Origin of the sequence: Vibrio sp. 10N.286.51.E5 (genome assembly GCF_041469125.1) — a bacterium.
GTDB classification, from domain to species: Bacteria; Pseudomonadota; Gammaproteobacteria; order Enterobacterales; family Vibrionaceae; genus Vibrio; species Vibrio crassostreae_C.
The window spans coordinates 1-51,795 of the sequence record NZ_JBFRJZ010000036.1 but is presented as its reverse complement, the minus strand read 5'-3'; the positions used below and the strand labels follow the sequence as shown (position 1 = coordinate 51,795).

Annotated in this window: 32 protein-coding genes, 2 tRNA genes and 2 pseudogenes; 19 read left to right on the top strand and 17 right to left on the bottom strand. The window is 45.4% G+C overall.

Going from position 1 to position 51,795, the window contains the following annotated elements; all coding sequences use genetic code 11:
- Positions 1 to 1,107: pseudogene (locus tag AB4161_RS13705) on the bottom strand (transketolase); the annotation flags it as partial.
- Positions 1,108 to 1,193: 86 nt separating this feature from the next.
- Positions 1,194 to 2,144, bottom strand: a complete 951-nt coding sequence (gene tal / locus AB4161_RS13700) for a transaldolase (RefSeq protein ID WP_009845571.1) — start codon at positions 2,142 to 2,144, stop codon at positions 1,194 to 1,196.
- Positions 2,145 to 2,603: 459 nt separating this feature from the next.
- On the opposite strand from tal, the gene AB4161_RS13695 reads away from it, so the two are divergent.
- Both AB4161_RS13695 and AB4161_RS13690 read left to right on the top strand, forming a co-directional pair.
- Positions 2,604 to 3,611 carry a sugar-binding transcriptional regulator gene (locus AB4161_RS13695; protein WP_017061711.1) on the top strand — a complete coding sequence of 336 codons (1,008 nt, stop codon included), beginning with the start codon at positions 2,604 to 2,606 and terminating at the stop codon, positions 3,609 to 3,611.
- 168 nt (positions 3,612 to 3,779) lie between these two features.
- Positions 3,780 to 5,147: a glycoside hydrolase family 18 protein gene (locus AB4161_RS13690; RefSeq protein ID WP_372083484.1), complete on the top strand. Its 1,368-nt coding sequence runs from the start codon at positions 3,780 to 3,782 to the stop codon at positions 5,145 to 5,147.
- 78 nt (positions 5,148 to 5,225) lie between these two features.
- On the opposite strand, the gene AB4161_RS13685 is transcribed toward AB4161_RS13690, so the two are convergent.
- The 7 genes from AB4161_RS13685 to moeA all read right to left on the bottom strand — a co-directional run bounded on the left by AB4161_RS13685 (position 5,226) and on the right by moeA (position 14,417).
- Positions 5,226 to 7,520: a putative bifunctional diguanylate cyclase/phosphodiesterase gene (locus tag AB4161_RS13685; protein WP_372083483.1), complete on the bottom strand. Its 2,295-nt coding sequence runs from the start codon at positions 7,518 to 7,520 to the stop codon at positions 5,226 to 5,228.
- A gap of 385 nt (positions 7,521 to 7,905) precedes the next feature.
- The gene (locus AB4161_RS13680) at positions 7,906 to 8,754 is read right to left on the bottom strand and encodes a sulfurtransferase (protein WP_017061707.1); all 849 of its coding nucleotides are present in this window, start codon (positions 8,752 to 8,754) and stop codon (positions 7,906 to 7,908) included.
- A gap of 124 nt (positions 8,755 to 8,878) precedes the next feature.
- The gene (locus tag AB4161_RS13675) at positions 8,879 to 9,193 is read right to left on the bottom strand and encodes a hypothetical protein (protein WP_017077526.1); all 315 of its coding nucleotides are present in this window, start codon (positions 9,191 to 9,193) and stop codon (positions 8,879 to 8,881) included.
- Between the two features lie 206 nt (positions 9,194 to 9,399).
- Positions 9,400 to 10,017 carry a hypothetical protein gene (locus tag AB4161_RS13670; protein WP_372083482.1) on the bottom strand — a complete coding sequence of 206 codons (618 nt, stop codon included), beginning with the start codon at positions 10,015 to 10,017 and terminating at the stop codon, positions 9,400 to 9,402.
- Between the two features lie 11 nt (positions 10,018 to 10,028).
- Complete coding sequence (locus tag AB4161_RS13665; RefSeq protein ID WP_372083481.1) at positions 10,029 to 12,164, bottom strand: LruC domain-containing protein; 2,136 nt, start codon at positions 12,162 to 12,164, stop codon at positions 10,029 to 10,031.
- 255 nt (positions 12,165 to 12,419) lie between these two features.
- On the bottom strand, positions 12,420 to 13,169 hold the full coding sequence (moeB, locus tag AB4161_RS13660) for a molybdopterin-synthase adenylyltransferase MoeB (RefSeq protein WP_372083480.1): 750 nt from the start codon (positions 13,167 to 13,169) through the stop codon (positions 12,420 to 12,422).
- Positions 13,170 to 13,181: 12 nt separating this feature from the next.
- Complete coding sequence (gene moeA / locus AB4161_RS13655) at positions 13,182 to 14,417, bottom strand: molybdopterin molybdotransferase MoeA (protein WP_372083479.1); 1,236 nt, start codon at positions 14,415 to 14,417, stop codon at positions 13,182 to 13,184.
- Positions 14,418 to 14,633: 216 nt separating this feature from the next.
- Between moeA and folE the strand changes: the two genes are divergently transcribed.
- Complete coding sequence (gene folE, locus AB4161_RS13650) at positions 14,634 to 15,287, top strand: GTP cyclohydrolase I FolE (RefSeq protein WP_017061725.1); 654 nt, start codon at positions 14,634 to 14,636, stop codon at positions 15,285 to 15,287.
- Positions 15,288 to 15,548: 261 nt separating this feature from the next.
- On the opposite strand, the gene AB4161_RS13645 is transcribed toward folE, so the two are convergent.
- From AB4161_RS13645 to AB4161_RS13630, 4 genes are all read right to left on the bottom strand, one after another.
- Complete coding sequence (locus tag AB4161_RS13645; RefSeq protein WP_240492681.1) at positions 15,549 to 16,202, bottom strand: hypothetical protein; 654 nt, start codon at positions 16,200 to 16,202, stop codon at positions 15,549 to 15,551.
- On the bottom strand, positions 16,195 to 16,734 hold the full coding sequence (locus AB4161_RS13640; protein WP_017061727.1) for a YaeQ family protein: 540 nt from the start codon (positions 16,732 to 16,734) through the stop codon (positions 16,195 to 16,197). The genes AB4161_RS13645 and AB4161_RS13640 overlap by 8 nt, the downstream gene beginning before the upstream one ends.
- 117 nt (positions 16,735 to 16,851) lie before the next feature.
- Positions 16,852 to 17,061 (bottom strand): cold-shock protein, encoded by a 210-nt coding sequence (locus tag AB4161_RS13635; protein WP_010430417.1) that lies wholly within the window; start codon positions 17,059 to 17,061, stop codon positions 16,852 to 16,854.
- 448 nt (positions 17,062 to 17,509) lie between these two features.
- Positions 17,510 to 18,595: a PQQ-dependent sugar dehydrogenase gene (locus AB4161_RS13630; RefSeq protein WP_372083477.1), complete on the bottom strand. Its 1,086-nt coding sequence runs from the start codon at positions 18,593 to 18,595 to the stop codon at positions 17,510 to 17,512.
- Between the two features lie 270 nt (positions 18,596 to 18,865).
- On the opposite strand from AB4161_RS13630, the gene AB4161_RS13625 reads away from it, so the two are divergent.
- The 9 genes from AB4161_RS13625 to AB4161_RS13585 all read left to right on the top strand — a co-directional run bounded on the left by AB4161_RS13625 (position 18,866) and on the right by AB4161_RS13585 (position 31,158).
- Complete coding sequence (locus AB4161_RS13625) at positions 18,866 to 20,059, top strand: multidrug effflux MFS transporter (RefSeq protein ID WP_372083475.1); 1,194 nt, start codon at positions 18,866 to 18,868, stop codon at positions 20,057 to 20,059.
- 478 nt (positions 20,060 to 20,537) lie between these two features.
- Positions 20,538 to 21,350: a crotonase/enoyl-CoA hydratase family protein gene (locus AB4161_RS13620; protein WP_372083473.1), complete on the top strand. Its 813-nt coding sequence runs from the start codon at positions 20,538 to 20,540 to the stop codon at positions 21,348 to 21,350.
- Between the two features lie 93 nt (positions 21,351 to 21,443).
- Positions 21,444 to 22,634, top strand: coding sequence for an OmpP1/FadL family transporter (locus AB4161_RS13615; protein ID WP_372083471.1), 1,191 nt, complete (start codon positions 21,444 to 21,446; stop codon positions 22,632 to 22,634).
- Complete coding sequence (locus AB4161_RS13610) at positions 22,634 to 23,323, top strand: hypothetical protein (RefSeq protein WP_102393100.1); 690 nt, start codon at positions 22,634 to 22,636, stop codon at positions 23,321 to 23,323. The genes AB4161_RS13615 and AB4161_RS13610 overlap by 1 nt, the downstream gene beginning before the upstream one ends.
- Before the next feature lie 287 nt (positions 23,324 to 23,610).
- Positions 23,611 to 24,723, top strand: coding sequence for an NADH:flavin oxidoreductase (locus AB4161_RS13605; RefSeq protein WP_372083469.1), 1,113 nt, complete (start codon positions 23,611 to 23,613; stop codon positions 24,721 to 24,723).
- 419 nt (positions 24,724 to 25,142) lie between these two features.
- Complete coding sequence (locus AB4161_RS13600; protein ID WP_108152110.1) at positions 25,143 to 25,778, top strand: CatB-related O-acetyltransferase; 636 nt, start codon at positions 25,143 to 25,145, stop codon at positions 25,776 to 25,778.
- 178 nt (positions 25,779 to 25,956) lie between these two features.
- Positions 25,957 to 27,603, top strand: a complete 1,647-nt coding sequence (locus tag AB4161_RS13595) for an ABC transporter ATP-binding protein (protein WP_017066510.1) — start codon at positions 25,957 to 25,959, stop codon at positions 27,601 to 27,603.
- Positions 27,600 to 29,852: an ABC transporter transmembrane domain-containing protein gene (locus tag AB4161_RS13590; RefSeq protein ID WP_372083468.1), complete on the top strand. Its 2,253-nt coding sequence runs from the start codon at positions 27,600 to 27,602 to the stop codon at positions 29,850 to 29,852. The genes AB4161_RS13595 and AB4161_RS13590 overlap by 4 nt, the downstream gene beginning before the upstream one ends.
- Complete coding sequence (locus AB4161_RS13585) at positions 29,845 to 31,158, top strand: HlyD family type I secretion periplasmic adaptor subunit (protein WP_017061737.1); 1,314 nt, start codon at positions 29,845 to 29,847, stop codon at positions 31,156 to 31,158. Before AB4161_RS13590 ends, AB4161_RS13585 begins: the two co-directional genes overlap by 8 nt.
- Before the next feature lie 76 nt (positions 31,159 to 31,234).
- Here the strand turns inward: AB4161_RS13585 and AB4161_RS13580 are convergent, their stop codons facing one another.
- Positions 31,235 to 41,137 carry a VCBS domain-containing protein gene (locus tag AB4161_RS13580; protein WP_372083467.1) on the bottom strand — a complete coding sequence of 3,301 codons (9,903 nt, stop codon included), beginning with the start codon at positions 41,135 to 41,137 and terminating at the stop codon, positions 31,235 to 31,237.
- A gap of 233 nt (positions 41,138 to 41,370) precedes the next feature.
- On the opposite strand from AB4161_RS13580, the gene AB4161_RS13575 reads away from it, so the two are divergent.
- From AB4161_RS13575 to AB4161_RS13555, 5 genes are all read left to right on the top strand, one after another.
- Entirely contained in the window at positions 41,371 to 41,835 is a 465-nt protein-coding gene (locus AB4161_RS13575; protein ID WP_102571357.1) for a hypothetical protein, read from the top strand.
- Between the two features lie 99 nt (positions 41,836 to 41,934).
- Positions 41,935 to 43,377 (top strand): TolC family protein, encoded by a 1,443-nt coding sequence (locus AB4161_RS13570; RefSeq protein ID WP_372083485.1) that lies wholly within the window; start codon positions 41,935 to 41,937, stop codon positions 43,375 to 43,377.
- Positions 43,378 to 43,388: 11 nt separating this feature from the next.
- Positions 43,389 to 45,128 (top strand): efflux RND transporter periplasmic adaptor subunit, encoded by a 1,740-nt coding sequence (locus AB4161_RS13565; protein WP_372083466.1) that lies wholly within the window; start codon positions 43,389 to 43,391, stop codon positions 45,126 to 45,128.
- On the top strand, positions 45,125 to 48,268 hold the full coding sequence (locus tag AB4161_RS13560; RefSeq protein WP_372083465.1) for an efflux RND transporter permease subunit: 3,144 nt from the start codon (positions 45,125 to 45,127) through the stop codon (positions 48,266 to 48,268). Before AB4161_RS13565 ends, AB4161_RS13560 begins: the two co-directional genes overlap by 4 nt.
- Positions 48,269 to 48,372: 104 nt before the next feature.
- Entirely contained in the window at positions 48,373 to 48,942 is a 570-nt protein-coding gene (locus AB4161_RS13555; RefSeq protein ID WP_372083464.1) for a cupredoxin family protein, read from the top strand.
- Positions 48,943 to 49,068: 126 nt separating this feature from the next.
- On the opposite strand, the gene AB4161_RS13550 is transcribed toward AB4161_RS13555, so the two are convergent.
- From AB4161_RS13550 to AB4161_RS13540, 3 genes are all read right to left on the bottom strand, one after another.
- Positions 49,069 to 49,326, bottom strand: a complete 258-nt coding sequence (locus tag AB4161_RS13550; RefSeq protein ID WP_017078262.1) for a hypothetical protein — start codon at positions 49,324 to 49,326, stop codon at positions 49,069 to 49,071.
- Positions 49,327 to 49,651: 325 nt separating this feature from the next.
- Positions 49,652 to 49,726 (bottom strand) — tRNA-Gly (locus AB4161_RS13545).
- A 38-nt stretch (positions 49,727 to 49,764) separates the two neighbouring features.
- Positions 49,765 to 49,839: transfer RNA gene (locus AB4161_RS13540), tRNA-Gly, on the bottom strand.
- A gap of 525 nt (positions 49,840 to 50,364) precedes the next feature.
- Here AB4161_RS13540 and AB4161_RS13535 point away from each other — a divergent pair.
- On the top strand, positions 50,365 to 51,528 hold the full coding sequence (locus AB4161_RS13535; protein WP_017058966.1) for a threonine/serine exporter family protein: 1,164 nt from the start codon (positions 50,365 to 50,367) through the stop codon (positions 51,526 to 51,528).
- Between the two features lie 179 nt (positions 51,529 to 51,707).
- Positions 51,708 to 51,795, top strand: a pseudogene (locus tag AB4161_RS13530) (hypothetical protein); the annotation flags it as partial.

Below are 51,795 nucleotides of genomic sequence, written 5' to 3'. Positions count from 1 at the left end.
CATTTGACCAAACGCTTCTAATGCGTTTTGAGATGCTTTACGTGAAGCGATGTTTGCTGGGTTAGCTTGAAGATCAGCAATGATTGCGTTTGCTTTCTCTTCCCACTCAGCAGGTAGGTCACCGTTTACGCGGCGTTTGAATTCAGCTGCCAGCTCAGGGTATGCTGCTTCATAAGCTGCAAGTTTCTCGTTCCACGCTGCTTCCTTAGCTGCGCCTGCTTCTTTCGCATCCCACTCTGAGTAAACTTCCGACGGAATTTCAAAAGGACCGTGCTCCCAACCTAATTCTTTACGTGTTGCTGCAATTTCTTCAGCGCCTAGTGGTGCACCGTGACAGTCGTGCGTACCTGATTTGTTTGGAGAACCAAAGCCGATCACTGTTTTAGTACAGATTAGAGTAGGGCGAGGATCTGCTTTAGCCGCTTCAATCGCTGCGTTGATAGCATCAGAGTCGTGGCCATCTACCGCTGGGATTACGTGCCAGCCGTAAGCTTCGAAACGCTTAGGTGTATCGTCAGAGAACCAACCTTCAACTTCACCATCGATAGAGATACCGTTGTCATCCCAGAAAGCAACCAGCTTACCAAGACCTAACGTACCTGCTAGAGAACATGCTTCGTGAGAGATACCTTCCATCAGACAGCCATCACCCATGAATGCATAAGTGTAGTGGTCTACGATGTCGTGGCCTTCTTTGTTGAACTGTGCCGCAAGCGCTTTCTCAGCCATTGCCATACCAACAGCGTTAGTGATGCCTTGACCTAAAGGACCAGTAGTCGTCTCGATACCTGGTGCGTAACCGTACTCTGGGTGACCTGGAGTCTTAGAGTGCAGTTGACGGAAGTTCTTAAGATCTTCAATTGAAAGCTCGTAACCTGCTAGGTGAAGCAGAGAGTAAATCAGCATAGAGCCGTGGCCGTTTGAAAGTACGAAACGGTCGCGGTCAGCCCACTCTGGGTTAGATGGATTGTGGTTTAGGTGAGAGCGCCAAAGAACTTCAGCGATGTCAGCCATACCCATAGGAGCGCCTGGGTGACCAGAGTTTGCTTGTTGTACGCCGTCCATGCTTAGAGCACGAATAGCGTTAGCTAGATGTTTGCGGTTCATAGAAACTTCCGAATAAAAATTAAGATAAACAAATTGATAAAAGTAGGGGAACTGAACGTTCCCCTATTTGAAATTGGTGAGAGTGATTACAGCTTAGCTGCGATCATGTCTTCTAGTTTGCCTTGGTCAACTGCGAAGTTGCGGATGCCTTCAGCTAGCTTCTCTACAGCCATTGCGTCTTGGTTGTGATCCCATAGGAACTCAGCGTGAGTCATCGCCGCTGGACGCTCCTTAGTACCGTTAGAGTCGATAAGCTTCTCTACTACTTCGCCTTCTGCTGCTTCTAGGTCTGCTAGAAGTTGCGGAGCGATAGTTAGACGGTCACAACCAGCAAGTTCAAGGATCTCGCCGATATTACGGAAGCTTGCGCCCATAACAACAGTTTTGTAGCCGTGGTCTTTGTAGTAGTTGTAGATATCAGAAACAGAGATTACACCTGGATCTTCTGAAGCTTCGAAATCACGACCTTCTTTCGCTTTGTACCAGTCCATGATGCGACCAACGAAAGGAGAGATTAGGAATACGCCAGCTTCAGCACAAGCACGAGCTTGAGCGAAAGAGAATAGAAGCGTTAGGTTACAGTTGATGCCTTCTTTCTCTAGGATTTCAGCAGCACGGATGCCTTCCCAAGTAGAAGCCAGTTTGATAAGGATGCGGTCGTTAGTGATACCAGCGTCGTTGTACATTTTGATAAGTTGACGAGCTTTAGCAACGCTGCCTTCCATGTCGTAAGAAAGACGAGCATCTACTTCAGTAGAGATACGGCCAGGTACAACTTTTAGGATTTCTTTACCGATGTTCACGTTAAGCATGTCGCAAGTATCTTGAACTTGCTGTGCTTTATCACCGCTTTGCGCTTTTGCGTATTCGATAGAAGCATCGATTAGAGGAGCGTACTCAGCAATTTGAGCAGCTTTAAGAATTAGAGATGGGTTAGTTGTTGCATCTTCAGGAGTGTACTTGCTGATAGCTTCGATATCGCCAGTGTCAGCTACAACAGTTGTTAGTTTACGAAGTTGCTCTAATTTATTGCTCATTTTGATCATCCTATGTATCGCATAACACCTCATTAATGGGAGAGGTGTGGGCATTTGCAAGCTAACTAATGAAGTTCTCAATGGTTGTACCAGTGAGCCAAACTTACATTAATTTAAATTTTTCTCCGAACGAACATTTGCACAGAACATTTGATCGCTCGATGAGTAAATGATGTAGCCATATTTATCCGATCTAGCCCCAAAGTCAACGGTAAATAGTACTGTATGGTGACTTCAGTCAAATATATTTCGCTCTAGTAATCATGGGCTATGCAAGCAAACGTTTAACGAGCAAAGTGAGGTGAATTAATCAACAACAAAACCATGGTTATGACTATGAGCAAATGTACCTTGCTGTTACATATGTTCGGGGTGTAAACTTGTGTATCACTTGCTTAAGCATCGAACATTTGTTCTTCAAGCAGGTAAAATAATTGTTAAATATTGGTTGAGTGGTATATGAGTAAGAATATCCAAGATGTTTCCGAAGAAAACACTGATCTCCTCACTGAAGTAGCGGTTGCTTATTATCAAGATGGTGCCACGCAAGAAGAGATATCTAAAAAGTACTCTATCTCCCGTGCAAAGGTTGGTCGAATGCTCAAGCAAGCCCGAGATGAGGGCATTGTTGAGATCACCGTGAAATATCACCCCGTCTTTAGTGCGAAGATCGAGCAACGTTTGATCGAACGATTTGGTGTAAAGCGTGCTCTTGTAGCACTAGACCAACCAAATGAAGAGAAGCAGCGATTACAGGTTGCTGGTTTAGTGTCTAACTATCTTACCAGTACACTGAAAAACGGTATGGTGGTGACAGTAGGACAAGGGCGAAACGTATCGTCTGTTGCTCACCACACTGGCGTAATTACGCCACGAGACTGCAAATTCGTGTGTGGTATCGGCGGTATTCACCCAAGAGGCGGTATGTTTAATGCCGACCATATATGCAGGCAGCTAGCCAAAAAGTACGGTGGATCTTCTGAAACCTTATACGCGCCGGCTTATGCCGAGAATAAAGCGCAAAAAACCGCATTTATGGAAAACAGCACCGTTAAGCAGACACTCGATCTCGCTCGAAAAGCCGATGTTGCATTAGTCGGTATCGGTGATATGAGTGAAAACAGCTATATGGTCGACTTAGGTTGGTTTACCGCAGGTGAGGTCGTTCAATCTCGTTTATTGCAAGGAGTCGTCGGTGACTTTGCGGGTTATGACTTTTTCGATGTTCACGGTAAAACAGCAAACACAGTAATGAGTGACCGTGTGATTGGTTTGGCCTTGGAAGAATTTCGCCCAATAGCGGAAGTCATTGCCATTGCAGCGGAGAACAGTAAGCCATTAGCTCTATTAGGCGCACTAAGAACCGGTGTGGTCGATGTGATAGCGACCAGCGTAAGTAATGCTTTGACGGTACTTAACTTGGACGAACAACTTAGCGTGAATAAACCAAACAGCAGTGAATCGTAAGATACTTAAGCTTCGTTGAATTCACTATTTGAGTAATCATGGAAATTCCCCTGATGAAACCAGTGCAATAAGGGGGATAACTATTAGACATGACTCGAATAGTGAATTTGTTCAGCGGTTGAAAGAATTATCACTCTTTAATGTTAAGCCACACTAAAGGAGATAATTATGAAACTGTCATTTATCACACGCGCTATTTCTAGCAACAGTGACCAATCAAGTTCTATCTTTAAATCTAATTCCGTCATTGCGCTTAGCTTAATCACCACGGCTTGTATGCTCACACCTGAGGCACATGCCGATGATAAAGTCGTCGCAGGGTATTTTGCGGATTGGCAATATCTGAATAAAGACAACCCTTATACCGTTGACGACATACCTGCAGACAAGCTCTCACATATTATTTACGCCTTCTTGAGCATGTGTGGTCCTCATAGCGGTGCTGGTGAGCCCGTCCAAAAACAAATTCAGCAGCAATGTGCAGACAAACAACCATATACCGCGATTATTGTGGATAAAGAAGCTGCGTTAGAAGTCGATTTCGGAGACGTGGGTGTTGATGTCGCCTATAAAGGTCACTTTGCCCAGTTAGCTCAACTGAAGGCCGACAATCAAAATATCAAAATTTTGCCCTCATTTGGAGGGTGGACAATGTCTGAACCTTTCCATGCGATGGCGAAAGATCCTCAAGCCATTGCGCACTTTTCAAAAACTGCTGTTGAATTGATCCAAAAATACGACTTCTTTGATGGTATTGATCTTGATTGGGAATACCCAGGAGGCGGCGGCTTAACCACTTCGCCTTGGAACCCAGAGACGAAACTAACGGATGAGCAAAAAGCGCTAGAGCGTGAAGCTTTTACTCTTTTAGTAAAAACAATCAGAAGTGATTTGGACGCTCTATCAAAGACGACTCAAAGAGATTATGAGCTTTCAACGGCTGTCGGTGTTGGCGCTAAGGCTGCCCAAATTGATTGGAACGCAGCTAGCCCATATTTGACGAACATGTTTGCGATGACGTATGACTTCCTCGGAGGCTGGGGAACTCAAACAGGTCACACAACAAACTTACATGCCACAGAGCGCAGTTGGTGGGGAATGGGAGCTGATGTCTTCATTAATCAGATGATAGAGCAAGGTATTCCTAGCGAGAAGCTCGTGATCGGGGCGGCTTTTTATGGTCGAGGCTGGCAAGGGACAAAAGACTTTGCTGGAGAGCTGCCTAAAGGTGACCTAGTTTCTGAACAAGGGGCGCAGTTTGGTACCGGTGAAAACGGTTACTTCATGTTTTGGGATCTTATGAATAACTACAGCAGTAAACAAGGTTATGAGTATAAGTATGATGAGCAAGCTCAAGCACCTTATTTGTGGAACCCAGATAAAAAAGTATTCATATCTTTTGAAGATCAGCGTTCTATTAAAGCAAAGGCAGAATGGGCGAAGAAATCAGACCTAGGCGGCATTTTTACTTGGGAATTATCAGGAGATCCTTCCGGGCAGTTGATCGATGTTATGCATAGTGAAATGAATAAATAACTGAACAGAAAATACCTAGAAAATAAGGTAGGTGTTTAGCCGCCTACCTTATTTAGCTCGTCTATTTAACTCACGTTCTTAAACAGAACATTCCGCGTGCTCGGTCACTTTCTTGTTTAGGTGAGTAGCCAGCTCATCATAAGGAATAGGGCGAGAGAAGTAATAGCCTTGCATTAAGTCACATCCACATGCCTTTAGAATTGCGAAGTGTTCGTTTGATTCTACGCCTTCTGCTAATACCACCATGCCGAAGTTCTTACCGATTGCGATGATGTTTTGCACCATGGTGAGTGACTGCTGATCGACAGCAATGTTCTCAATAAAGCTCTTATCGATTTTAAGTTCATCGATAGGCAGTGCTTTCAACATACTTAGTGATGAATAACCTGTCCCGAAATCATCTAAAGAGATCTTTATATTCTTCTCTTTGAGGGCTTCAAAAGTCGGTTTCACCAAAGTCACATCTTCAATGAACAAGCTCTCGGTAATTTCTAGCGTTAAACAGCTAGGAGAGAGTTGATACTTTTCTAGTGTCGCGAACAAGTGCTCAGAGAAGGATTGATGAGAAAACTGACGCACTGATATGTTGATCGACAGCCCGATTTTTTGTTCTGTTGTTCGGTGCAAGTGGGCGATCTGCATAATGCTGGACTCAATAATAAAAGTCCCCAGTTTTTGCATTAAACCCGTGTTCTCTGCTATCGGTATAAAGACATCTGGCGGAACAAAACCCAATTCCTCATCAATCCAGCGCACGAGTGCTTCTACACCATGAATACTTTCATTTGCACGAACCAGCGGTTGGAAAACCATGAACAGCGTTTGTTTCTCGATAGCGATGCGTAGCCTTTGTTCTACTTTCATTTTGTAGAGATGAGCATCTTGCATTTCCGTTGTGAAAATACTGTACGAGTTTTGCTGCTGTTTCGCTTTGTACATTGAAATATCGGCAGAACGTAACAGGCTATCCAGATCTTTTCCGTGTTCTGGGAAACGCGCTACGCCGATGCTGCAACCTAACAAAAACTGAGCGCTTTCAACTTCATAAGGTTGAGAAAGCACTTCAATAATGCGCTTGGCGAGTCGTTTAATTTCAGCTTCATTCGACAAGGGCGTCAAGAACAAAAACTCATCACTGGATTCACGTACCAATAGGCTGAGGCGAGATCGGAACCTCATCAAACGCAAAGCGATCTGTTTGAGAACCTTATCTCCAAAGTCATGCCCGTGGGTGTCATTGACGCATTTAAAGTTATCGATATCGATAAACAACAGCGAAAACGGCTCTGACTCATCGTCAATCCATTTACCAATGTTTCTACGCATGTACAAACGGTTTGGCAGAGAGGTTAAAGGGTCATGGTTCGCCTGATAAATGAGTTGGCTACGAGTCCGTTGTTCATTCTTGGCAATCGACTTAACCAAAAAGTAGAAACCAAACTGAAGAAAAATAAAGGCAACGAAAAGAATGCTGAACTCTTGTATGAATATACTATCGACGTGAGTTAGATCCGTACGTCCTACCACCCATAATTTGTAGTTTGGGATGTATTTTGCGCTCATTAAAGAGTGGTATTGTTCATCGTCGACGACAAAAGAGTAGGTTTCTTGCCTATTCATCGCTTCTTGCACGCTAATTCCGAAGCGGTCGGTAAAGATACTTGCAATACGTTGTATGACCTCTTTGCCTACTGGAGAGGAATACGCACTCTCAGATTCGATATCACTCGAATAAAACTGGCGATAGCTGTCTTTTCTGATAAGGCTTAGTGTATTGAAACTTCCGGCATGAGCATTATTTTCAAATACGATCGTGGCGTCTAGTCGTAGCCCTGCGGTCATTACTGCATCGGTTTTCTTGCCATCGATTGAAATGGATTTTCTCAATGGGATAACCAAGCTATTCAACGATTCTTGAAAATAGGTACGGCCAAGCACCATGCTACTGCTTGATAGGGCGTCTAAGAAGGAGTCTCTTGTTGGCGCGTATTGCAGCAAGTTCCTTTGATTCGCAAGTTCGAGATTTGAGCTGATCGAGAGGTAGTCGCCATCGGTATTCAACAAGCCAAACGCTGCAATCGCAGGGTGGGTCTCAAGTAGCTTGTCTAAAATTGGCCTAATTTGGATAGACGCAGTACGTGTGAAATCAGATTGTTGAGCCAGTTGATGGCCAACCACTTCTAACAAGGCTTCTTGACTGGTCAGCAGCGAGTTGACGGAGCTAGAAAAAAGCTCAACCTGAATGTGTTGCTGCTCTATGAAGTCGTCTCTGTTTGCTTTCCAGTTTGTTATTCCCAACGCGGCGAAAAGTATCAGGGTCAGTAGTACGACAAACGCGTACAGCGACCAGATATTTTGCTTAAATAGAGCCATGAGGTGCCTTTGTTGGTTACTACTTTTAACAGACTGCAAGTGACAAACTATTGGGTTGTCAGCGCGATTCATGCAACGAAAAATACAAACATCAATGATGAAAGTATTAATGATTAAATAGTGTAACGACTACGAGCAGAGATTCTTGAGTGAAAAATTAGTATTCATAACGTCGATAACGATTAGTTTATGATTAATCTCGAATTATGGTTAGCAAGTTGATGTGGGTTACAAATCAAACGGCGTGAATCGAGTCTTGGTCTCAAATGAACATAGCGTTAACTGCGACATAGAGGCTTACTTCATGAGACGTGGGGCCATCATTATCAGTAAGCTCTTTATGCATGCGCAGTATATTCTAATAGTTGCATTAAGCGAAGTTGAATTACTTTTTAGTCACGGCGATAGGGAGTTTGTCGTTAGCACCCCATTCCGTCCATGAACCATCGTAAACACCCATTTCACCGTTATAGCCAGCGAGTTTAGCGGCTAATAATATGATGCAAGCTGTTACGCCAGAGCCACAGCTAAAGAACATAGGTTGAGAAGGCGTTAATTCTAGCGTTGAAAAGATATCAATAAGCTCTTCTTGGGACTTTAACTTGCCGTTTTTGAGTACTTGGGCAAATGGTAGGCAAATAGAATTCGGTATATGGCCACTACGCAAGCCTTCACGTGGTTCAGGAACTTCTGAATCGAAACGAGCTTGAGAACGAGCATCTACAATGTTTGCGCTCTTGTCAGTTGAGTAACCTTCAATCTGCTGAGCACTGACAAAGTAGTTGTCTTGAATATGGCCTTCAAAATTGCCCGCTTTTACTTCGGTGCGATAGTCAGTCTCGGTCGCGTAACCGGCTTCGATCCAAGCTGGCAAACCGCCATCTAAGATGAATACGTCGTTGTGTCCCATTGCCATAAACATCCACCACGCACGAGGAGAAGCGAAGGTTCCGGAGTTATCGTAAACCACAATCGTACTGTCTTGATTGATGCCAATTTCTTTTGTGCGAGTGTTGAAGTGTTTTTCGCTCGGAAACATGTGAGGAAGCAGAGTGTGCTTGTTACAAAAGTCTTTGTCGTAGTCAAAACGAATAGCACCAGGAATCATTTGTCCTTTGATCTTTTCTGACTCGCTTGGAATTTGAAATTCGATGCTGGCGTCGAGGATGATGATATTGTCTTCTGCTAGCAAACGTTGTTGAAGTTGTTGTGGTGAGATGAGTGGCTGATTCATTATTGTTATATCCATTCTTGTTGTTTTAGCGATTCTTACTGTTTTAGCGAATACAGTGGTAGAGCGATTCTTGTTGTTAGAGAGATTACTGTTGCTTTTATGAATACAGTTGTTGCATCGATTACTACTGTGCAGCTCGACAGTGGATGAACTGATAACTGCTTTGTCCGGTTATTTGATTGTTTAATGTATCAAGCGCGACCACAGAATCAATAGGGCAGTCTGTGGTTGGAGCAATAGAGACCCGAAATACGTCATTATCTTTTGTCTGAACCGTAAGATAACGCCTGTGCCCATCTAAGGACTGAGTGAGCGTGTTCGAAATTACTTTGGCTTGAATGCGTTGTCCCGTCTCAGATGTTAGCGGGAAATAGGAGAGGGCCAATAGCACCCCCACACCGCACATCAATATAAATAGACCTATTTTTAACTGTTTCATGAGAGTAAGTCTTTGAAGGTTATATTGAAAATATAAGTGAGATTGGCGGTAAAGTGAATGTTACTGGCTAAGAAATCTGAATTAACCGCTCATCGGCGAAAATAAAAAAGTGAGCATTTCTGCTCACTTTCTACTTACAAACAATCAATTTTGAATCGGTTTCGTCATAGACCTCGCTGACGACAAGTTACCTGCTGTTAAACGGCTTACTGCCAGACAATCTGAGAATCGCCGCTGGAAACCACTTGTTGTAATGGAGGTTGACCATCGTAGAACCAAATCTCTATCAAGAGTGCTTCATGGTTTACCGGTGCTGCAAAGTTGGAGGCGAACACACCATTATCTAATGGGCCTGCAATGACTTTACTGGAATAATCCGGCTTCAAGGTTGAGTCATCTCTTGTACTAAATCGGCTATAAACGGTCACAAAAGAACGGTCTGTCGAAATACTGCTGATGTCGATGTCGAGATCAAATTGTTCAACAGAGCTGTAGTCAAAGCCGTCAGGTACCACTAAATCACTCATCGTATAGCTTTGCGCTGCTACCGCACCTGTCACGGGAGACGGCGATGGTGTTGCTGTTACCGGAGTCGACGGGGTTGCAGGTGTCGAGGGTGTAGATGGCGATGGAGTAGATGCACTTCCGCCTCCACCGCCGCCGCCCCCACAGCCGGCTAATACTAATGGAGCTGCAGCTAAAATAACGGCTAGTGACTTCTTCATGTTCCAAGTGTTTTGTACAGACATACGTTCTTCCTCAGAGAGATTGCGGCTTGAATCAACGCAATGATTGTCTCGATATTGTTTAGTGTGAATAGTCATAACGTCTCTCCTTATGGTTCGTAACGTTGGTTGTCTGCAGGTGATTGGTACCATGTTTGGTTCGTTTCACCGCCGGATTCTGCGTATTCTTTAAACTCTGGGTAAGCGGTAACAATATCGACGTACTCTAGAGGCCACTCCCATTCGTCATCCGAAGTTACTATGAGAGCCCAAGGGTGGTTTTCTACTGTTTTGAAGTATTTACCTGTTGATGGATTACTGTCATCGACGCCTAAACCAGCTTCAAAGAGGTTAGTGGTATCAAATGCTTCGGTTGGAGCTTGGTCTGGCAAGTGAACCTCCCAGCTGCGTCCTGGATGTAGAGGTAGGTTTTCACCATGATAATACCCAGGCGTTGCGAAGATGAACGGGTCGTAAGGCATATCGGTCCAGCTGCCAGTACTCACACCGTCACCGGCTAAAGTAATACCAATTTGGAACGAGAACTGCTCATCTTCTTTACATCCATTACTGGTGCGGTAGAAGGTACAGCCAGTGCTGATTTTTTCTGTCAGGTCATTGGCGATAACAAAGATTGCTTCGCTACGTCCATCTTCTAGGTCAAGGTCAGTGAATACGCCGTTGTGTTTCATGTAAGAGCTACCACTACTCACCAAGCTCGGGTCGAGGTTAGGAAGTCGAACAGCAAAACCATTTCTGTACGATGCCCCGACAGCAGCTAGGCGGCCGTCGATAGTTGATTTAACGACTTTTCCATCTTTAAGGATTTCAGTAATACGATACATAAGAACAGCATCGTTCATGTCGTAGTCAGCTTTATAAGGCCAGTTATCTTCGTACGCGAGCGTTGCGTAACCAGAAGCACTTGGGAAGTAACGAGCAGTGGCACCATCGTTAAGAACATCGACTTGAATATCGACCACCTCACCAGAGGTTGAACCGCCAAAGTAACTTAGGTTGGTTTGTTGACTGAATCTAAAGCGAGCCCACGTCGTACCGGTCAGAGCGTTGATATCGACATTTAGGAACAGATCGTTTTCACCAGCATCGAGCGCGTAATCTGTAAACACTTGCTCGTTGTCGCCATCGAAACTGCCATCTTGGTTCCAATCTATCCAAGCCGAAAGGTAACCGGTTGTTGAAGCCTCAATCACCACTTTTGAATCAAGACCAGCTTCAAGTGCGGTTACAAAACCGATACCACCGTTCGCCCACTCATCATCAATACCCACGCTTTCATCCGATTGCGGTGTTACGTAGCCGTCAAGATCGGCGTCGGGCGCGTCTGTACCTAACCAAGTCACGCCATCTAGTTCATGTCGAGGACCGTTACTTGCTAATAACGTTAGATAGGTATCTGGAGCGTCACCGAAGTCGATGTTGGAATCTTCATCTACGACAGGCGCATTCGCACAGCGAGCACCATCATTTTGATTCGAAGAAGGGCCATTCGATACGAACTCTACAGCAGGAACGACACCTGCAGCGATGTTTGCAGCGTTATCTGGGGATAGGTTGATACGGTAGATCTTACCGTCTTGATTTCGAGATACGTAATAGTAGCCGTTTACATCAAAATAACCTGCGCCAAACGTCCCTGTTTCTCCGGTATCACCAATATAGGTTTCTGCACCTGTAGTTGGGTTGAAGCTGTACAAGCCACCCGAGTTATTGTCGATGCCATATAAAGAGCCATCACTTGGATGGAAAGCAAAATCAGTCAGTTTTACAGTTGCAGGGCTGCCTGCGATTTTGTTGACCGTGACGGTCGCATTCGGATCAGAGTCTAAAGGAGAGAGGTCAACAGTGAATAGTCCCTTACCTGTACGATACAAGTAGTAAACATGGTCATAGACGTCGCCGACATAGAAAGTGTGATCGGTTGGTAAGCCACTGGTATTGATAACTTCTGCTTGGAAGTCTTGACCAAGACGCACTAAACGTTTGTTGGTGGTGTCATAGCCATAAATATATCTGTCTTGAAAGTCGAAACCGACACCATTGATATTGGCATTCATACCCGTATCGTCTTCTAACAGTGTGGTTGAACCTGTTACTAGGTTTACACCCCAAACTTCAACGGGTTTCGACTGAAAGAGGTATGCTTGACTAGGGCAGGTATCGAATGGCGCTGCGTTGGCGACTAGAGGGGCACTTAATAGCAAACTTAACGTTGTAATTCTCATATCTACATCCTTGTGATGGAAGGTACAGATACAGTTACAAGTTATGTGCCAAATTTAACATGTTGATTTTTAACGATTATATTTTGTGGTGCTGATTTTTTTATTGTATTCTCAAAATGAGAACTCAAATGAAACTAATCTCTCATAGAGTATTTCAAATTGATAAAGCGAGTTGAGATGGTGACGTTGAGATATAAAAAAGCCCCAACATATAGTCAAGGCTTAAGTTTTCGATAAGAGGGGATATGATTTAGCTTATCCACACACCGAACAATTAGGCATCTTCATTAAATTCATTTCACGCCAGCTGTGAGACATGGCATCGAGAATCAAAAGCTTGCCTTGCTTTGGTTGTCCAAACCCGGCAATAACCTTGATAGCTTCCAAAGCCTGAGCCGCGCCAACCATGCCAACAACAGGTGCCATCACACCGGCTTCAACACAGCTTAGAGCAGCGTTGCCGAATAGAGCGCTCAAGCACTGGTAGCAAGGTGCATTTTCATCTTGATAAGTGAATACGCTAATCTGACCTTCCATGCGAATCGCAGCACCAGAAACTAAAGGCGTTTTAGATGCGTAACATAAGCGGTTCAACTGATTGCGCGTTTCGACGTTGTCACTGGCATCAAGAACAAGCGAGTGTGCTTCAATTAACTTGCCAAGTGCCTCGTCATCAAGCCTGTGTTCGACAGTTTCAATCGTCAGATGCGGGTTCAATACCTGCAAAGATTCAGCGGCAGAATCGACCTTCTTCTTACCAATATCAGTATCGGTGTGAAGTACTTGTCGCTGCAAATTTGAAAGCTCGACAATATCATCGTCGATCAGTGTTAGCTTACCAATTCCCGCAGTCGCAAGGTATTGAGCAGAGGCACAGCCTAAACCACCCGCACCTAACACTAAGATTGAACTCTGTTTCAGCGCTTCTTGACCTTCAAAATCAAACTGTTTGAGAATGATCTGGCGATTGTAACGAAGCATCTCTGCGTCAGACAGTATTTCCATCAGCAAGCCTCGTTAGTAAAGCGTGGAGTTAAACAGTTGAATCTGAACCGTTTCACCGACTTCAACACGGCCACGTTCGCGCTCTAGTACCACAAAGCAGTTTGCTAAGCTCATTGAGCGGAAAGCGCCAGAGCTTTGGTTACCGGTTGTTTCTACTACAAACTGACCGTTTTCAATCGAGTAAATACCACGTTGATAATCAGTACGGCCTGGGCCTTTTTTGAATGCAGATTTAGTGATCGCAGGAATCGATTCTGGTGCTGTCCACGCAGTGTGACCGGCAAGTTTAGCCAGCATAGGTTGAACTAACACATACATAGTCATCATTGCAGACACTGGGTTACCCGGTAGGCCACAGAACCAAGCGTTGTCTAGCTCACCAAATGCGAATGGTTTACCTGGTTTGATTGCTAGTTTCCAAAAGCCGATTTCGCCAAGCTCTTCAAGAATGTCTTTGGTGTAATCAGCTTCGCCGACACTTACGCCACCAGAAGTGACAACTACGTCTGCCAGTTCTTGCGCTTTTACAAAGGTTTCTTTAAGCGTTGCAGGGCAATCAGGAATAATACCTAGGTCAATTGCTTCGCAACCAAACGCTTCAATCAGTGGTTTGATACCGTAGCGGTTGCTGTCGTAGATCTGACCATCTTCAAGAGGCTGACCTAATGGCTTGAGCTCATCGCCAGTAGAGAAGAAAGCGACTTTAGGTTTGTGTGCCACAGTTACATGACTCACACCGAGCGAAGCAATCATTGGAATGTCACGAGGTGTTAAACGTTCGCCACGGCTAAGAACGATATCGCCTTGCTTGATGTCGTCACCGGTAGGGCGAATGTTATTGTTCAGCTTGATGTCGTCTTGCTGAATCTCAATGCCAGCGTCAGTTTCAGCCGTGTTTTCTTGCATGATTACGACGTCACAACCTTCCGGGATCTTTGCGCCAGTCATAATGCGAATACAGGTGTTTGCTGGCCATTCACCTTCAAAAGGTTGACCTGCAAAGGACTTGCCCGCTAAAGGCAGCACTTTACTGTTCTCTAGGTCTGCTAAGCGCAGTGCATAGCCGTCCATTGCTGAGTTATCAAAAGGAGGGACGAAAATAGGGGATAGAATATCTTCAGCAAGTACGTAACCCAATGCTTCTGCTAATGGCAGTGATAAGGTCGTTTGAATAGGTTGAATTGGTGATAGCAGCTTATCTAGTGCTTCTTCAATTGGCATCAAGCCCGGAGCGTCGCAACAGCCCATAATTGAAATCCTTTGATCGTTATTATTTTGATTTGGCGGTTGGCAATAGGGATTCAATAGTTATCAAATCATGATGGTTCGCCAACGAAATTCTAGCCACTCTAGCACAGTTTAAGCCCCGTAAATAATGACCTCCCTTAAAATATGGGTGTATTTATTCAAAATTCCGAGTATCCTTGTTTGCCATCCAGAAGGGGTAATAAAAGAGGAAGTTCAATGTCAGGTCTTAGCGAATCAGCGAAGTTGGTTAAAGATGCGCTAGCAAGCCGTGGTTTAGAGACACCAATGAGTCCAAACCAGGTTAGCCGAGAAGAGAAAAAGGAACGAATCGAACACCATATGCGTGAGATTCTCACTCTCCTTGAACTTGATCTTACGGACGATAGTCTGGAAGAAACACCGCAACGTATTGCTAAAATGTACGTGGATGAAATTTTCTCTGGTTTGGATTACGCCAATTTCCCTAAAATTACGGTAATCGAAAACAAGATGGGCGTTCGTGAGATGGTACGAGTAAAAGACATTACCGTGACCAGTACTTGTGAGCACCACTTAGTGACGATTGATGGTAAGACTGCGGTCGCTTATATCCCGCGTGGAAAAATCATTGGTCTTTCAAAGATTAACCGTATTGTTCGATTCTTTGCTCAGCGCCCACAAGTTCAAGAGCGTATGACGCAGCAGATCCTTGTTGCATTGCAAACGCTACTCGAAACCGATGACGTTGCTGTAACCATGGATGCGGTTCACTACTGCGTGAAATCTCGCGGTGTAATGGATGCAACCAGCGAAACGACAACAACAGCTCTAGGCGGTATCTTCAGATCAAACCCAGCAACGCGCCACGAGTTCTTACACGGCCTGCGTTGATTCACTGCATTATTAGATGAATTCAATTTAGCCTCTGTAAATTGATGTTCATTGAAATATATTCTAAGCCTCGCTTTATGCGGGGCTTTTTTACGCCTGTAATGAAGTCAACTGTAATGGCTGAGAATGCTGTTATTCCCTAAAGTGAAGAATGAACGTAATAGGGAATCTGTTGCGGCCAAGCAGAAAAAGCACGCTCTATATCTTAACGTTTGTTGAAAGCATATAGAGCGTAACTAGAATCAGTCGCTGGTGGAGTGCTTAAGAAAGGTTAAACAAACGCTTTAAGTGGTGAACAATACCGGATGGCTTGTTCTCGGCTTGATAGATGCTCAAACCATCGTAAAAACTCGCCATGAACTCTACGCGAATCTCATCATCACTGCTTCTCGATATACGAGACAGTAGCGTAGCGGCTACAGCTGCGTGATCATTGGCTAGGCTGTAATCCATTCCTAGTCGTCCTTGAATGAACAACCACAAATGCGTGACTAGTTTTAACTGTTGAGCGTTAGAGTTTTGAAACTTGTCGCTGTGCTCAGTTCCCACTGTATTATCGAATACATTTTGCATCGCCTCATTCGCTTCTTTATTGCTTTCAAAGCGATAGCTTGCATCGATATGTTCCTTGGTTAGCAAGCCAAGCAACGTCTGACGTGCAGAGTTCTCCGGCTTGTTCTCGCAAGCGTGTTTAAACAAAGCGTGGTTTTCATCAATAAATGACGACAGCTCTTTCTCGTAGCCTGTCGAGAGCGCTTTGACTGAACCTAAACCTGCTTCTTTTAAACACTGGTGAAGCTTGGTTCTAGCTTGTTGTTTAGCTTTGATTTCTTGCTGCGCGTCGGCTTGTTGCTTGGCTTCTTCTAGCTGGCTAGCTGCTGTTTGCGAATTATTCGGGGTTGGACGCTCAGTCATTACTCTGTAGCTCTTCCCACGTTACTTCTGCCGATTGAGTATCGCTGTTAATGAAAGCAGAGTTACCCGTCAGCATGACTGAAAGATCCATCGTACGTTGTGTCATCGCTGCTAGCTGCTCAATACCATCGTTGTCTAGACGAACGATCTGAGCTTTTAGGTAGCCGAATTTACCTTTGTTCTGCTCCCACCAAACGTTTGATTTAGTGTTGAAGCTGAATACGCGTACTGATTTAGATAGGCGAGTTGCCTTCTTAACACGCTCTGGATCAGGTTCGCCTACATCAACCCATTCTAGGATTTGATCGTCTAACGACTTTTGCCATAAATCGGGTTCTTCAATGCTAGACAACCCTTTAGTGAACTCAAGTTCAGGAGACGCATTGATACAGAAAGCCATGATTCGAGCCATCATTCGCTGTTCTGTTTCAGAAGGGTGTTGTGCAACCGTTAGATTGAAAGAGTCGTAATAGTCGCGATTCATATCGGTTAAAGAGATACGAAACTTATAGATTGTCGGTTTAAGAGCCATTGAGAGGGTGTCTTAGGTAGAAATAGTGAAGGGGAATATTACCTTAAATCTCTGAATAGCGGGTAGAAAAATAGCCAGCAGAGGCTGGCTATTTTTAGAAAGCTTTAAAATACTAAATTAAAGTACTTTGATGCTGTCAGCTTGTGGGCCTTTTTGACCTTGAGATACTACGAACTCAACTTTTTGGCCTTCAGCAAGAGTTTTGAAACCGTCGCCAGTGATAGCAGAGAAGTGTGCGAATACGTCTGGGCCGTTTTCTTGTTGAATGAAGCCGAAGCCTTTAGTTTCGTTGAACCATTTTACTGTACCAGTAACTGTGTTAGACATGATGATATCCTAAAATTAAATTTTTATTTTGAGCCAATTGTGGCACTGATAGCGCGGAAAAGTTTATTGCTATTGCGTACAACACAACGGGGTTACTAGTAATCCAACGAAATGTTTATATACAAAGAACTTTCTTTCTAGCCGGGAACGAGTCTAAATCAAATCAGGGGATAGTCAATCGAATACATAGGGAAAGGTTGCAGAAACTTGGGGGTAGTCAAACTTTGCATTCCTTAAATATCATGGAGTTACAGCTGTATGGTGATTTGTTGTAGTTTTTGTGAAAAAGGAGGTCGAAATTGATGACGAATTTGGAGTCAATGCACTGTTTTAGCGCATTCATTTTTGCAAATTTAAAGCCGCTAACTGGGCGTTGAGCCCACTTTTAACGGCTTATATTTATAAATGTCGTTGTAAGGTAAGTGCCTTTACTTGAACGAGGTCTCGGCTACTTTTTCAAGCGGTACAGGTTGCCATTATCAGTGCTGAAGAAGATGTCTCCGTTTGGTGAAGTTTCGATGTCTCTTATCCTTTCGCCCAAGTCCTCTAAAATGCGTTCTTCCTCGATTGCCTCACCTTGTTCATTGACTGTCACAATATTGATGTGAGTAAGTTTTAGTGCGCCAGCCAGCAGTTTGCCTTTCAGCTCTGGGTATTTGTCTCCTTGGTAAACAAGCAAACTGCCCGGAGCGATTGAAGGAACATAGACTTTTTTTGGCGCTTCAATACCATCTTTGGTTTCCGATTCGCCAACGCTGATAGGGCCCCAATACTCTTTTCCGTGTGAGGTGACAGGCCACCCATAGTTGGCACCCGCTTTTATTAGGTTAATTTCATCACCACCGCGAGGGCCGTGTTCAATCGACCAAAGCTTTTGAGTCGGGAAATCGTAATACAGACCTTGTGGATTACGATGGCCAAAGCTCCAAATTTCATTGAGCACTTTGTTGTTATCCGTGAATGGGTTATCGCTTGGTGTGCTTCCATCGGCATTCAGTCGTAATATTGATCCGGCGTGAGTCATGGTGTCTTGGCCGTTGTCTCGATCACCACGGTCGCCGATTGAAAAATACAGGTGGCTATCATCAAAGGTGATACGGCTACCAAAGTGACGTCCGGTGTCCGTTCTAGATTTAGATACAAACACATCTGTCCAATTGGTGACTTCATTATTGCTGTAATTAGCAGAAGCCAGTGTCGTTACGCCTTCACTATCGACGTCTTTACTGTAAGTGACGTAGAACTTTCCGTTTTCAAAAGGGGAGAGTGCGATATCCAATAATCCACCTTGGCCTTTCGCCCATACATTGGGCAGCCTGAACAGTGTGTTTTGATCGCCTGTTTTTAAATCGACATGTTTAATGACGCCTGATTTTTCTGTGACTAACATGGACTTATCGTTGACATAAGCCAGTCCCCAAGGGATCACGAGTCCGTCGGTGATCTTCTCTGCCTGCCATGCAAAGGCTGACGTTATAGGACCAGAGGCAAGCAGCGCCAAAGCACATGAAAAAATACGGTGATGAGTGTTCATTGAAATCCCTTGATTATGAGCATCTAGTGTTAGTCTAGCGCTTGTGACCGATTGGCGGAAAGCCGAGGTTGCTGAAAAGTGACTATTCACATATTTAGTTGAACGCCTATTGTATGATTATACAAGCTCACGTATGTTTACTCTGCCTTTCTCTATTTGATCCCGTCGGAGCATTATGAACAACTCACCAGCAGCATTTTCGCTATTTTCTCAGTTTTTATGTTGTGAGTTAGATACGCACGATTTTTCTTCGAACGGACCTATTAAACGATGAGTGGTGGATTTGATTTTAAATCGATCTTACTTGCGTGCTTGGTCATCAGTATCGGCCAGCTCAGTATGGGCTTGGTGTTTCCTTCTTTACCTTGGATCGCAAAAGATTTTGATGTCTCGCTAGAGCAAGCTCAGCTTTTGGTGAGTGTGTATTTATTAGGCTTTGGCCCTTCCCAGTTTATTTATGGCCCTATTTCCGATGCTTTGGGACGCAAGAAGGTACTGCTAAGCGGTTTGTTGATTGCCATGCTTGGGTTATTGATGATCATCTTCTTCAGCCATTCGTTTACTAGCATGGTGATGGGGCGATTCCTGCAAGGCTTAGGAACCGGTTGTTGCGCGGTACTTGCTCGTGCTTCTACGCGAGACAGATTCAGTGGGGCAGACTTGCCTTTGGCGATGTCTTACATTGCTATGGTTGCGTCTATAACACCTTTGATCGCGCCCGTTATCGGTGGATTCATTAACTTCCATTTTGGCTGGAGCATGGTGTTTATCTCGCTACTTGGCTATGTCTCATTAGCTTGGGTGGTGTTAGCGTTCAAATTTAAGGAAACCGTCACTCAGGTTTCGGCGATCCCTTCGCCTAAGAGAATGGTTTCTCAATATAAAGAGTTACTCACTTCTCGTTATTTTATGAGCTTTGCGAGTATCGGTTGGCTTAACTTTAGCTTGATGATCACCACTGTGTCGGTGATGCCATTTATCATGCAAAACCAGATTGGTATGACGTCAGATGAATACGCGATGTGGGCGGTGATTCCAGCATTAGGCATGCTTGGCGGAACAGGCTTATGTAACCGTATTCGCCCTATGCTGGGTAACAAGAAAACTCTGTTATGCACACCTGTATTGCACGTTGCTGCGGCCTTGTGGCTGTTCTTCTGTCCACTCGAACCTTTGTATCTCATGCTTGGCCAGTTCTTGATGATCCTTGGTAATGGTATTGCGTTACCTTGTGCTCAGGCGTTAGTGATGTTGCCTTATAAGAAGAACGCTGGCGCGGCGGCTGCGATGTCTGGTGGCGGGCAGATGGTGGTGTCTTCAATTGTGAGTATGGGCCTGGTTCAGTTAGGGTTAGGGGAAGCGTGGCATTTATCGCTCGTTATCATGCTGTTCACATTGATTACCCTGTTTAACATTTTGCGTGGTTTCAGTAGCCAAGAAGCGAGAGAGTCTCAGCTCAGTTAGTTGCTTAGGTAATTAGCTAGCTGCCTGGCTAGTAGGAACGAGAAGGCCATTGAAATGATGAATTTCAATGGCCTTTTTAATGTTCAGCGCTTTGGTTTAAGTTACCAGAATATATGCTATTTTCTGACTGCTTAGGGCAAGTGGTAGTGTTCCGAGCGCAGCTTGCGGCAGGGACGTTAGTTTCCATTATTGCTGGCAGCTACTTTATCTTCTTGCTACTGAAATCTCGAAGAACATAGGTTTTGCTCATGACCGAAAGCCATTGCTAATCAAAGCTACTGGCAATCAAAGCCATTGGCGATAAAAGCTACGGATGAAAAGCAGTGAATGGAGCGATCCATCACTGCTTTTTTGTTGATGTCATTTGTGTAAAGGGAAAGACGTTAAGCAACACAGGTCTCGCTTCTTAATGTGCAAGTTTGGCATATGTTAATAAAATGTATAACCTAAAGGTCTGACCACTGATAAGGTAGCCACCATGCCAAACCTCGATCGTATTACTTGTTCTATCGATGAAAACCAAATTGCGACGGTTGTGTTGAATCGACCCGATAAGCTCAATGCTATTGATATGGCAATGTTTCAAGGCGTGAATAACATGGTGACTCAGCTGAAAAAGAACACCGAGATTCGTGCCGTAATAGTAAAAGGTGAGGGTTCTGATTTTTGTTCAGGGCTTGATGTTAAGTCCCTATTAACCAGTAAATCTGGGGCGATGAAGCTCTTGTTTAAATGGCTACCGACATTGCCTAACGCTGCACAACGCTTTTCATTGGGTTGGCGAGATATTCCATGCCCTGTCATTTTTGCGATTCATGGTCGTTGTTGGGGAGGCGGCCTGCAATTGGTCAGTGGGGGTGATTTTAGAATTGCTAGCCCGGATGCGAACTTCTCTATATTGGAAGCAAAGTGGGGTCTGATTCCAGACATGGGAGGCGCTATCGCTTTTAGAGAGCTGATGCGTAAAGATCACACCCTTGAAATGGCGATGACGGCCAAAGTGATCGACTGTGAAACCGCTAAAGAATATGGGTTGGTGACCAAGATTGCCGAAGATCCTTACGCTGAAGCCTATGCGTTGGCACTTGAGTGTGCGAATCGGTCGCCAGATGTCGTCGCTGCTAACAAGAAGCTCTACAACAAGACTTGGTGGTCAAGCCCGGGCATGGCTGTATTCTGCGAAACTTGGTATCAGATAAAGGTTGGGTTAGGTAAGAACAGGGCGATTGCTGCTCAACGTGAAATTCATCGAGACAAACTACGCCCTTACGTCGCCAGAAAGTTTAAATAGCGCTTGTACAGGAATAATGGATATTCCCTTTGTTTATTGAGCTTTGCGGTAACCTTAGAGCAATTTAATGTCTAAGGCTAAATGAGCGCTCTGATGAACAAAACTTTTACTTACTCTCTAGCTGCCACTGCAATTTTTACGAGCTTAAATGCATTCGCAAGTGGCCTGTTTTTGCAAGAAGCTGTCGTTGCCAACGCTGGTACTACTGGCGCTGGTGATGGTGTTTACACTCGATCTGCAGCGGCGATGTGGACAAACCCTGCCACTATGTCTCACATGGGCGAAAGCAAAACGACCATCAACACCATGGCATTCGATCTTGAAATGAAGTATCAAGATAACGGTGGTAATCCAGATGGTAAAGCTCATTCCGTAATGCCGTCATTTGGTGCCTTCCACGCTCATCAAGTCACAGACAAATTACACCTTGGTATCGCGCTTGGCGCTGTTGGCGGCTCTAGCCTTGATTACGGTAACGAATGGGCAGGTCATCTTTTACTTCAAGATATTACGCTTACTGCGATGCAAGTGAATCCATCACTGAGTTACCAACTGAATGACCAGTGGTCGGTTGGGGCGGGTGTACAATTAAGTTGGGCTGCATTCCAACAAACAACGTCAATGCTTACTGCGAAGCAAGATACTGACTGGGCATACGGCTATAACCTTGGCGTAATGTACACACCGACAGATAAACTTAAGCTGGGCGCAAGTTACCGTTCTAAGCTAGAGCATAAGTTTAACAATGATGTAAATGGCGTTATTAACCAAGGCGTATTGAATTCATTATCAACTGATATTGCTTTACCTGAAATCATCGATGTCAGTGCGAGCTATGCTTTGAACTCTCAACTTGACCTGCTTGCTAGTATTCAGTTCCATCGTTGGAGTGAATGGGATACAACCGTTCTTGATTTTGGAATAGCAGGAAGTCCAATTAATGGTGTTCCGATTGAGCGTGACTGGGATGACGTTTGGAAATTTGCGGTAGGTGCGGATTATCAATTGAATTCAGACTGGCGTTTGAAAGCTGGCTTCTCTTACGAAACTTCTCCGCAAGACGATCCGTCAATGCAATGGGTTGACCTTCCTGTGGGTGAACAGTACCGCTACTCAGTTGGCGCATCTACCTACTGGGACGACATCTTAATTGATGTGTTCTATGAATACGCTGATTTGGGTTCAGTTGAGATGGATCGATATGGTCGATTTGGTCAAGTTAATCTGTTGAATGGTTCGTTCGATGGCCGTATCCACTTTGTTGGTGTTAGCGCGACCTTCTAATGACATTACGTAATCTACTAATCATTACTTTAGTGTCTTTATTTTCAACGGGTGCTTTTGCTGAAGAGAAGCACCCTGATGATCCGACTAAAATCGTAACCAAAGCTGGCGTTGCTTATAACGAAGATCTGCAGTTCTCTGGGTCTATTGGGCTTGATGAAGCACGAATGATCAATGCTCGTGTTAACGCAGATGGCGAAGAATGGCGAATAGGCGGCTCATGGCTGTTGCCTATGGGTATTGTTAACTTCAACTTTAGCCGTTCTGAATATGACAACGATGCTTATAAGAACAACTACAGTATTGGCACATTTATACCACTGAGTTATTTCGACATTGAGCCGTTCGGTTGGCAAATCTTCCCTATGGCTGGCTACAGTTATAATGATGGCGAAGTGGCGGTTTTCGATGATGATAACGTTGGCTCTGATTATGTATTGATGCCGAGTTCAACACATGGTGGCTACATTGGTGCCTTTGGTTTAAAAACGATTACGGATGAGTGGTCGATTATGGGCTTCGGTGGCGGTTCAATGGGGTCTGATGATTATTCAGGGTATTGGGCAGGCGTCGGTGCTAGCTACAAGTTGAGTGACGCTCAATCATTCAACTTCTTCACTATTTTTGCTGAGGACGATTTCGGTGAAAATAACAGTGTTGGCGCGTCTTACACCTATGAGTTCAAATAACTGTTAGCAGGCAGAAATTCGCAGGTGGACACCTCTCGTAAGAACCATTGACTTAGTCCAGATTAAATTGAACAAAGTCGCTTATTAAAACTTAGCGACTTTCTTTTGTTACCATTTCTCCAATCTTTTTTATCTCTTTTTGATGCTTTCTATATCTTTCTCACATGAGAGTGCCGCTCTCTTAATCTAGATTAAGTTTTCGCTGCCTTATTCTCTGTAGTATCCGCCTGAATCAGTGCCCATGCTTAATGGGTAACTTGCGTAACACGATTTTGAGAGGAAGACACTTGAGCACTTTGTTTACAGAAACCCACATTGGCAAGATGACACTAAAGAATCGCTTCATGAGAAGTGCAACGTGGGAAAATATGGCCACCGAAGATGGGCATATGACAGATAAACTGTACGCTATCTATGAAGAGTTGGCTCAAGGTGAAGTCGGCCTGATCGTGACGGGCTACGCGAACATAGTTGAAGAAGAAAAGCCGAATGCAGGCATGATGGGTATGTATAACGACTCATTCATTGAAGAGTATCAAAAGCTGACTCAACTGGTGCACGACAACGACTCTAAAATCGTGATGCAGTTGGCTTATGGTGGCACCAAAACCACGCATGACCTTGGCGAGCGAGTAATCTACGCACCAAGTGAGGTTCCAGAAAAAGGAACTCAAACTCTAGGCAAAGCGATGACCACAGACGAGATCGACTACATTGTTGATGCGTTTGCTCAAGCGTCTTTGAGAGCACAAAAATCAGGCTTTGATGGCGTTGAAATTCATGCTGCTCACACTTACCTGATTAATCAGTTCTTAAGCCCTTACTACAACCAACGTGAAGATGAGTACGGCGGTAACTTAGAAAACCGCATGAGGTTTTTGTTAGAGATCTATACCGCGACACGTAAGCTAGTGGGTGATGATTTCCCTATCTTAGTTAAGCTCACGGCATCCGAGTTTTTTGAAGGTGGCGTCACCTTTGAGGAAACACGTATTGTCTGTAAAAAGCTTGAACAAGTGGGTGTGGATGGCATTGTCGTGTCAGGCAATATTCATGGCAAAGCAGACACTATGATTGGCGAGTCGCACGATGGTTTTACCATTCAAGCTGAAGGCTACTTCCATGAGTATGGTCACGCGATTAGCCAAGACGTTAATATCCCAGTGATCACGGTTGGTGGTCTAACGGATTTTGATGCTATCGAAGCGATTGCAAACAACACGGGCATTGAGTACTTCGCGCTTTCAAGACCGCTGCTTTCTGAACCCCATTTAGTGAAGCGTTGGAAGGAAGGGGATAGAAGCCCTGTTGAATGCGAACGATGCTCTAAGTGTCGTACTAAGCGCGGTAACTTCTGCGTGGTGAATAAAGACAGAAAAGTACAGCTTGCACGCATGTAGTCGCTGAGCCCAGCTCCAAGCGAGCTCCGAAGTTTATAGCTGAGTCTAAGTTTGAGCCTGTGTAATCGCGCAGGCTCTTGTTCATTCCGTATTCCACGAAACGAAATTTGAAACCTTATTAATCACATCTTCCTGTCAAATTGGCGCGACTAAACAGTTACACTACGCCTGTAAATTATCCAACCAAGTTATCGATAAAAACTGAGCAAACTTTGAAACTACTTCCTCTTCTTAAGCAACCTCGAATCCACTGACGTCTCTTTAGTTTTAGCGATATTGCTATGATTTAAGCGTGATACTCACTATTCATCCCAGTGAACCCTGTGTTTATAGGGCGTTAGTTTGTGCACCTTGGATTTGCATCGTCGAACATTTTGATAGTTAACGAATAAAACTTAATAGATCATTCAGAGGTAAAAATGCAAAAGAAGCATTGGTCCAAATTCGAGTTGCTGCATGAAGTCGTAACCAACCCCAATATTCACGTAAAAGGTCAACACAGTTATTACAGCGATTGCTGGGATAATGGGTTCGAGCAATCTGTCGTCCGTTATTTACATGGCGACGACGTCAGCCGCCAGTGGGAGCCTCGATGGGAAATCGACGAACTCCATATCGGCGATTATGTCTGCATTGGCGCAGAGGTTGTGATTTTAATGGGTGGCAACCATACCCACAGAGTTGATTGGTTTTCGCTGTATCCATTTATGGATGTAATCGACGATGCCTACATTGGCAAAGGTGACACTCACATTGAAGATGGGGTGTGGTTAGGCATGAGAGCGATGGTGATGCCCGGTGTGACGATTGGCGAAGGCGCTGTGGTTGCAGCGAATAGTGTGGTGACTAAAGACGTCGCTCCATACAGCATTGTCGGTGGTTCTCCAGCTAAAGTCGTCAAATACCGCTTTGATGAGTCCGTTATTGACGAACTCATGTCATTCAAAATATACGAGTGGCCCTCAGATAAATTTGAAGCGCTGAAACCGTATTTATGTAACTCAGACTTTTCAAAGTTAAAGCAGGCGATAACGGATTACGACAATTGTTTGTAAGGAGCACTTGTAACGAGCGTTTGTAAGGAGCGTTTTTAAGGTACGGGTATAGCCACAGATTTGTGTAGAAAGATCTGTGTCATATTTATATTGAAAAACACGTTAAATCAGTCCGTTACCTTGCAATACTCAACATGGTGTACCAATCTTATTTCATAAGCATGGATAAGGATTGTGTATGCCCGCAAGTTCAATGAAAAACAAAGGGGTGGTGGGGAAAGTCTTACTGCCTTCTTTACTCATAAATCTTCTCTCTCTCGCCGTTCCGTTAACGGTTTTGCAAATTTACGATCGTATTTTACCTAACCAAAGTTACGGTACTGCCACTTTGTTGTTGGCGGGTGCAGCGTTGGCTGTTGCCATGGAAGCATTGATCCGGTTTGTGCGTACTTGGCTTTTGTCAGCCGCGGCCAGCAATACCGAGAAAGCGACCTATCAAACTTTGGTTGAAAGAGTGACAACGGCTTCATCAGGCCATCTCCGCCACATTGGTGTTGGCGGCGTGGAAGAGGGGCTTGGTTCTGTATCCAAAGTCAAAGATTGGTATTCCGGTGGTGTGATTGCAGGCTTTATTGATTTGCCTTTTGCCTTGATCTTCTTGGGCTTGGTGGCTTACATCGGCGGTGAGCTGGTGGCGATACCTTTGGCAGTTTGGCTGATTACTCTCGGAATCGTTTGGTTATCTTCTATTCGCGTTAAAAGCTTAAGTGAAGAAGCTTCCCAAGATGAGCAGGAGCGAAAAGCGTTCTTGATTTTACTGAGCCAAACCATTCAAGGAATCAAACGTCAGGCTGTTGAGTCTCGAATCTTCAATCAGTTTAAATCCCTCAATAACGTTCGCTCTCAGTCTAAAGCGAGAGAAGAAGAACAGAACGCCTTTGCCCAAGAATGTATTCAGCTTGCCGCATTAGCCACGTCAGTTTTACTCGTAATTACGGGGAGCTTGTGGGTGTTGGATGGTCAGTTAACTACTGGTGGCTTGGCGGCATGTTCTATCTTATCTGGCAGAGCGGTTGCGCCTTTGAGTGCTCTGGTTGGGGTTAGAATCAAGCTTAATTCAATACACAGTGCCAATCAGGCAATAGAAAAATTGAGTGACTTATCATTATCGGAATCTTCAGATTCTGAGCAAGTTGAGAACCACTTATCTGACTTTGAGACGTTGGAAATCAAGCAAGCGACCGTTGAAAGATATGGCGAACTCTCTCATGCAGATGTCACACTGAATAAAGGTGAGTTGGTTTTGTTAGAGAGTGAGGATCGCCACACCAACAGTCATTTATTGTCGTCGATTGCAGGTATTGATGATCTAAAAGCGGGTGAGTGCTTCATTAACGGAGCTGCAGTTTCAATCGCATCCGTAACCAATATTGCTGCCTACTGTGGCGTTAAAGGGCAGTTGGTGTCGGGTACTATTCTCGACAACTTGTGCGGGTTTGACCCTGAGAAAACGCAAAGCGCCAGTGACTATGCAAAGCGTTTGGGTTTAACCAAAGAGATTACTCGATTACCCGATGGACTAGAGACACAAATTGGCCATACGAGTGCTTCTTTGTTGAGTATGGGTAACGTGAAAATGCTCAATATCGCGGCTCAATTGGCAAGTGATAAACCCATAATCATGTTGGAAAGGCCGGATTCTTCACTTGATTTAGACGCCCTTGGGAATCTAGCTAAGGTGTTGGAAGAAGAAGTAACGGCAGGACGCACGATACTGATGGTGAGCTACCATTCGAAGCTTCGCGAATTTGCTAATCGAATCATTACAGTGGAAAGTCGAGCTATTACGGTCGACAGCGAGAGCAATCAGGAGGCCGTCGTATGAATCGTTTAGATATTGGTAACCCTTCAGGTACGAACAACCGTGCAGATACCAGCGGTCGACAAGAGGTGATGAATCATTTAGAAACCGAGAGCCTTTCCGTTCTTAAGCAGTTGGAAGTTAATGCTAATATCCAGTTGTTCGCACATCAATGGGTCGATGAAAATGGCATTGAATCAATCGACGATATGTTTGCCTTGTTCGACAGGCTTGCACTGCCTTATCGCTTGGTTGCCAACCTAGATGAAGTTGGTGAACATAAATTGGTCTTACTGGTACTTGGTGAACATGAGCTGGTCTCTGGTCATTTGGAATCCAAGCAATTTGTTGCCTTTAATGCCAATAACGACATCACCGATGTCCCTCAGTTTTGTATTGTTATCGAAGGGCCACCATTAGAGAAGGCCTCTCCTGATTGGGTTGGTGAAAGGTTACATGCGTTTCGCCCCATCATTCCTAAATTGTTATTGGTCAGCTTTATCACTAACTTATTTGCGCTTGCTGTTCCCTTCATCACGATGTCGATTTATGACCATGTGATTGGTGGTGATGCAGGGCATGAGTTGCAAGGTATCGCCATTGGCGCGGCGTTGTTGTTTGTGATGATGGGTTGGTTGAGAACATTACGTAGCCGAGTGTTTGCTTCAGTTTCCAACCGAGTAAGTCGTGAGATTTCTCAATCCCTCGTGCAGCGTCTGCTTCGTAATAGCTATGCTCAAAATCAGCAAACAGCTTCTTCTAGTCAGCAAAACCAAGTGATGTTGTCAGAGCGTATTTCAGGTGTGCTATCGGGGCCATTAGGAAATGCGTTATTTGACCTACCATTCATTCTAATTTTTGTACTAGCGATAGGAGTTTTAGGCGGATGGTTGGTACTGGTTCCAGTCGTCTCTTTAATCCTTTATTACTTGCTAGCAAAACGCTCGATACGCTCTAGCAGCAAGCGCTCGATGCAATCGACAGTCGCAGGTACGAATCGTCAAAACATGACTAATGAGCTGTCATCCAAGCTTGCCTTTATTCGCAGTGCTGGATTCTCAGAGCACTGGATTCAACGTTTCAAAAAAGCCAATCTTCTTGCTTCAACAGTGACCTTTAATCAATCGGTTCTCCAGAGTCGGTACACCTCGATTTACTATTTCATTGGTGTGGGCTCGACACTCGCCGTGATGGGGTTAGGCATAGGACTTATTTTTGAACAAGTGATGACGCCCGGTGGTTTGATTGCTTCAATGATGTTGATATCTAAGGTGACGGGTCCTGCTCAGGTGTTGGCAAACGGCGCGATGCGTTTTAATAGCTTTAATCAATCCAAGCTGCAAGTGAACCGTATTTTGTCTCAGCCGTCTGAGCGTGAATTCAGTTACCAGCATCACCCGTTACCCGTGGTAGCGCCTAACTTGAAATTAGACCAAGTGACGCTGCGCTATCCCAAACAGAGTCGCCCCGCTTTGAATGGTGTGAGTTTTGATATTGAAGCCGGTGAAGTTGTCGCGATTACCGGCCCTTCTGGGAGCGGTAAATCAACATTAATTGAAGTGCTGTCTGGCTTGCAGCCTATCCAAAATGGCATGGTCGAGCTTGAAGGCGTTAACCTCGTTCAATACGACCCGCAGCTTTATCGCCACTGGTGTTTCATTCGAGCCGCATATCCTGATTTGCTTACGCTGAGTATTCGAGAGTGGCTAAACGACGGTCACAAAGTCGAAGATCAGAAAATGATCTCTGCAATTGAAATGGTCGGCGGAAAGCGTTGGTTCGAGACATTATCAGGTGGGCTCGATACTTCCATCAGCAGTATTCAGCCGGACAGCCTTTTTGACATGTTGTCTGGCAGCGTCGCGCAGATCCTAATTGATGCAAAAGCGCTGGTTTATGACTACCCAATGTTCTTAATGGATAATCCTGTGCCTGATGCTCACCCAAATGCTAAACGTATATTTGGTGAGTTTGTGCAGTCGAAAAAAGGAAAAGCAACGGTGATTTACACGTCCCACGATCCGGATTTAATCAAGCTTGCCGATAAAGTGGTGGTATTAAATGAAGGTGCAGTGGTTTATGCCGGTCCATTAGAGCCGGAGCAGTCTTCGAAGCAGGAACAGCCTTCAGAGCCTCAAGCTTCTCAAGAACCGCAGTTATCTGAGCAACCGTTATCTCAAGAGCTACAGCCGTCAACTCAAGAGGCGTCTGCTCAACAAAATGCAGCCCAACAAGAACAATCAGAGTCTAAGCAAGGAGTCGCTAATGACTAAACAATCTATCGAGAAGGGCAAGCGCTACGGTGAGCTTGTTGAATCACAAAATACGGCTCGTACATTGGCGCTGGCCACATGGTCGGTTGCCTTATGTGTTATTGCTTTTGCCACTTGGTCTGTAGTCACTCAAGTTGATGAAATCGCCAAAGCCAAAGGTGCTGTGATTCCGGAAGGCGAGAAGCAAGTATTACAAAGTGCGATTGGCGGTAAGTTAAAGCAAATTCTTGTTAAAGAAGGCCAGTTGGTAGAGAAAGGCCAGCCGCTTGTTGAGTTTGATGCCACTTTCCAGCGTACCGCCCTTGAAGAGCTAAAGTCCCAACAAGTGACGCTTCTAGCCAGTGTGGAACGTATGAATGCGCTGCTTGAGCAACGTGAGCCTAACCTTGCTGAGTTTGAGGTCGATTACCCAGAGATCGTCAGCCAACAAAAAGCGCAGCTGAACGCGCAAAAAGCCCTCTACTTCCAAAAGCGTGTGGTGCTTGAGAAAGAGAGCGAGCAAATTGCAGAGCAGCTTCGTAGCGTAGAAAAGGCCTTGCCGAGTTATGAGAAAGAGTTAAATGCGACTAAGCAAGAGTTGAACATACTGGAGAAGGGTTACAAAGCGGGTAACATTTCACGTTTACGTGTGCTTGAAATGCGACAAAAATTGGCCAGTATCGAACAGAAAATCGAAGAAGCTCGTGGTAAGAAGTCGGTATTGATTAGACAAGCTGACAGTAATGACCAAAAAATCATACAGCTTCTGGCGGAGGCGAAAGCTAAAGTGAGCGATGATCGTTCTAAAGCCGTATCTGATTTATCAGCATTGAATGCTAGAGTTCGTTCAAGCCAAGCTAAATTGACGAACACTATGTTAGTGTCACCGCTACAAGGCTTGGTGCAAAGCATACCAAGCACGCAGGATGGTGGTGTTATTCAGCCGGGTGGCACGGTAGTTGAAATTGTGCCTGTCGGAGGGAACGCTGACTTCAAAGCACGTTTGTCCCCAAGAGATATTGGTTTTGTGAGTGTTGGGCAGCCCACTCGAGTCAAGATTGATGCGTTTGATTACAGCCGCTTTGGGGCTTTAAAAGGGGCGGTAGAGAGTATTTCACCGACCACAAGTCAAAGCGAACGTGGCGAGATCTATTATGAAGTTGTAGTGTCGGTTGATACGCCTTACTTCCGTGATAACCCTGAAAGCTTTTCCATACTGCCGGGTATGACGGGTGAAGTAGACATCACAACTGGCGAGAAGTCGGTGTTCCAATACTTATGGAAACCGATTTATACCAATGTTAGCGTGGCGTTTGGAGAGAGGTAAAGTCCTCCACTCTGGCTTGCATAAAAAAGGAGCACATGCCGTGCTCCTTTTTTTATCTAACCGAAGGGGTGATGTTCTAGTTATTTGGGTCTATGTCAGGCAGTCCGTCAACGTCATTATGATGGTGTAAAGAATCATCAATAGATGGGTTATCGGTATGGTGAGACAGCCCATCACTCATACCATCGTCAGTTTGCTCAGCCCCATAAGCACTCTCGGCATCACTGAAAGTGATATCGATATCATGCGCTACTGGTACATTGTGTGACGGTGAATCTATAGACGGCGAGTCAGCATTAATACCCAGAGCGTCTAGGTAAGCATGGGCACCAGAACGCTGTTCGTGTTCGCCTATCGCTGTATGTTCTAGGTTTGCCGTCACCTCATCAAAATTAAGAGTAACTTCATCAGGGGTGCTGAAAGAGGCATCCGGTTCATCCGCTTGGCTCATGCCGGGTGCTGGAGGAGGTGATGGAGCGATTGGCGATAAATCCATGCCAGTTAGTGTGGTTTGGTCAATGTGATGTCCGCTGTTTCCATGGACGGATTGCGAGTGCAAATGTAGGTGCACCGCGACTTGTGAGTTTTGAACGCCTCCTAGGGTTAAAACAAACGAGTCGGTTTCGTCTGTACCACTACCGTAAGAGCCTCCTGTATGTGTCTTAACGACGCCTGATGAAGTTTGTTGGTAATCGTAACTCAACTCTCCGGTTGCAGGATTGACATGCAAAGTACCAAATTGACCGTGTAATGCAGTGAGAGAGTGTCCGTGGTGATCTGATATTCCCCAGCCTGTCATTGGCGTAGGCGTTCCTTGGTGAATAATTGGAGGAATTCCGATTGAGGCATGCAGGTCCTGATTGCCTGCACTGCCGGTAATTTTTGCAGGGGCAACTAGGGTTGGCATTGGTGGAACATAGCTGTGTCCATCAATGCGCATTTCAACTTCTTGAGTTGTAATGCCCCCGTGTCCATCATCGACTAATAGAGAAAACTTATCGGTCAATTGTTCACCATTATTTAAAGCATTAACATGGCTATTGCTGTTATTAAGTGTGTAGACCCAAGTTTGTGTATTGCTATTATAGGTAACAGAACCATACTGTGGCTGATGTTGGCTATCAATACTGACAGAATGTTGATCGCTATGATCAACATCGCTGATAATAATTTGCCCAGAGGTCGCATTTGCAGCATCTTCATCAATGTTATGTGCACCTGCGATAACTTCAGAAACTGTTGGTTTATCATTAGTGCCATGGACATAGAGGGTAATAACCTGCTTATCACCGCCAGCAGTCGTTACTTCATATTGAACCTGCTCGACTTGCCCTGCCGCTAAGTGTTGAATATTGGCATTGGGAACCGAATAAGCCCAATCACCGGCTTTTCCAATGGTCAGGTGACCGCCATAGGGATCACTGATCGCATGGGCATTACGAGTGTCGTAAAAATGATCTTCACCGGCATCAGGATCGATAACATTCAACACGCCAGTGACAAATATCGTATGTTGGGCATCACCTTGTACGTGGCGATCTTCTGTTATTTGACCGCTTTTATCTCCGGCGAAGATCGCAGCATCGCCAACTGCCGAGAGTGTTGTTGATGCACCGGTGTGGGTCACACCACCGTGGGCATCTTTGACGTCATAGCTAAAATGGACATCGCCGTTATAGTCTTTTTCTGGCGTAAAGGTAAAGGTGCCATCGCCATTAATTAATATCGAACCATGGTCGGCGTGTAGGTTCTCAATGGATAATTTGCCAATATCGTTATCATCGATATCAGTTGTGTTAGCAAGTAGCAGTGCTGGGGTGAGGACAATTTTGCTATCTTCTAAGCCATTCGCTAAACGCACTTCAGCCGAGGCAATTGGCGCATCATTGGTGCCATGAACGGTCACTGTGATATCTTTTTTAGCACTGCCATCAATAGATTCAACGGTAAAGGTTTGCTGGAAGCTTTCCCCTGCGCCTAAATGTTGGACTTTATCATTGTCAATATCGTATGACCAATGGCCCTTTGCGTTGATATTGAACCGACCACCTTCGGCGGTGGTGATGGTTTGTGCAATAAAACCAGCTTGGTCGTGATCGGGGTCAATCACGTGTAACGTGCCACCACTGCTGAGCTGATTAGTGGTATTGCCAAAGGAAGTGTGATCTTCGTAAACATGATTATTGAGGCTGGAGTAGGGCGTTACTTCAATTTTTGCTTGGTTATCTTCACCGGTCACCTTCACCATAATGGTGAGCTTTTGACCATCATTGGTTTCGATTTCGTAGGGGAGCTCCATCGACTCGCCAGCATGTAGGCTACCAATGAGATCGTCCGCATGACGATTGGTAACAGCTTCTAATCTGAATTGATAAGTGCCATTAGGCCAAACATCAAGGTGACCAGGCTCAACCCCTTGGCCTAAATACTTCCCGCTAAAAACAAACTGAGTGTTATCACCACTATCAGGGTCAATTAGCTGAAGCTGGCCTCTATAGAATTTAAATTCACTATCCAGCGCTTGTGTTTCAGTGAGCTGAATGACATTAGAAACCAGTGTGGCTTTATCATCTGTCCCGGCAATCGTAAGCGTGGCGGTTTGTTGCGTACTTCCACCATGGCCATCTTCTACTTGATAGGTGATAGCGATTTGTTGCGACTGACCATTTGCCAAATGATTAAATGCGGGATCAGTGGCATCAACAATTAACGTATGCCCATCAGCATCTAAGGTAATGCCCGTTGGAAGTTGGCCCGACTGAGGTTGACCATCGATGGCATATTCAAGGTGACTGATAGTTAAAGCGTCGCCGTCTTTATCTGTGGCACCTACTAGCAGATTGAGGGTGTGATGATAATCGGCCCCCTCACTGACACTGTCGGTTAAAGGCGTCACATCAGGGTTGTCGTTAACCGCAGCTAAGTTGGTGGTTGCGCCGGTGTGGGTCACACCACCGTGTGCATCCTTAACGTCATAGCTGAAGTGTACATCGCCGTTATAGTCTTTCTCTGGGGTAAACGTAAACGTACCATCGGCATTGTTTAGAATAGAGCCATGGTCGACATGGAGGTTTTCAATGGTTAGCTTACCGGCGTCATTGGCATCCACATCGACGGTATTCGCTAACAGTTGCGCGGTGGTTAAGGTTTGGCGTGTATCTTCACTGCCATTTGCAAGCACCACTTCAGATGAACAGTAAGGTCTGTCGTTACTGCCGTGAATGGTGATGACAATATCGTGTGTTGTACCATCTTTTGAATGGACTGTAATCGTATCGGTTAAGCTTTGCCCTTCACCAAGTTGGTCAATTGCAGTGCCACGCGTTGTGGGTCTAGCACCTATACCTGATAGATGCCCGGCATCGGCGTGATAATGCCATGTACCGTCATTTTGTAGGATCAGATCTCCATAGGTACCGTGGTAGTCGTAACCATTGCTACCTTGCTTTTCAAAAATAGACTCACCCGTATCAGGGTCTGTAATGGTTAGCTTGCCATCCGCATAGAGTGTTGTATTGCCAAGTGTGGCGATGCCTGAGTGAGCATAGTCAGGTGACATGTCGACACCCGCGCTGCTTTCGGTTATTGAACCAGTATCAACGCCAGCGATTTGGGCTTTATCGCCAACAGCCGAGAGCGTCGTTGATGCGCCAGTGTGTGTTGTACCACCATGCGCGTCTTTCACATCGTAGGTGAAGTGGACGCTGCCGTTGTAATTGTGGCTTGGAGTGAAGGTGAAGGTTCCATCGTGATTGTCTTGAATCGAGCCATGGTCAGCATGCAAATTAGCGATAGTGAGCTTACCTGCATCGTTGGCGTCTACGTCAACAGTATTAGCGATTAGCTCGGTTGCTGTGATGGTTTGAGCAAGATCTTCTTTACCGCTGTTCAGTTGCACTTCACCAGAACAATACGGACGGTCGTTATCGCCATGAACGGTGACAACAATATCGTGAGTGGTGCCATCAGCCGATTTGACGGTGACAGTATCCGTTATCGATTCACCTTGGCCGAGGTGATCAATCTTTCTACCTGTTGCGTCTTGGCCTATGGAAGCGTAGTAGCTCCAATCTCCGTTACTCTGAAGTATGACACGACCATGAGTGCCGTAATAAACGCCGGTTTGGGCATGGCTTTCACCGGAGTCTGGATCAACAATGTTCAGGTGACCATCAGTGTGTATTTCGTCGTTCCATAATTTGCCGATGTTTCCATGCATATGATCTGGTGAGCGATCATCGACGTAGCCACCAGACATTGTACCATCTGGTGCTGTATAGGTATGCCCTTCATGAACATCTCCAGTATAGACACCGCCGATAACGGCAGAATTATTAACCCCTGTAATCGTTATTGAGAGGTTTTGAGTGCTGCTCGCATTATGCTCGTCTGTGACTGTTACTGGAACAGTCAATGTCTTCGTGACACCTGATGCTAACGATTGATAGCTAGAGTGAGCAGGATCGAAGCTATAACTGCCGTCCGGATTAACCACCAAGCCATCAATCTGCGGTGCGCTGTAAGTCAAGGCCGCACCGGTATCAATATCTTGGCCAACCATTTGTCCATTTAGAACGCTTCCACCTTCAGTCACTGAGTGGGACTGAGCATTGATGGTTGGGGCATCGTTGGTACCATGAACCGTTAGCTCTATCGTGTGTGTTGTACCATCTGCTGAGCGTATAATGGCTGAATCGTGTTTAACTTCGCCTTGCGCTAAGTTCTGTATATTGCGGTTGTCGAGGGTATAGGTGTAGTGACCGTCGCGCATGAGCAGTATGTGCCCACCCAGTTTGGTGTCGTAGCCAATACCTTGATAGGTTTGTGAGCCTATATTCGGATCAAACTGTGCCTCTCCCTTATCAGGGTCTTGGATGTTTAATCTGCCGTCGTAATGCAGTTGGTAGTGGGTATCTATATAGCCGCGATCTTCAGTTACTCCCCGTAAGTCTGCATTGGCTTGTGCGTCGGTAATAATCGCGTTATCTGGAGTTGCGATAAGATCAAACTTAGCTTGAGTGCTGACGCTGCCCCCATGGCCGTCAACCACATCATAGGTGAGTCGAATCTCACCATTGAAATCTTTATCTGGCGTGAAGGTATAAGTGCCATCTTTATTATCAGTCAGGCTACCGTGTGTCGCTTGCAAATTTGTCACGTGCAATACATCGCTACTATCCACATCGCTTGCATGTGTTAGCAAGTCAGAAGCCTTGATGGTTACGGGTTGATCCTCTTTACCCGCAGGAAGCTGAGTCCACGCACTGACAATTGGTTTGTCGTTGCTGCCTTGCACATCGATAACGACTTTATGAGGGACTGTCGCTCCTGTTGAATCGGTAGCGGTGATCCAGAATGATTCAGACTGATGTTCACCAGCCGCGAGTTTATCCGCGGCACCGCCGGTTGAATTGTCTAGCTGATAGTGCCAATGACCATGCTGATCAATCGACAGCGTTCCCCATTGACCTTGGGGTTGATTGATTGCCCACGTAACGGTGTCGGACTTATCTATATCAGTCGCGATTAAGCTCCCTGTCGCATCGGGGTTTCCTGCCGTGTTCAAGCCCTGTTCGATCACCGCGCCACTTGAGGTACCTGAGATAGTAGGGCGGTCATTGGTGCCATTAATCGTCACTTTGATGGTCGACGGTGTGCCATCAACGGAAGTGACAGTGAAGGTTTCTTCTACTTTATCGCCGACGTTTAATTGATTAAATGCGCTGTTGGCGGTGAATGTCCAATGGCCATTGGCATCAATAGTCAGGTCGCCATTGGTGCCAGTAATCGAATCCGGTGTGAATGCGTTATCTGGATTATCGACGTCGATACTGGTTAGCGTGCCTGAGGTAGTTACCGCTTTATCGGTTTCATCGATGGCAACGGTCGCACTGCTGACAGTAGCTGCGTCGTTAGTGCCATTAATCGTCACTTTGATGGTCGAGGGTGTGCCATCAACAGACGACACCGTGAAGGTTTCTTCGACTTTATCGCCGATGTTTAATTGATTAAATGCGCTGTTAGCGGTGAAGACCCATTGACCATGGGCGTCGATGTTTAGGTTGCCATTGGTGCCAGTAATAGAATCCGGCGTGAACGCATTATCTGGATTATCCACGTCAGTACTGGTTAGCGTGCCTGATGTGGTTACCGCTTTGTCAGTTTCATCGATGGCAATGGTCGCGCTGCTGACGGTAGCGGCGTCGTTAGTACCGTTAATCGTGACTTTTATGGTGGAAGGTGTGCCATCGATGGACGAGACAGTGAAGGTCTCTTCGACCTTATCGCCGACGTTTAGCTGATTAAACGCGCTGTTGGCAGTGAACACCCAATGTCCATTAGCATCAATAGTCAGGTCACCGTTGGTGCCTGAAATAGAATCCGGCGTAAACGTATTGTCTGGGTTGTCTACATCGGTACTGGTCAACGTTCCTGATGTCGTGACTGCTTTGTCAGTCTCATCGATGGCTACGGTCGCACTGCTGACAGTAGCGGTGTCGTTAGTGCCGTTAATCGTGACTTTAATGGTCGAAGGTGTGCCATCAACAGACGACACAGTGAAAGTCTCTTCGACTTTATCGCCAACGTTCAATTGATTAAACGCGCTGTTGGCGGTGAACATCCAATGACCATTGGCATCAATAGTCAGGTCACCGTTGGTGCCTGAAATAGAATCTGGCGTGAAGGTATTGTCTGGGTTATCTACGTCGGTACTGGTTAGGGTGCCTGAGGTTGTTACCGCTTTGTCGGTTTCATCGATAGCGACGGTCGCACTGCTGACAGTAGCGGCGTCGTTAGTGCCGTTAATCGTCACCTTGATGGTGGACGGTGTGCCATCAACAGAATTTACGGTAAAGGTTTCTTCGACTTTATCGCCCACATTTAACTGATTAAATGCGCTGTTGGCAGTGAACGTCCAATGACCATTAGCATCAATGTTTAGGTTACCGTTAGTGCCTGAAATGGAATCCGGTGTGAATGTGTTATCTGGATTGTCGATATCGGTGCTGGTTAGCGTGCCTGACGTGGTTACCGCTTTGTCGGTTTCATCAACTACGACTGTTGCACTGCTAACGGTCGCTTTATCGTTGGTACCATTGATGGTGACTTTGATCGTTGATGGTGTGCCATCGATAGAATTTACGGTGAACGTTTCTTCGACTTTATCGCCGACATTCAATTGGTTAAACGCGCTGTTGGCGGTGAACGTCCAATGACCATTAGAATCAATGTTTAGGTTGCCGTTGGCACCAATAATTGAATCCGGTGTGAACGCATTATCTTGATTATCCACGTCGGTACTGGTCAATGTTCCTGAAGTCGTTACTGCTTTGTCGGTTTCATCGATGGCAACGGTCGCGCTACTGACAGTAGCGGCGTCGTTAGTGCCATTAATCGTGACCTTGATCGTCGAAGGGGTGCCATCGATGGACGACACCGTGAAGGTCTCTTCGACCTTATCGCCGACATTCAATTGATTAAATGCACTGTTGGCGGTGAAGACCCAATGACCATTAGCATCAATAGTCAGGTCACCGTTGGTGCCTGAAATAGAATCCGGTGTGAATGCATTGTCTGGATTATCCACGTCAGTACTGGTCAACGTTCCTGATGTCGTTACCGCTTTGTCAGTTTCATCCACACTGACCGTTGCGGTACTGACCATCGCTTTATCATTGGTGCCATTAATTGTCACTTTGATCGTTGACGCTGTGCCATCAATAGACGAGACAGTGAAGGTCTCTTCGATCTTGTCGCCGACATTCAATTGATTAAACGCGCTGCTCGCGGTGAAGTTCCAATGACCATTGGCATCAATAGTCAGGTCACCGTTGGTACCGGAAATGGAATCGGGTGTGAAGGTATTATCTGGATTATCCACGTCAGTACTGGTTAGCGTGCCTGATGTGGTTACCGCTTTGTCGGTCTCATCGATAGCAACGGTCGCACTGCTGACAGTAGCGGTGTCATTAGTGCCATTTACTGTGATAGTCACTTGATGCGGCGTGCCATCAGCAGATTGAACCGTGATGGTGTCGGTAGCGGTTGCTCCTTTACCTAATGCTTGAACGGCAGGGTTTTTATTATCAAGATCGTACGTCCAAGAACCAGTATCGGTCAGATGAAGCGTACCAAACGAGCCTGCAATATCGGTACTTCCTGTGGATGAAGTAGCGAAGTGTGCCTCGCCAGTATCCACATCCGTTACCGCAAGTGTGCCCGAGGTCTGAAGTTGGGACTCTTCGGTTACCACTCCAGCACTGGTTCCGCTTATCACGGCTTTATCATTGGTGCCGTTAACGGTAATTGCAATTTGATGAGGAGTGCCGTCGGCGGAGTGGATGGTTATGATGTCTGTTGTCGCAGAGCCTTGACCAAGAGCCTGAACTTTTGGGTTTTTATTATCTAGGTCGTAGCTCCAATCGCCATTGTCTTTAAGGTGTAAAGTACCCAGTGTCCCCTTGAGGTCGGAATTAGAAAAATGCGCCTCTTTTGAGTCGATATCGGTGATGTTGAGTTGGCCTGAAACCGTTAGGTCTTTATCTTCAGTAACTTGGCTTGAGCCATTACTTGTCCCGATAGCGAAAAACGAACTTGGTGAATTTGCTGTACTACTCGTGATTACTGCATGGTCGTTGGTGCCATTGATCGTAACCATAACTTGATGCGCTGTACCATCAGCTGAGTGAACAGTGACGATGTCTGTCGCAGTTGAACCTTGGCCAAGTCTTTGAACTACTGGGTTATTGTTGTCTAAACTGTATGTCCACGCACCGTCTTTGGTGATGCTTAGCGTACCGAAATTACTAGTCACTTGTGAGGCTTGAAAGTGGTCCTCTCCAAGATCAGAGTCCGTTACCGAAAGCTGCCCTTGAACTTGTGTCGTTAAATCTTCAGTTAACGTGCCAGCATCCACACCCGTAATTACGGCATTGTCGTCGTTTCCGCCAATCGTCATATCGATCGTTTGCGGTGTGCCATCTTTGGTGTGAATTGTGAAACTTTCGTGCAATGAAGTGGCTGCGGTTAAAGCTTGAACATTAGAGAGCGAGTTATCAACTTGATACTGCCAATGTCCATCAGCATCGATAGTTAATGAACCATATTTACCTGAGATAACTTCCGGTGTAACCGAACTTTCATTTTGGTCAGGGTCTATGACATCAATTTTACCGTTCGCATGTAACAAGCCTTGTGAATCAATATTGTGATCTTCTGTTACGACACCTGTTAAGTCTCCAGAAATACTTGGCGTGTCTTGCTTACCTGTTACTGGTATCTGGACAATGATGCTCGAGCCATTAGATAGATGTAACGCAAAATGGTCAGTACCTGGTTGGTGCTGATTTAACAGGATGTATTGAGGAGAATTTGGATTCAATACGAATGTGTATTGACCATTTGCATCAACATGAAGCTCTCCGTACGTACCTTTTATGACTTCTGGCATAAAAGTGACGGGTAAAGCGGGCGTCGTAGGCGCATTCGAATGAGTCGGCTGACCGTTACTCCCTGAGGAGATAGTCGGCATCGATACCGAAGGAATGTAATGGACTTGCGGGTGAGAAAGCGTCGATAAATGATGAGAAGGAACCAAGTGAGAGCTCGAACCATGGGCGGCATGACTTGCACTTAAGGTTGAGTTTACGTCGTTGTCACTCGTCTGAGCTTCTTGGAGAGCAACCGCTGATGAGTCCGCCTTGCTATGGTCATCGGTGACATCTTTTTCGGCCACGTTATTTGCGGTTACTTGATCTGCAGCGTCGTTGGAATTGTCTATACTCTCCGCAGCAGCGTGTTTAGCCAATGATGGCAAAATCATCATGAGTGACTGAAAAAGTGGGATATTCACTTTTAGATGTGAATGCAGTCTGCGCTTCTTTTTTTGTGTTGGTTTCTTTTGTTCTAGCTCGTTACTTTTCTTATTTTTGATTTCTGTATTTTTCTTGTTTGCTTTGACGTTTTTTTTGTTAGCCATTTTTATCATCCGTGAATCGTGGTTGCACTGTCTTAAGTAAAATACACAGATAGAGGTTTCGCTAGCTAATTGGATAATTTTTAAAGAAAAAACTGCAAAGTCGAAGAATTATCTCGTTTTGATGAAAGAGAGGATGAATACTTTTTCAACGGTCAGGTAAATATCGGCACAATGGCATTGACCTTACCCTAAGGGGAACGTTTATAGTTGCGTTGTAAATTCAAAGGTAAACTATGACAAACACATTCCGAAAAACTTGGATTACTGTTTTCAGCATCATTGCGATGTTGATGTCTAGCTATGCCTCAAGCTCCTCAGCCTTGATGACTGAAGTAATGATGATGGAAATGGGGTCGAGCAAGTCGGCTTGTTACCACAGCGATACTTCGGTTAATGATTCAATGGCAGGGTGTCATGTGATGAGTGAAGAAGTACACGCTGTAGACTCTAACATGAGTGCCCATGCTTTGATGGCTCAATTCGATATGTCTTCAATGAGCGAAGACGGCAGTCCGATGATGGGTAACCATTGTTCGAGTGCCGATTGCTGTGCCTCAATGTGTTCTGCAAGTCCCTATCCAATCCAGGCTGTTCAAGCCGTTGATCAACTTTCCTTTTCATTAGCTCGTTTTCAATCGGTCACGATTGGCCAGAAAGTCGCACGCGCTCAATCTTTGCTACGCCCACCTTCCGCATAAATCTATATCTAAAAATACAGCTCTATCAGTTAGATAAATCTGATAAGCCATTCTTTTTTATGCGCTAATTGGCGCTAGATATGGACATTCATTGTGAATATGAAACCAACAACCTCTGTGTTTGTCATGAACACGAGCTTAGTGGTTGCTGCTGCCTTGCCTATGGCCTTGCTTTCAAGTGCTACGCTCGCGGCTACCACGGCGTCAGCTTCAAATGCTCAACACATTTCAGCACATGACCAAGCAAGCTCGACGCAGCAACTCAATACACTGATTGAGATTGCTTTAAGCGAAGATGGAAATCGCAAACAGTACTTTGCTCAGTCTCAAGCGATGCGAGAAACGGGCATTGCCAGCTCAACCTTAATGGATCCTAAATTAAAAGTCGGATTTGGCGGTTTGCCTGTCGATAGTTTTCAATTCGACGAAGACCCGATGACTAATATATCGGTAGGGTTGATGCAGCAGTTTGAGCGTGGCGATACGCTTAACCTCCAACAGAAAAAGGCAGGCCAACAGGCAGATGCTTTAGCTTTGCAGGTGCAAGCAAGAGAATTGACGGTTGCGAATAGCATGACGCAGCTTTGGCTTGAGTTAGGTTATCAGCAAAAGGCTGAGTCGGTGATTCGTCAAAATCGTCGTTTGTTGGTTGAGCTTGAAAACTATGTACAAACCAATTACTCGATTGGTAAAAGTGAAGCGCAAGATCTGCTTAATGCTCAGCTTCAAGTGAGCAAGCTTGATGAGAAACTACAGGCAAACCAGCAGGTTCAGCGCCGTTTAATCTCTCAGCTTTCTGAATGGTTGGGTTCTGATTGGCTAGGCTCTCAGGTTCTTGATTCTCAGGGAACACTGAGTGCAACTAACCAAATCGATTGGTCGTTGTTGGAAAGCAAATTAGCGACCAATATCGATTCAACTAAGCACTACCAGCTACTGACTGACCATCCTTTGGTTAAGATCTCCGATGTCAGTATTTCCTCCAATCAAACTCAGGTTGAGTTAGCCGAGCAAGCTTATACCCCGCAGTTTGGGGTGGAAGTGATGTATGCACACCGTCAAGCCAATAACATGGCGGGTGAACCAGCTTCTGATCTGGTGAGTGCTTATCTGACAGTCGACATCCCGCTGTTTACAGGGAGCCGACAAGATAAAAACTTATCGGCTGCTCAGTATCAAGTTGGTGCGGCTAAATCTCAAAAAGACACCTTACTTTCCCAAATGAACGCGCAAGTGAACGCATTGCTGGTGGACAGATCAAATCTGATCCAGCGATTAGATCGCTATCAAACGTCCTTGCTTCCTCAAACCGCAGCACGAATCAGCGCGGTTGAGAGGGGCTATCAAAACAATACCGCTCAGTTTAACGATGTCATTTTAGCAACGACCGATGAGCTGGCGCTTAAGTTAGAGCAACAACGTTTGATCACCGATCTCAACATCGTTAACAGCAAACTGGCGGCGTTAGTCAGTGGCTTTGAATACCAAGTAAACCAACCACAACTCAACTCAAGCGCAACTAAACACACAGCCAATCAATAAGGAAATAGGCAATGAATACAGTAAAAGTAGCGACTATCGCTTTATTGGTCGATGGTGCATTGGGTTTTGGTGTGAACCATTTTCTAATTAATCCAGCACACGACATGTCAGCAATGGCAACGAGTACAGACGCCGAAGTAAGTAAACAAACCAAGGATGAACCTCTGTATTGGGTGGCTCCGATGGACCCAAATTATCAGCGAGACAAGCCGGGTCAGTCACCTATGGGGATGGATTTAATCCCTGTTTACGCGGATGACTCAAGTGGTGTTAAAGATGAGCCCGGTACCGTGTTCATTGATTCATCGGTAGAAAATAATCTGGGCGTCAAAACAGCGAAAGTTAAGTTCGAAGCGCTATCTCCTCGGATTGAAACCGTGGGTTATGTGGCGTTCGATGAAAGTACATTGTGGCAAACTAACGTAAGAGCAGCTGGTTGGGTTGAGAAGCTCTACATCAACGCTGTGGGTGAGAAGGTAAACAAAGGTGATGTGCTTTTCACACTCTATTCTCCAGAGCTTGTTAAAGCACAAGAAGAGTTGATCAGTGCTTATAAAACGGGTCGTAAAGGTTTGATCAAGGGCTCGACTGAACGCTTAATTACCTTGGGTGTTGATAAGACTCAAATCCGCTCTATTACGCGCAAAGGCAAAGCCTCACAAACCATTGAAGTCAAAGCGCCAGCCGATGGTGTCATCGCAAGTCTGAATATCCGAGAAGGTGGTTACCTTTCACCTGCACAAGCGGTGATCAGTGCAGGCCCATTAGGCGAAGTATGGGTTGATGCTGAGGTGTTTGAGCGTCAAGCGCACTGGATCTCGTCAGGCAGCAATGCAGTGATGACGCTAGATGCCATTCCTGGCAAAGAGTGGTTGGGTAATGTTGATTACGTTTACCCAATCCTTGACCCAAAAACTCGAACCTTGCGCGTTCGTTTGAAGTTCTCCAATCCGAATGGCGAGCTTAAGCCAAATATGTTCGCCAATATTGCGCTGAAACCCATCAGTGATGAAGCCGTTCTTACTATCCCAAGATCTTCGGTGATTCACTCCGGTGGTATGACTCGAGTGGTGATGTCAGAAGGTTCTGGCAAGTATCGCTCTGCTCGTATTGAGGTTGGTCGTGAAGCTGGCGAAAAAATAGAGGTGCTTCAAGGGCTAGAGCAAGGTGAGAGTATTGTCACTTCTGCGCACTTCATGTTGGATTCTGAATCGAGCCAATCTGCTGATCTGTCACGCATCAATGGTGTTGAGGAAGAAGATGAAACCGTGTGGGCAAATGGCGAAATTTCCGATGTTATGCAAGGCAGTCGCATGGTGACGATTAACCATCAGCCTGTTCCTGAATGGGATTGGCCGGGTATGGTGATGAATTTCACCTTTGCGGAAGGCTTAGACATGAGTGACGTGAAACGTGGTAAGGCGATTGATTTTGAGATGAGAAAGACAGAGTCAGGGCAGTACGAGGTTGTTGATTACAAGGTCAACAAACACAAGATCGCCGGCGAAGTTTGGGTAACGGGTGACATCACCATGTTGATGGCAGATTTTGGCATGATCACTGTAAAACATCAGCCAGTCCCTGAGTGGAATTGGAAAGCGGGTGAAATGAATTTCCAAGCCAGTGATGACCTTGATTTATCTGAGTTTGCCGAGGGTCAAACCATTCGGTTTCTAGTGGCGAAGCAAGGTTCTGATTATGTGCTCAAATCTCTCGAACCGACGAATAGCACGGGTGAGGGCGAACTATGATCAATGCAATTATTCGCTGGTCTATTAGCAACCGTTTCTTAGTGCTGGTTGCCACTGTCGCCATCGTATTTGGCGGTTTATACAGCGTTAAAAATACACCGGTTGATGCCATTCCTGATTTGTCAGATGTTCAGGTAATCATCAAAACCAGTTATCCGGGTCAAGCCCCACAGGTGGTCGAGGATCAGGTGACCTATCCATTGACCACCGCCATGTTAGCTGTACCGGGTGCTGAAACAGTTCGTGGCTACTCGTTCTTTGGTGATTCCTATGTCTATATCATCTTCAATGACGATACCGATATGTACTGGGCGCGTTCACGAGTGTTGGAGTACTTAAGCCAAGTTGCACCTAACTTGCCATCGAGTGCCAAGCCAACACTAGGACCCGATGCAACCGGTGTGGGCTGGGTTTACAGCTACGTGTTGCAAGATAAAACAGGTCAGCACGACTTAGCGGAACTTCGTAGTTTGCAAGATTGGTTCTTGAAGTATGAATTGCAAACTGTAGAAGGCGTGTCTGAAGTGGCGACCGTTGGTGGCATGGTGAAGCAGTACCAAGTACAGATTGATCCTGCCAAGTTACGTGCTTACGACCTAACGCTTCAGCAAGTCAACAAGGCAATCCAAGATGGTAATCAAGAAACAGGAGCGTCTGTTGTTGAGATTGCGGAAGCCGAACATATGGTTCGTACCACCGGTTACCTGACAAGCATCGAAGACATTCAATCTCTGCCGCTAAAAGTGACCGACAAAGGTACTCCGTTGCTATTAGGTGACATTGCTGACATTAATCTTGGCCCGCAAATGCGTCGTGGTATCTCTGAACTCAATGGTGAGGGTGAAGCGGTTGGCGGCGTTATCGTGATGCGCTTTGGTGAAAATGCCAGTGAAGTGATCGACTCAGTGAAATCCAAGCTCGCTGAACTGCAAGCAGGCTTACCTGATGGTGTCGAGATTGTCGCGACTTATGACCGTTCTACTTTGATTGATTCAGCCGTTGAAAACCTTTGGAAGAAGCTGGCTGAAGAGTTCATCGTGGTCGCCGTCGTGTGTGCGCTGTTCTTGTTCCATATCCGATCATCACTGGTTATCGCGCTAAGTCTGCCAGTCGGTATCTTAGGCGCATTCATCGTTATGCATTGGCAGGGTATTAACGCCAACATTATGTCTCTTGGCGGGATCGCGATTGCGATTGGCGCCATGGTGGATGGTGCCATAGTGATGATTGAGAACGTTCATAAACACATTGAACGGACTCCGCTCACTGACAAAAACCGTTGGCAAGTGATTGGTAAGGCAGCAGAAGAAGTTGGCGCGCCGCTGTTCTTCTCTCTGATTATCATTACCTTGAGTTTTGTGCCTGTGTTCGCGCTAGAAGGGCAAGAGGGCAAGATGTTCTCGCCACTTGCGTTTACCAAGACGTATGCAATGGCCGCTGCAGCCGGTTTGGCTATCACGCTTGTTCCTGTGCTAATGGGTTACTTCATTCGCGGCAACGTGTTACCTGAACACAAAAACCCAGTAAACCGAAGCCTAGTGGCGATGTATAAACCGCTTCTGAACCTCAGCCTCAAGTATCCAAAGGTGATGATTGTTATCGCACTTGGCTTAATGGCGTCTGCTTATTACCCAACCAGTAAGCTTGGTAGTGAATTCATCCCTCCTTTGGACGAAGGGGATTTGATGTACATGCCAACCACGTATCCGGGTATCTCAATAGGTAAGGCTCGTGAGTTGTTGCAACAAACCAACAAGCTCATCAAAACCATTCCAGAAGTCGAAACCACGTGGGGCAAAATTGGCCGAGCAGAGACAGCAACCGATCCTGCGCCACTGACTATGATTGAAACGGTTATTCAGCTTAAACCGCGAGAACAGTGGCGTGACGGTGTCACTACGGAGTCTCTGCGTAAAGAGTTTGATGATCTGATTCAATTCCCCGGTTTGACCAACGCTTGGGTCATGCCAATCAAAACGCGTATCGACATGTTGGCGACCGGTATTAAAACGCCAATTGGTATCAAAATCGCCGGCCCAGATCTGAGCGTGATTGAGGATATTGGCTCTCAACTTGAACCTATCTTGAATGGTGTCAATGGCACGGCCTCTGTCTACGCCGAGCGTGTTGCGGGTGGTCGTTATGTGACGATAGACATCAAACGTCGTTCTGCTGCGCGATATGGTTTGAGCATTAAAGAAGTGCAACAGGTTATTTCGACTGCGGTTGGTGGCATGAACGTGGGCGAAACCGTTGAGGGGCTAGAGCGTTACCCAATCAATGTCCGTTACCCACAAAGCTATCGTGATTCTGTCGTTAAGCTGCAGAACCTGCCGTTAGTGACACCAAATGGAGCGCGAATTGCTTTGTCTGATGTCGCGGATATTCGCTATGAAGATGGGCCACCAATGATTAAGACGGAGAACGCGCGTCCTAATGGCTGGGTGTTCGTTGACATCGAAGGTCGCGACCTTGGTTCTTATGTGGCAGAGGCGCAAAAAGTCGTTACCGATCAAATTGTTTTGCCTGCGGGTTACTCGCTCGCTTGGTCTGGTCAATACGAGTACATGGAACGCGCCAAAGATCGCTTAAGTGTGGTCGTGCCTATCACCATTGCCATCATTATGTTGCTGCTGTATTTGAGCTTCCGCCGTGTCGGTGAAGTGATGATGATCATGCTGACATTGCCACTCGCGATGGTGGGTGGTTTATGGCTGATGCATGTCCTCAATTATAACTTCTCCATTGCGGTGGGGGTGGGCTTTATCGCGCTTGCCGGGGTAGCTGTTGAGATAGGTGTGATCATGTTGGTCTACCTAAACCAAGCATGGCACTACAAAAAATTGGATGCGGAGCAGAACCAGCAAGCACTTCAGAGTGAAGACTTAACGGATGCGATTCGTGAGGGTGCAGGACTGCGTGTTCGCCCAGTGATGATGACAGTACTTACGGTGATCATTGGCCTCATTCCAATTATGTATGGCGAGGGAACGGGCTCCGAAGTGATGCAGCGAATCGCCGCGCCAATGATAGGTGGTATGGCTTCTGCACTACTGCTTACCTTACTGGTGTTGCCTGCAATCTTTAAGCTCTGGAAACAGCGTGAGATTACGCAAAGCCAAAGCGTGACAAAAAAATAACGTATTGACTATTAGCCCTTACTTACCAAAAACAGAGAGGTAAGGGCGCATTACATGAACATGTGAAACCAACAAAACAAACAGAATATATTTAAGGAACGACCATGAAAAAGACACTAATTACTATCGCTTTAACAATCACCGCTTCAACAGCATTTGCTGCAATGGATCATTCAGCTGGTGGCCATTCGAATATGGACCACTCGATGATGAAGAGTGGAGAGATGGATCATTCAAAAATGGATCACAGCATGATGAAGGATGGAAAGATGGACCATTCGATGATGAATATGGAAGGCATGTCTGAAGTGGGTATGCCTGCGACAGGCGCAAAGCCGGATAAAGTGGTTCATGTTCTGTTAAGTGACGATATGAAAATCACATTTAAGAACAAGGTTGATATTGAGCCGAACGACGTGGTGCAGTTCGTTGTGATGAACACAGGCAAGATTGATCACGAATTTTCGATTGGTTCTTCCGAGGAGCAGTTAGAGCACCGTGAAATGATGAAAAACATGGGTAATCACGCTCATGACTCGGGCAGCACAGTTACAGTTAAGCCGGGTAAAGCGAAGCAATTGCTGTGGCATTTCCATGGTGATAATAACGTAGAGTTCGCGTGTAATATTCCTGGTCACGCTGAAGCGGGTATGGTGAAGTCGTTAACGCTTTAGACGTTAATCAATAGCGCTTTGTTGAATTAGAAATTCAATGAGGGCTAGAAAATTAAAGATAAGTCTTAACTTATACCTAAAGCGCTTTGCTGTGAGGGATTCGCTGAGGCTTATCTTTATTTATAGTCACTGTAGCAAGATAGAAGTTTCAAGCAAGTGGTGTGCTTCGCCGCTCAGGTGCGGTAGCTCTGCCATGATCTTTTTAAACTTGTCATCGATTGACTCTGCTTCATTAAGCGATCGAAAAGCCAGTACAGCCTGTTCAGGCTCGCTGTTCACATAACCTTTCAATGTATCTAGCTGAATTTTGTTCGCATTTTCGACTTTTGACAGTGCGACATTAATTGCATCGATATTAATTGTTAACTCATTGCTTTTAAACATTTTTTATTATTTATGGGTTGTTGCTAATGCGCGCACATTAACACAACTGTTTTTTCGGATATTGACCAAGATTATTAAATTGGAACAATTTTGAAAATCATTAAAAGCTGAACTGCAATGTGTGATTTGGATAGGTGTCAGAAATACGAAGCGATTTAAGGAGTTAATAGCTTTGGTTGGTTACTTAGCGTTGATTCGTCAATCTAAGCTTAAACCAAATTAGTTTAATCAGTATAGATTTAATGACTATGGATTTATCGAACGGAGAAAGTTTTTGAATAGGGTATCGCTGGAAGAAAGCATGTCATGGAGCTTAAGGAGAAGTTGGAGCGTGCAGCGGGAATCGAACCCGCATCATCAGCTTGGAAGGCTGAGGTAATAGCCATTATACGATGCACGCACACTGTCTTAAGAGTAAGACTGAGGCATCAAGAAGACTGGAGCGTACAGCGGGAATCGAACCCGCATCATCAGCTTGGAAGGCTGAGGTAATAGCCATTATACGATGTACGCACATCGTCTTAACGAGATTGATAATGCCACATCTAACTGAAAACGAAACCTTTTTCTTTCATTTTTATTCTAAGTGCTCGCATAACCACCACACCGCTAGTTTTTCAATCATGTTCGGCGTTTTCAGAGTGAATAAAACGTGACTAAAATCTCGTTAAAAGGAGGGCGAGAAATATTAGTAAATGTCATGCTGCTTTTGGCGATAAACCCGCGTCAATTTATAAAAATGCTTTAGTAGTGCTTGGTTGTCATAAATTTCATGAAAATTAAGGAATTTGGAGTGTTAACATAAACTGATTTTTATTCGTGTTTTAGCATCCGTTAATAACAATCTGAATGCATAAATTTAACTTATCAACCGGTCAAAACATTCAGTAAACTAATCCCAAATGAGTAGAGTTATAGAGACTTCTAAGCCTTTGCAGAAAAAAGTAACGAGTTCAGTTGATAATTCACGCAAAAGCCTCGTCATTCCGTCTGTCGTTTGGTACATTTGCCGGACATTTTGTCTCCCCTAAAATACCCATGCCTTCTCAGTTCCGAATTAACAAAATTGTTGAAATTGGTGATACTCTTCACCGCAGTGGTTGCGCTCCGTATAAGCTTGAAAAATATACACAATACTATGCTAAAAAGCATGGTGTGGATGTGATGATCCAAGCAACGCCAACCGCGATCAATTATCAGTTTCCAGACGATAACAACGCTGTGATTCTTAAGCGTCTAAAGCCTGCTTCAATTAACCTGAGTTTGTTGGCTAATACCATCATTCGTATTAACCAACCGAGCAGTGAGCCTGTACCAGAGCCTGTCGGTTACTCAAAATTTGTGACTGCACTTGCCAATATGGGTATTCCGCCTGCGTATTTGATGCTGGTGGGCAGCACGTTGGAAGCGGTGGGCTTTTCTGCCTTATTGGGTTTGATGGTTTGGGTATGTCAGCAAGTTCTTCATTCACGTCGCGCTATCGCGGTTGAATTCATCTCGGCACTGTTAACGGGTATCTTTGTGGCGTTTCTGGCGAGTACAGGGTTGCCGATTCCGGTGTGGGCGTTATGTATCGCCTCGATTGTCCTGTTTGTCCCCGGGTTATCCATAGCCAACGCATTAGAATGTTTGGCGTTTAATGACTTGGTTTCTGGTACCAGCTTACTAGGGCAGAGTGCCTTAACGCTGATTAAGCTGTTTGTTGGGATTATCATGGGGCTCAACATCGGTGAAGCAATATGGGGACAAGCGGTCTCCATCGACTATACCAATGCGGTACCGATGTGGATGCACATATCTGGCTTGGTGCTGATCTCTGTGTCTATCGGTGTGATGTTCAATGCTCGCCCTAAAGACATCTTACTTGGTTTGCCAGTTGCCGTTCTCGGTATGTGGGGCCCATTCTATCTAGGTTTTGATAGTGGTTGGGTTGTCGGTACTTGGGTTACGACGGTTCTTATTACTTTGTACGGAACTTGGATTGCTAAGAAGATGGAGCTCACGGGCTCTATTTATATCGTGCAGGGGATCATCATCTTGGTTCCGGGTAGTCGAGTATTAGTGAGTGCCAGCCAGTCGGTGTTTGAACAATCGATTTTACCTATCCCGAGTATCGGTTTGTCGGCGTTATTCATGTTCTCTGCAATCGTGGCAGGGCAAATCACCGCTTACTCGATTTACTCACCAAAAGTCGAACGTTAATCCGTTCCGCTTCTCAAACTTTTAAACAAACACAGCTTAGTAGCTGTGTTTGTTCGTTTTAGGTACTGCTCTTTTTTAAAGACAATTAGCTCTCTGTAAAACTTGTTAGATTTATGCTCGCTAAGCCTGACAAGAGCCATTAAAATGGAACAAATTCTATTTAAATGAAGTATTAACGTATGTCTCTACCTCCTTGTCCGCAATGCCAATCTGAATATGTCTACCCAGACCAAAACAACCTAATCTGCCCTCATAGACAGAACCTTA

Bases quoted from the DNA above. Each gene is read 5' to 3' on its own strand.
- tal (WP_009845571.1), bottom strand. From the start codon at position 2,144: ATGAGCAATAAATTAGAGCAACTTCGTAAACTAACAACTGTTGTAGCT.
- AB4161_RS13695 (WP_017061711.1), top strand. From the start codon at position 2,604: ATGAGTAAGAATATCCAAGATGTTTCCGAAGAAAACACTGATCTCCTC.
- AB4161_RS13690 (WP_372083484.1), top strand. From the start codon at position 3,780: ATGAAACTGTCATTTATCACACGCGCTATTTCTAGCAACAGTGACCAA.
- AB4161_RS13685 (WP_372083483.1), bottom strand. From the start codon at position 7,520: ATGGCTCTATTTAAGCAAAATATCTGGTCGCTGTACGCGTTTGTCGTA.
- AB4161_RS13680 (WP_017061707.1), bottom strand. From the start codon at position 8,754: ATGAATCAGCCACTCATCTCACCACAACAACTTCAACAACGTTTGCTA.
- AB4161_RS13675 (WP_017077526.1), bottom strand. From the start codon at position 9,193: ATGAAACAGTTAAAAATAGGTCTATTTATATTGATGTGCGGTGTGGGG.
- AB4161_RS13670 (WP_372083482.1), bottom strand. From the start codon at position 10,017: ATGACTATTCACACTAAACAATATCGAGACAATCATTGCGTTGATTCA.
- AB4161_RS13665 (WP_372083481.1), bottom strand. From the start codon at position 12,164: ATGAGAATTACAACGTTAAGTTTGCTATTAAGTGCCCCTCTAGTCGCC.
- moeB (WP_372083480.1), bottom strand. From the start codon at position 13,169: ATGGAAATACTGTCTGACGCAGAGATGCTTCGTTACAATCGCCAGATC.
- moeA (WP_372083479.1), bottom strand. From the start codon at position 14,417: ATGGGCTGTTGCGACGCTCCGGGCTTGATGCCAATTGAAGAAGCACTA.
- folE (WP_017061725.1), top strand. From the start codon at position 14,634: ATGTCAGGTCTTAGCGAATCAGCGAAGTTGGTTAAAGATGCGCTAGCA.
- AB4161_RS13645 (WP_240492681.1), bottom strand. From the start codon at position 16,202: ATGACTGAGCGTCCAACCCCGAATAATTCGCAAACAGCAGCTAGCCAG.
- AB4161_RS13640 (WP_017061727.1), bottom strand. From the start codon at position 16,734: ATGGCTCTTAAACCGACAATCTATAAGTTTCGTATCTCTTTAACCGAT.
- AB4161_RS13635 (WP_010430417.1), bottom strand. From the start codon at position 17,061: ATGTCTAACACAGTTACTGGTACAGTAAAATGGTTCAACGAAACTAAA.
- AB4161_RS13630 (WP_372083477.1), bottom strand. From the start codon at position 18,595: ATGAACACTCATCACCGTATTTTTTCATGTGCTTTGGCGCTGCTTGCC.
- AB4161_RS13625 (WP_372083475.1), top strand. From the start codon at position 18,866: ATGAGTGGTGGATTTGATTTTAAATCGATCTTACTTGCGTGCTTGGTC.
- AB4161_RS13620 (WP_372083473.1), top strand. From the start codon at position 20,538: ATGCCAAACCTCGATCGTATTACTTGTTCTATCGATGAAAACCAAATT.
- AB4161_RS13615 (WP_372083471.1), top strand. From the start codon at position 21,444: ATGAACAAAACTTTTACTTACTCTCTAGCTGCCACTGCAATTTTTACG.
- AB4161_RS13610 (WP_102393100.1), top strand. From the start codon at position 22,634: ATGACATTACGTAATCTACTAATCATTACTTTAGTGTCTTTATTTTCA.
- AB4161_RS13600 (WP_108152110.1), top strand. From the start codon at position 25,143: ATGCAAAAGAAGCATTGGTCCAAATTCGAGTTGCTGCATGAAGTCGTA.
- AB4161_RS13595 (WP_017066510.1), top strand. From the start codon at position 25,957: ATGCCCGCAAGTTCAATGAAAAACAAAGGGGTGGTGGGGAAAGTCTTA.
- AB4161_RS13590 (WP_372083468.1), top strand. From the start codon at position 27,600: ATGAATCGTTTAGATATTGGTAACCCTTCAGGTACGAACAACCGTGCA.
- AB4161_RS13585 (WP_017061737.1), top strand. From the start codon at position 29,845: ATGACTAAACAATCTATCGAGAAGGGCAAGCGCTACGGTGAGCTTGTT.
- AB4161_RS13580 (WP_372083467.1), bottom strand. From the start codon at position 41,137: ATGGCTAACAAAAAAAACGTCAAAGCAAACAAGAAAAATACAGAAATC.
- AB4161_RS13575 (WP_102571357.1), top strand. From the start codon at position 41,371: ATGACAAACACATTCCGAAAAACTTGGATTACTGTTTTCAGCATCATT.
- AB4161_RS13570 (WP_372083485.1), top strand. From the start codon at position 41,935: ATGAAACCAACAACCTCTGTGTTTGTCATGAACACGAGCTTAGTGGTT.
- AB4161_RS13565 (WP_372083466.1), top strand. From the start codon at position 43,389: ATGAATACAGTAAAAGTAGCGACTATCGCTTTATTGGTCGATGGTGCA.
- AB4161_RS13560 (WP_372083465.1), top strand. From the start codon at position 45,125: ATGATCAATGCAATTATTCGCTGGTCTATTAGCAACCGTTTCTTAGTG.
- AB4161_RS13555 (WP_372083464.1), top strand. From the start codon at position 48,373: ATGAAAAAGACACTAATTACTATCGCTTTAACAATCACCGCTTCAACA.
- AB4161_RS13550 (WP_017078262.1), bottom strand. From the start codon at position 49,326: ATGTTTAAAAGCAATGAGTTAACAATTAATATCGATGCAATTAATGTC.
- AB4161_RS13535 (WP_017058966.1), top strand. From the start codon at position 50,365: ATGCCTTCTCAGTTCCGAATTAACAAAATTGTTGAAATTGGTGATACT.